The following is a 48,546-nucleotide window of genomic DNA, read 5'->3' as shown; positions in this document are numbered from 1 at the left end:
TGAAAGAGAGATTTTCGAGAGTCGGTTAATTCGATGGAGTCTGTGTTCATTAACCTTCCGTCGATACATGACTTCTCTTTCATTGTAAAAGGACGATTTATTTATTGCAGCACTCTAATAGCAATTGACATTCAGGTTGACTCACAGTGCAATTCCCTCTCTCCGAATATTCAGTAATAACGGACTTTGCTCGGAATTAAACCGTTGAGGTGACATTTCCATGAAATTAATCAGGATATTCTCGTTCATAGAAAGATGACTAATGAAAGCAATTAGCCTTTCTCGCCCCTCTAAAGATAAACGCTTCTGGGTAATAATGAGAATATCAACATCTGAATCTTCTGTTGCATTTCCCCTCGCTTGAGAACCAAATAAAATGACTCGTTCCAGATGTTCTCCATAAAGCTGATGAACCAATTTCTTAAAGGTCAAAATACTATTCTTAACATTAGTTTTGCTGACTTGATCATTATTTTTTTTCATAAATGACAATTTTAGGCATTTTGAATGTCCAATTCTAACCAATGGTTGCAGCAGGCGCTTTCCTAAACGGAAGGTGTAATCTGCGACTCTTCAACAGATGTACTAATTCGTTTTTTCTTCTAATTAATTTTTTGTAGTTTAGTTTGAGGAACTAAAATCTCTTGTTGCTGATTATAAATTTTTTTAACTGTTTCATGGTATTGATCGGGACGATTGGTTAAAGCAACAATAAACCCTGTATCTGCTATGATTTCCATGTCCAACCCGAGGAAGGGTGAATTCCTTGTTCTAAAATCTCTTCAGAGTCTTCAGCAAAGTGAGAATCGCCTGAAAATAATCCTACAATTGGGTCTTCATCTGGATTACTCGGTGCTGTTGTCTGTGGGGAAACAGATTGATAAACCACAACAATCTCTAAATTTTGGTTGACTGGAAGATGATCAAGCTGGAGTTGCAACTGACCATTTTCATCTGCTTGAGAGCAAAATCGAACTGTTTGCATTTTTGATTCCTGACCCAAATTTGAATTTAATTTCATCTTCCTATCTTAGACAAAATTCTACTAACCGAAGCGCGATCAGCTAGTAAATCACTTAAAGAGCGCGATGTTCCCTACGGAAGCGAAGCCATCGCGTCTCCCCTAGAGTGTACCCAGCTATTTCAACTGAGATGACACTTGCTCTAATTAGCCAGATCAGCCAACCCTACCGAAATAGCAGCGATTGCAGCAGGCAAAACTCCAATTGAACCCGTTTTTGGCAAACCTGCCTGTTTCCCCGCGCGATTGTCTGCTTTTCTCCTTTTCTTGCTTTTTTAGACAACAGCCGAAGCGCGATCGGCAGGTAAATCATTTAAAGCATCTGATTGCTCAGAACTGATGAAGCGCGATGTTCCCGTAGGGAACCGGCGAAGCCATCGCGCTCTCGATGAATCCTTGTTCTTTCAAACGAAGCCAAACCCCAATCGAACCCGTTTTTGGAAAACCTAGTCTTTGTGCTGCCTGTCTCCGGGCGCGATCGTCTGTTTTTCTACTTTTCTTGCTTTTTTTAGACAACAGCAGAAGCGCGATGTTCCCTACGGAAGCGAAGCCATCGCGCTTGCTAAACATTTGATTGTTGCAACCAGCATTCCAAATCAGCAACCGTGGCAAAATCCAAAAGCCCCTCTGCCAACGCTTCCAACTCCGACACACCTAAAGCTTGAATCTGCTCAACTAAATTGCTGTCTAACTCCCCAAAACGACGATTAAGCAGACGAAGGATCAAAATAACTGCTTCTTCTTCTCTTCCTTCGCCATGAACATCTTGATAGAAACGCGTTTGTTTTAGATCAACATCCGTAAATCCCAACATTTCCTGAATCTCCTCCCGACTTAAACGAGGTAACTTATACACTATGATAGTCTCTACAAATTAGTCATTAGTCCTCAGTCACTTGTCATTAGTGACTTAGCGTAAAAACAAATGACAAGTGACCAATAACCAATGACCAAATCGGTTGATACTGACGCAAATAGAGAAAAATCTCCGCAAAGAAACGGCTATAGAAATCACTTTCCCCTGAAAATTGCACTTCCACAAAGAAAAGAGGGGATTCGGTATCCGCTTCTGGGGGGGCAAATAACCCATCTATCCGAAATGCAGTTTGTTTAATTTCCACAGAACGAAACTGATATTGTTGGCTGTTGGCAACGGAAACTCCAATCAGTTCAAATAATAAGGGGGGAAAGTTTTGGAAAAGACGGTAAAAAAGACTATCAGTTTTCAAAATGTCTGGTTTTTGACCGATATTTTAACAAAAGGTCTTCAGTCATTCGATAACGTTTCTGAAAGAACAGACGACTCCCTTTTTCTTAATCTTACCCAGATAGCAGCGATCGCGCAGAGGCAAAACTCCAATTGAGGCTATTTTTGGCAAACCCAGTCCTGGTGCTGCCTGTTTCCCGGCGCGATCGTCTGCTTTTCTCCTTTTCTTGCTTTTTTAGACAACAGCCGAAGCGCGATCAGCTGGTAAATAACTTAAAACATCTAAATACCACCACCATTTTTGCGGTGAAATTTCTTTTTCCTTTCGATAGTCACTTAAATTAATAAAATCGGAAACTTCTTGATAAATTATTGCTGCATTACTGATCAGTTTCCGATCAGCTTCTGATAAAATCCTTTTTTCTTCCGTGGTCAATTTTGTTTCCAATTTAGCAATTTTATCCCTGATCATTAAAAGTTCTAATTGTTCTGCGCCACTGACCTCGGGATAATCGAGGCTAAGATTATAAAGATTTAGAAGATCATTCATGGTTGCAAATTTTCCAAGATTCCCAGATAGATAAATGCTGGATTAGCCAAGTAAGCATTAGGGTCTGTGGGAGGAAAGGCGGTTTCTAAAATGCTGTCCATTCCTAGGATAACTAACCAGATTTGATTTTGTATTCTAGAGCTAAGAGTGGGATATAGTAAAGAGCCATAAAGATAAACATAGACGTTGGCTTTCGGATCAATAAGAATTTGATGAATAATTGTTTCGTAGGTTGCTATTGTAGAATCTTCAGGTAAATGTCCTAAACGGATACGTTTCTTCAAATGAGGTTCGGCTTTTTGAGGTTTCCATTGTATTTTTTTCTGAGCTTGCAGAATCGCTTGAATAATTTTTTCTAAATTTGATGGATTAAGGGCTGTCATTTCATAAAAAAGGGAATCATCAGGACTGATGAGGCGCTCCGCTCTAGGCGCTTTTCCTTAATTTTACCCAGTCAAGCAGCGATCGCAGAAGCAAAACTCCAATTGAACCCGTTTTTGGCAAACCTGCCTGTCTCTGGGCGCGATCGTCTGTTTTTCTCCTTTTCTTGCCTTTTTAGACAACAGCAGAAGCGCGATTGCCTCTGGCAGCGAGCTTCGCTCGATCGGCTGGTAAATAACTTAAAGAGCATGATCGCGCTGAAATTCCCTTAAAGCCTCCTGTCCGAAATGCTTGGAATGACTGTCCAATTTTAGACAAAATTCTACTAACCGAAGCGCGATCAGTAGGTAAATCATTTAAAAAGCGAGATGTTCCCTACGGAAGCGAAGCCATCGCGCTTGCTAAACATTTGATTGTTGCAATCAGCGTTCCAAATCAGCAACTGTAGAAAAATCCAAAAGCGCCTCTGCCAACATTTCCAACTCCGACACACCTAAAGCCTGAATTGGCTCCACTAAATTGCTGTCTAACTCCCCAAAACGACGATTAAGCAGACGAAGGATCAAAATAACTGCTTCTTCATTCTCTTCCTTCTTTTCTTCCTTCGCCATGAACATCTTGATAGAAACGCGTTTGTTTTAGATCAACATCCGTAAATCCCAACATTTCCTGAATCTCCTCCCGACTTCAACGACTCAATGATCAAGTGACCGTTACTTTCAGCAGCGATCGCTGCACCTAAAAATTCTTGCCCTTAGGCTTCGGGATCAATGCCCAAAGCTCTCAATTGTTCAGCTAAACGTTCAGCCCGTTGATTAGCTTGTTCAGCCCGTTGAGCTTCCTGTTGAGCTTGTTGATTAGCTTGTTCAGCGCGTTGAGCTTCTTGTTCAGCCTGTTGAGAGGCAAGTTGAGCCCGTTGAGCTTCCTGTTCAGCAGGAGTGAGAATCCAGTTTTGATTTTGGTCATACCAACGCAGCCACTCTCGATTGATTCCCTGATATTCCCCTTCCCATAATCCTAATCCCAGTTCTGCTTGTTCTAACCACACCCCTTGTTCTTCTATCGACACCGGCTGATAACGACTTCCTTTTAGCTCAAAGGCTCGAAATTCATTGTTATAGCGATTAAAGACAAAATAATAGGGAACTCTTAAAATTTGCTCGTAAACCGTCCATTTATTGGGAGGCTGACCCACTTCTCTTAAATTTTGCCCTAAGTCTTCTTTCTCGGTGCCAGGAGAAAGCAATTCTACCACCACAAAGGGATTTGCCCCTTCTTGCCAAGTGACATAACTTAAACGGAGGTCTTTTTCTTCATAGAGGCGCGATACCCCTAAAACCGCAAACCAGTCGGGACGTTTATACCACTGGGTATGATGCACATCATAGTATAAATTCAAATCACTTGCGGTAAACACCTGATTACTGGGGTAACTTGGGGGACGAAAGGTGAGGCGAAGCAATTCAGGCTGGAGAAGATGAAATTCGTCGGGCAAACCGGGTTCCTCAGGGTCTTCACTGGGTAAATCATACATGGTGGGGAGGGTTTCTTTTGGGGGAAGCGGAGGATTGTTTTGATACATCATTCATTCCCAGGGTGAGGTTCTCTGTTTATTTTAAATTAAGGGCTTAGGCACTCATGCGTTCAACAATAAAGGGCATCGCTATAGTCATTCCAATTGATTTCCGTACAGCAGAGTTAAAGGCATGTTCTGTATTTGCCCCTCATTGATTGTATGGTTCTTACTTGGAATCACTATAAACGATACACCAGCCAAGCTACCAACAAACCGCCCATTGCCAAAGCACTAGCTACCCAAAATGTTAAGGGTTCGGAAACCGTTCCTCGGGTTGCTAATTCGCGAGTAGTGACAAGTAAAGGAGTTACAGGATTTAAGCCAACAACTATCCCAAATACTCCTGTTTTTGGCGGGGGGTAAATGACAGGGGTAAGAAATAACCAAGCACTGGTTAAAAAGGTTAATCCGCGAGTTATATCCTGATACAACGCCCCTAAAGGAGCTAAGAATAAACCAAATAACGTCCCTAAAGCAATCAAATGAACCAGGGCAACTGGAGCTAAAACAACTGTCCAACTCACAGGAATTTGATACCAAACAAATAAACCCACAATTAAAATCAACTTAATCGCAAAATTAAACCCTACCTGTCCAATTTGCGACAAAATCAACGCCTCACGAGGAAAATTAATTTTCGCTAACATCGACTTGGCTTTCGTTACGGCTTGAATCGGACCATTTAAAGCCTCGACAAAGGTTTGCCATAATGCCATGCTAAACATCACATAAGCCGGATAGGGCAAATCAGTCGCGCCAATACTAATCACTTGGGCATTGTTGGCAAGAGTTAACCCAATCGCGGTGGCAATCGGGGGAATAAACGCCCAAAATAATCCTAGAAATGACTGTCGATATTGTGCTTTGATGTCACGAACCAGTAATTGCGAAGCTAGTTCTCTAGAAGCCAGTAAATCATGCCACATCTCACGAAATAGTTGTAACGGTTGTCGGAGACGGCTTTGTGAAGTGTAACGGGTGTGGATTTGATGCGATTTTGTCGGCATTGCTTGAGTGCTTATGACCTGACAGCTAGGAGATTAATTGTCCTTAATTTAGGCGTTCTCCCTAAGAGCGCGATGTTCCCTACGGAAGCGAACCCATCGCGCCTCCCCTAGAGTGTACCCAACGATCTCCACTGAGATGACATTTGCTGTAATTAGCGAGATCAGCGAGGCTCGACGGCTCGATCTCCAATCTACGCGCTTTTCCTTAATCTTACCCACTCAAGCAGCGATCGCAGAGGCAAAACTCCAATTGAACCCGTTTTTGGAAAATCTAGTCTTTGTGCTGCCTGTCTCCCAGCGCGATCATCTGTTTTTCTCCTTTTCTTACCTTTTTAGGCAACAGCCGAAGCGCGATTGCCTCTGGCAGCGAGCTTCGCTCGATCGGCAGGTAAATAACTTAAAACAGGGAACCATCAGGACTAATGAGGCGCGATCGCGCACAGATATTATTTAGTTTTACCCAATTGCTCAACCAAGGCTTGATGCTCCGAAGAATTGATTCCTGAATTGAGCACAGATAGCACCTGTTGCATCTCTCCCGCCAACAGCGCCGATACATCCAACCACAACCCAAGGAAAAAAGGACTTTTCAAAATTCCCGATTCATCTGGCGATAATTGCTGATAGGTTCCTTCCTGCCACACATACCACCGAAATTCCTTATCCTCAACCAACCAAACTAGATATTCCCGTACCCCATTACGACGATAAACCTGCAGCTTATCATGTATGTCATAGGATGCGCTACTGCTGGCAATTTCCACAATTAATTCCGGTGCGCCCTCGAGATAATCATCTTCGCTAATCCGAGAGTTTCCCCCTACTGATTCCTCCAGACGCAGCAGGGCATCAGGTTGCGGTTCATTATCCAAATCAAGACGAACAGTTGTATTATCAGCACTATAAACTCTCGGAGTAGCTGCACGATAAACGGTTAACCACCCCACAACATCACTATGGGGCTGACCATGCTGTTGATATCTTAAGGGGGATGCCACGTAAACAATTCCTTCAATTAATTCGGCTTTTTTGACGTTCGGCATTTGATGATACCGACGCTCAAACTCATTACGAGTCATGCGATCTCCGTTTTCTAGGATAGGGGTCTTTTGAGAGGTAGTTGAAGGATAACTCATCACAGAAACCTCGGAGTGGCACTTACTGCTTATTTTAGGAGATTATGGCAAGCGCGATTACATTAATCATTGCAATATCAAATCAACCTTCATCAAGTTTACAGCAACCAGTTTTCATCTACAAACCTTTTTAAGGGCGCGATCACAATGAGATCAAAAAGGAGCGCGACATAAACGTTGCCAGTGGCGCGATGCCTACGGCTCGGTCTGGCGACCTACGCGTGGGAAACTAGAACTGAAATCGGGACTCACTCGGTCATAGTATTTGGGGGCTTTAATTAAGCTCATAAGGTATTAATAATATCAGCTTTGGTTACTCCTTTATGTCGAGAAACTGCTCGCAAGATACTATTCAACGTCCCCAAGCGCAAAGGATTATGGTTAGGAATACTAATTCTTTGATGACTGGGAATTTCAGTATCCAAAATAATATGACTTCCCTGTTGGTGAACAGTTTTGTAATCCCATTGGCGAGAGAGAATATCCGCGAGATAACTTCCTTTGAGATCTCTAGGAATTTTCATTGAATGACTAACATTTCTTCCTTAAAGAGGTGTAATTTGACTTTCGGACAACTTGGCTGATCAAAATAATATCCTTTAACTGCTTCATTGACATTCACTCTTAATTCTTCCCAACTCTCACCCTGAGTAAAGATATCCTCAGTTAAACATTCGGCAACAAAACCACCATCTTCTTCTTGAGAAACTTCAAAAACAATCACTGAATTCATTTTGACTCCTTTTGCCGATTTTATCTTGACCTCTGATCGGAACGATATTTTTAATTTTACTTTCAGAGCCTCCAGTTTTCATTTAAGATTTTTTCTAACGGCGCGATCAAAATGAGATCAAAAAAGAGCGCTTAGGTCGCCAGACCGAGTGCGAAGCACATCGCGCTGGGTTATTCAGTTCGACGCAACTGCTAGACAGAGTAATACGCTCTCGTTACGGCAATACCAGCCCGATTATTTTCAACAAGAATTGGGTGACAGCGCGATGATCACCCTTGCTAAACATTATGATTGTTGCAACCAGCGTTCCCAATAGACATCTCCAATAAAGCCCAAAAACGAAGCACCAAAATAACTGCTTCTTCTTCTCTTCCTTCACCATGAACATCTTGATAGAAACGAGTTTGTTTCAGGTCAACTTCTGTAAATCCCAACATTGCCTGAACTTCCTCCCTGCTTAAGTTGGGTAGCTTATGTAATATGAAATTAAAGGATATTTCAAGGAACGATCATGACTCAGTTAACCTTAGACCTCAACTCAGTTGTCAAATTGTCTGAAGAACAGTTCTATCAACTTTGCCAAGCTAACCCTGACCTCAAGCTAGAACGTAATGCTAACGGAGACTTAATTGTCATGCCCCCTACAGGAGGAGAAACCGGACGTACCAACTCAAAAATCAATCTGGAACTCGCACTATGGAACGAACAAACCCAACTCGGTGAAGTCTTCGATTCTTCTACTGGCTTTCATCTCCCCAACGGTGCCGACCGTTCCCCCGATGCCTCTTGGGTCAAAAAAAAACGTTGGGATGGCTTGACCTCCGAACAACGTGAGAAATTTTTACCCCTGTGTCCTGATTTTGTTATTGAAATTCTTTCCCCCAGCGATAGCCTTACTAAGACCCAAAAAAAAATGCGAGAGTACATGGATAATGGCTGTCAACTGGGCTGGTTAATTAATCGTAGAAATAAAACTGTTGAAATTTATCGTCCTCAACACCTTCCTGAAGTTTTAGACAAGCCAGACTCTTTGTCAGGGGAGAAGGTCTTACCGGGATTTGTTCTCAATCTTAAAATATTTTGGCATTGAGCAAGCAGCTATTAGTTGATATAACCCAGTTAGGAGAATGATCCATAGAGATAAGACGCAAGGCTCTACGCGCTTTTCCTTAATCTTACCCAAGATAGCAGCGATCGCAGAAGCAAAACTCCAATCGAACCCGTTTTTGGAAAACCCAGTCTTTGTGCTGCCTGTCTCTCGGCGCGATCGTCTGTTTTTCTCCTTTTCTTACCTTTTTAGGCAACAGCCGAAGCGCGATCAGATGCTAGATAACTTAAAGAGCGCGATGATCGCCCTTGCTAAACATTTGATTGTTGCAACCAGCGTTCCAAATCAGCAACTGTAGAAAAATCCAAAAGCGCCTCTGCCAACGCTTCCAACCCCGACACTTTTAAAGACTGAATTTGCTCCACTAAATTGCTGTCCAACTCTCCAAAACGACGATTAAGCAGACGAAGGATCAAAATAACTGCTTCTTCTTCTCTTCCTTCGCCATGAACATCTTAATAGAAACGAGTTTGCTTTAGATCAACTTCTGTAAATCCCAACCTTTCCTGAATCTCCTCCCGACTTAAAATAAGTTAACCCATAAAAATAAACCTAGATTTCCCAATCTTCCAAATTTAAATCTGGCACTCTTTTAAACTCTCTCATATTGTGAGTTACTAAAGTTAAGTTGTTCGTGATCGCGATAGCAGCAATTAATAAATCGTAAGAACCAATTGGGGTCCCCTGAGAAGCTAAATAATTTCTAATTTCTCCTGCCTTGGCTGCTGCTTTATCATCAAAGGGTAAAGAAACAAACAGATCTAAAAATTCCTGTTGTCGTGTTAAATTTTTACTCGGATTTCCACTTCGCATTGCTCCATAGAATAATTCAAACTTTACCACTGAACAAACAGCAATATCATCTGGATGAATTTGTTCCAATCTTTCCCTTAATAAAACTGAGCGTTGGTTTAAATAAATTGCAATAACATTAGTATCTAATAAGTACAACATGAAGGAGAATTACGTCTTAAATATTCCTTGAGCATCATCATCTAATTCTGGAGAAACTCCTCCTTCATCAATAATGATGGGATCATCAGTACAACTCCCCCAAGTTTTTTCAAAAAAACCCGACGGCCACCCTCGCGCTTTCTCTATTTTTTCTTTACCTGTATCAGTTGTCGCTTGAAAAACCACTAGCACCTCTACTTCAGTATTTTGGAGTTCTGTAGGAACCTGAACTTTTAAGATGCCATCATCCCCAATATGGGATTTTAGTTGAATATTTTGCATGGTAGGTTAATTGTTTATTGGTTATTTAAAAAATTGCCCTTAGGCTTCGGGATCAATCCCCAAAGCTCTTAATTATTCAGCTAAACGTTCAGCGCGTTGAGTTGCTTGTTCAGCAGGAGTGAGAATCCAGTTCTGATTTTGGTCGTACCAACGCAACCACAGCCTAGAGATTCCCTGATATTCCCCTTCCCATAATCCTAATCCCAGTTCTGCTTGTTCTAACCAGACTCCATGTCCTTGAATTGATAAGGACTCATAATGACTACCTCTTAACTGAAAGGCTTGGAAGTCATTGTTATAGCGATTAAAGACAAAATAATAGGGAATCCTCAGGATTTGCTCGTAAACCGTCCATTTATTAGGAGGCTGACCCACTTCTCTTAAATTTTGCCCTAAGTCTTCTTTCTCGGTGCCAGGAGAAAGCAATTCTACCACCACAAAGGGATTTGCCCCTTCTTGCCATGTCACATAACTTAAACGGAGATCTTTTTCTTCATAGAGGCGCGATACCCCTAAAACCGCAAACCAGTCGGGGCGTTTATACCACTGGGTATGATGCACATCATAGTAGAAATTCAAATCGCTTGCCGTAAAGACCTGATTATTGGGGTAACTTGGGGGGCGAAAGGTAAGGCGAAGCAATTCAGGCTGGAGAAGATGAAATTCGTCGGGCAAACCAGGTTCCTCTGGATCTTCACTGGGTAAATCATACATGGTGGGCAGGGTTTCTTTTGGGGGAAGGGGAGGATTGCTTTGATACATCATTCATTCCCGTGGTGAAGTTCTCTGTTTATTTTAAATTAGGGTTGGCTTGAAAAAGTGCGATCTGAAGTTTGCTAATCATTTTGCTGACAATGATCAACCACTACATCTCAAAGTGACGCTTGAGTGTCAAATAATAATTGAGGCTGTTTTTGGAAAACCGAGTCTTTGTGCTGACTGTCTCTGGGCGCGATCGTCTGTTTTTCTCCTTATTCTTGCTTTTTTAGACAACAGCCGAAGCGTGATCGGCAGGTAAATAATTTAAAGAGCGCGATGTTCCCTAGGGGAACTGGCGAAGCGATCGCGCTGAAATTTTTTCAAAGGAGGCGATTTTATAACAAGGTTCTCCCTCGCCGTTCATCCATGAGAAGAAGATCTGCTTTCAGTTCAAGAGCAAGGACAATTGCTTCTGCCTCCCCTAAGTGAATATTACTGTTAGCCACTAAAATTTCGTTAACTTTTTGAAGATTTTGAACGGGTCGAGTTTGAATCCAAGAGTATGTTTGAACTTCGGTTGCCCCTGGAACTGCCTTTTTGATATCGGCTTGGGTCAATTCGTTATAGACAGCAACAGGAATAATAATTGACCCATAAAGGAACTGTAACAAGTCTAGTGTTTGGACAGCAGCGAGATTGGTAATGGGAGATGTATCGCTAACAATAATCACAACAATCCTAGGCTTTTTAAGGTTTCTACATCTTGATTGAGTTCTTCAAGATCATAATTAATTGCTAATTTCCTTTTGGCAAGTTCATGTTGAAATTCTAAAACGGTTAACCCTAACCAAGCTCGAACTTTTCCACTACTAATTTTGTTTTGTTTGTAGAGTAACAAAGCCAACTCTATTTTTAATTCTTCTTCGTTTGTTTCAGCAGCCCTTAAAATTTCTTCAGGAATAACAATACTCATTTTGTATCAAATTATTGGTTCTCCTATAAATATATTATCGAAAACTCAACTAAAAAACTCTATTCCTGATGACGGGCTAAAACAAAGGCTTCTGCTTGAATGTCTATTTGTTGCATCACTATCATTGAAATACAATCCGTGAGGCTATACCCTTTATCTAAACGCTGTTCATATAGTTTCAAGCCTAGTTCTCGTAATTGCACATTATAAGAAATTACTTCTATATTTGGCTCTTGTAGCATTTTCTTGTATAAGAGAAGAGCTTTTTGTTTTATGACAAACCCTCTAGAGGAAGCATAGTTAAGAACTTCCTCAACAATGCCATCTGTGGTAATTATTGTTTGATTTGGGTGATTATAAGTATAATTCAGTACAGTTTGATGCCAGTCATCTTTAGGGTTTAATAAAGCAATCCAATAAAAAGTATCAGCAAAAACTGGCTTCATTCTTATCGTTTTGGAGTTCCATAAATATAATGATCATGTTGTTCAGCACTATCAGTAGGCAACTCATTTAAAACCTCTTCAGGAATATCAGCTACTAACTTCTCTGCAAATGCTCCTAACAACTGGGTATTTTCTGATTGCTCATAAGATGAGGAGCGGTGATGTTTAATTTTAGCGAGTAATAAAAAGTCAAACACTTCTTCGGTCACAGGTTGTGGGGCTGTTTCTAATTCTCGGAGTAATTGCTCTTTAATTGTCATAGCTTGGTTTCCTCATGAATTATCTCTCTACCACTAATGTAGCGCAAGGCTCTACGGCTTGCGTGCAGCACCTGGGCAAAATAGAACTAATACCATTTTGAATAATTGGCACTACATAACGATCAACTAAGCCCCCCCTTAATAAGGGGGGGTTGGGGGGATCAACCGTAGCAGGATTTTTTGAAAATGGTATAACGATCATAACTTGAAAGTTGCTAAAATGATTAATAAATCAACTCAGCAGCGATCGTCCATGAACTCTCAATTAGTCAAAGGAATTGTTCAGAAAATCAGGAATCTCTCAACAGAAGAGAAACAGTTGTTGCTTAAAGAATTGCAGCTAAATGAGTATTTAAAACAATGCCTTCAGTCTTTTTCCTCAATCGTTTATGAAGCACTTGATTTAGATTTAAAGCAAGCGCATTACCGTTTCTATCGTCTTAGTGATGAAGATTATTTTAACTTATCAAGCTACACGATTCCTATCAAAAACGATGGTAGATTTTTTACAGCCTTTAATTTAAAGATTGAAACTATAGAATTGCCTAAAATTTACCTTAGTCTAAAACATTTATTTGGAAAAAGTAGTCGTTGTTTTGACGATTATAAATCGAGTTTTACCTTTCCCCTATTTACTGAAATCATTAAACCCAATGCAACTTATAACTATATTATTGTTGTGAGAGATTATAGAGGTAGCATTGATTTTTCTATTCGCCGATGTGTTGAAGAAAAAATTGAACCCATTCAATCAGTCTATCATGAGCCTTATGAACAAGAATTTTCCTTAGAAGAAATCCGTTATTTTGTTAGCTATTTTTGTGGCTACCTTCTGGGACTATGGAAAGTTCTCGATCGCGCTCAAGTTGTACCATTTTATCATGAAATCCAATCAAATAATCTTCTCTATGGCTACAGTGAACAGGAGAGTTATTTTCACTTTGAATATGAAGAAGACGACCAACGCAGCGAAATTTTAGCCAGACTGGGTTTTCCAGAGAAATGATAGGATAAAAAGAAACAGAAATTGGGGGAGAGGATGACAAATGAATTCCTACAAAGCCACAGCAAGACGGCGAAAACAAAGCGCGATCGCGCAAACGGAAAAACGATGGCAACAAGCCAAAATCATTGCTCAACAAGCCTCCGATTTTTTAAAGGAAGAAGGACAACCATTATGAATGGTCGTTATTTAACACTGGCGGGGCGAATTCGTCGCGATCTTAAAGATTTAGAAACAGTACATTGTCATAGCAAGTCATCAGCAAATTACTCAACAGTGGTGGCAAAATCGCAGACTGGCATTTGAATTAGTTGCCTCTCAGTTAGTAGTTCAAGAAGCATCAGTTGGAGACTCTCAAGCAGCACAAAAGCGACTGGCAGTATTAGATGAAGGAATTGATACAGGAGATATTTTAGTTCAAACTAAAACCGAGTTTACTAACCAAGATACATTACGAAGTAGCTATAGCAATCCTAAATGAGTTGTAAATATTCAAATGATAAAGTAAACTCTAGAAATAAATGTCATTCCGACCCAATTTAAGCTTCATGACACAAATCAACGAGTCTTGTGCAACAGATGCTCTAGAAGAGCTAGAAAAATTTATTGCTAGTAATCCGAAAGCAACAGAACTGAAAAGAGCTTTAGCGCTCAAAATGCTGACTCAAGGCTTGAAAACCAAAACCATTCAAGAAACCTTAGGGGTTTCAGCTCCATTTATTAGTAAAGTGAAAGTTCAATATGCTGGGTTTTGGAATTGAAGCCCTGAAGGTCAAATATAAAGGTTCGAGAGGATACCTAAGTCAGCGCGATCGCGCTGCTGTTATCCAGTGGTTACTAATTAAGGACGGCTTATTTTTTACAAATGATTTAGGATTGCTATATGACAAGTTAACTAAGATAGCAATCAATTTATTTCAAAGTTCTTGGTTAAAAATTAGAGATGGAAAAATAAATCCACAGCCTCAGCCCGTTGATGGGTCTGTGCATCGTCTCCGAGATCGAGAGCGTTATCAACATTTACTTATTAACGGATGGGATACACCAGTAGTTAATTTAATCGGAAAGGCTTTGAATAATGTGAGCGAGTAAATTATTAGGATAAGGCTTGCCACGATCGCGCACCACACTCAAAAAGGAGACACTGTTCACGTCCTGATTTTAGCAGAAGGGGCGACCAGTCGGGACCAAAAGCGCGATCGCGCCCAAAGAAGCACTGAACTCTCCGCTTTAGCCCAATCCGCCCAGCAAGCAAAGGAGATTTTAGGGGTTCAGTCCTTAAAATTAATGGATTTTCCTGATAATCGGATGGATCACTGCGATTTACTCGATATTATCAAGGCGATCAAGCCAGCAATTCAAGAACATTCCCCTCAGCGCATTTACACCCACTATCCAGGGGATGTCAACATTGATCATCAACGAGTCAGTGAAGCCGTAATCACTGCAGCGCGATCGACTCCTCATAATCCCACAAAGACCATTCTCTTCTTTGAAGTTCTCTCCAGCACAGAATGGCAGGTTTCCCCAGTTAAAGCTCCCTTTCACCCAAACTGGTTTGTGGATATTTCTGACACCCTGCATCTTAAACGGAAAGCACTGGCAGCTTATGCGTCGGAAATGCGGGCGTTTCCTCATCCAAGATCAGACAGGGCTGTTGAACATTTAGCTCATTGGTGGGGCGCAACAGCAGGAGTAGAAGCAGACGTACTCTCTCACGATAAGCACTTTTCGCAAGAAGGTTTTAATCTTGTGTTTAATTAAAAGATAGTATCCTTTTTCATCATTTCAATTACTCTTTGACTCCCCAAGCCATCAACTAACTGTCTTCCTTTTTCGATCATCTGTTGACGTTTTTGCTGTGCAGAAAGTAACTCAGAAATGGCTGTTGTCAGTTGATTAACTGTTAGTTGTTGATACCAACCTAAACTGATGGTTACTCCCATTTTGCCTAATTTTTGCGCGATCGCGGATGACCTTTATATATCTATATGCTCGTAAAGATCAGCGATCGCAATTTCTATCGAAACAGAGGCTAAAGAAATGGTACTATTAATATCATCATGAAGGGTCAGTAACCAATGGTGATCATCTTGCTTGATGTGCTGTTCTATCTGCACCCGATCTTGTTCAATTAAGAGATATTCTTGAAAGGTGGGAAGACTGCGGTAACTCACAAATTTCTCACTGCGGTCATAGTTCCGAGTTGATTCTGATAAAACTTCCGTAATGAGTAAGGGGTTAGTCAGGGCTGTTTCATCCTGATCAGCGATCATGATCGGTTCTTGAACAACAGTCACATCAGGATAAGTAAACGTAGAATTTTCTGGAATCCATAATCGTTGATCGCTATCAAAAACCCGATAGGATGTATTTCTCAGAGCTAAACCAAGGGCAATAATTAAATTCACTTTAATCGTGTTGTGTCTTGGTGATCCCCCCGCCATTTGTCTAATTGCCCCATTAATATACTCATGACGTTCGATCGCGCTTTTTTCCAACTCAAGATATTCTGCGATTGAATACAGTTGTTGCTCTGTGGTTGATGTCATGCTAATTTTCCCTTGCTTATTCTCTCATCATTTCAATCACTCTTTGACTTCCTAAACCATCAACTAACTGTCTTCCTTTTTCACTCATTTGTTGTCGTTGTTTTTGTGCAGAAAGTAACTCAGAGACTGCTGTTGTCAGTTGGTGAACCGTTAGTTGTTGATACCAGCCTAAACTAATGGTTATTCCCATTTTGCCTAATTGCTGCGCGATCGCGCTTTGATTGTCTGCAACAGTAATAATCACACTAGGTAACCCCATAAACGCTAATTCCCAATTGGTTGATCCTCCTGCTGCAATGGCAAGATCAGCCCACGCCATCCACTCTGGCATATTAGTGACATTCTGCTTCAGTGTCATCGAGACGGGAGACGCTTGCGCCACGCCCTGCAACTGGTCATAATGGGGATTGCTTCCTCCCACAATTACTACTGTTTCTAATCCTTCTCTTTCCATAGCAGATAAAGCCTGCATTACCTTCAGCGTTACATTGTCTGGATCAGCGCCACCAAGAGTTACTAAAACCTTACACGCAGTTGGAGAAATCTCTCGTTTCCAGTTTCGCCATTGCCAAAACTCGCGTCTTAAGAGAGCATACTTTGTTCCTAATAATAACTGAGTCTGGTTGTCTCGATGAGGATATAAATTCTCATTCGCACCAAGGTTTTGATTTAAAACTAAATCAGCCGAATAATGTTCAGCGTGTCCATAATCATCAATAAACAGCACCTTTAATCCTGTTGCTTTTAACTGTTGCTGATAGTTTCTTCCAAATTGATACCCATCCACCACAACCCAAGAAACCCCTAATTTTTGAGCTAAAGCAATAACGGCTTCTCCATCTTCTCTGCTTCCCGATGTGACAGATAATTGATGAATGGTTATTCCTTCTGTTTCCAAGCGGGTTTGTAATTTTCCGATGTCTGTTGCAACCGCAAAGATGGCATTTCCCCCTAAATTTTGCCATGCTTGAGCAAGTGCTAAGCAGCGCATTATATGACCACTTCCGATCGCGATCGAGGCTTCGACTCGGAATAAGAAATTGAGTTGAGTTGGAGTTATCATTGGGAGTTATTTTCTGGCTCTGGAAAAAACGTTTCACTCAGGATTTCTTCTAAGGAAAAAGGACAGGCTTCAGGAAATTTTTCATCAGGTAAATCAGTTTCAATAATTGCTAAGTCTCTGGCTTCTTCCCAACTTTCTCTCATCGCTTCTTCTAAACGAGATTTGAGACCAGGATTGCGTCGCAGGAGTTTCGCGATCGCTGTTCTTTGTACGCGAATCGTCGCTCGCCAACTGTTTGTTCGTTTCCAGTATTGAACTTGCCATTTTAACAAGTGAGCTATTAACTGCATCAAACGAGATTCAAGTTGATCATAGTGACGCTTTCCCAAGTCTTCTAACTCCTCGATTAAATGGGGTAAATCCAACTGATCAAATTTTTTGTGACTTAAGAGACTTGCTTGCTGTTGCACCCAAGTATAAAAGTCTTGTTCATAGAGAGATGTATTCATTTTTATTATCTTTTTTCTAGTAAAAACCAAGTGATATCATCTTGAGGAAAGTTATAATCGCGATGATAAACTGTCACCCCCCCCATTTTTTCTAGTTCTTCAACTGCTTTTTGATTGACTTCAATTACTGATAGTTTAACTTGGGGTAAAAGTTGCTTAATTGCTTTTAATTTTAAACCAATATTAGCTCCAATTTCGAGTAAAGAATCGATGCCATTTGTTCTATACAAAATTTTAGAAAAGAGAGCAATATTACTTGCTATAGAGAAGTCACCACGATTTCTTATAACATAATCATCTCCGAAAGTTCCTGACCAAAATTTCTCTTGCTCGGTTTTATAGCTTGTCATCATTTTACTCTCCATATTTTTCCTGTTCAACATGAGCATTAATTTTTTGCCACTCAGGATGCTCTTTTAATAAATTGAGACAATCTTCCATGGTACAATTTGGCTTTTGAGGATAAACTGCTTCTAAAATTCTCTTGATCAATTCAAAATCTTCTTGTGTATCAACTGTCCAACGATGATGACTATGATTTTCTGAGTTAAGAACTGGTATAAGATTAAAACGTTCTGGTCGATGGAGTATAAAAGGAGTGACGTGCTCTTGATCGGGCTGCGCGATCGCGTCTGAGTAGGCTTTAGAAAGGCTTTCAAAGGAAAAAACTTCTGTATCCATTCCTCTGGGATATGTTCGTTCTAAAGCATTAGAAACATAATCACATTGAGGCTGGTGATCAAAATAGGTTTGAATAACGCGATCGCGATGAATCACAGTAACTGTAGAAACTCTTGCAAAGTTAAGAATTGAGTCGCTGTCGTCATTATCATCCCTCCTCTTTACCTTTAGTTAAGATTTCGACAAGAGTTTGATGTTCAGGCGAGTTTATCCCTTGCTGAAGCACCGTTAACACTTGTTGTCGATTTCCTGTTAAAAGAGCAGAAACATCCAACCATAATCCCGAAAAGAAGGGACTTTTTAAGATTCCTGATGAATCCATTGTTTGCAGTTGATAGTTCCCCTCCGCCAGCACATACCAACGGAATGCCTTGTCTTCCACTAACCAAACTAAGTATTCCCGAACCCCATGCCGACGATAAACCTGCAATTTATCATGTAAATCATAGGAAACACTGCTTCCAGCAATTTCTACAATTAATTCGGGTGCGCCCTCTAGATAATCATCGTCGCTGATGCGGGAAGTCCCACCTAAAGATTCATCAAGACGCAGCAGCGCATCGGGTTGCGGTTCATTATCAAGGTCTAAGCGCACAGTTGTATTATCTGCGACATACACTCCCAGAGTCGCTGCACTATAAACCCATAACCAACCCATAATGTCGCTGTGGGGTTGACCATGTTGTTGATATCTTAAGGGAGATGGCACGTAAACGACTCCTTCGATTAATTCTGCTTTTTTCAGATTTGGCATCTGATGATACCGACGTTCAAATTCAGGACGGGTTACGCGATCGCCGTTTTCTAATCTAGGGATTTGATCAACTTTACTATTCTGCATATTGAAATCTAAATCTATAGATGAGGAATGTTTTAGATTTTTGACCTTAAAGTGTTTACTTGTCTCTGGCTAAGGTTTGGATAAATGCTTGATGGTCTGCTGAATTGATCCCTTGCTGAAGCACTGTTAACACCTGCTGCCGATTTCCTGTTAAAAGAGCAGAAACATCCAACCATAATCCTGAAAAAAAGGGGCTTTTTAAGATTCCTGATGAATCCATTGTTTGCAGTTGATAGTTCCCCTCCGCCAGCACATACCAACGGAATGCCTTGTCTTCCACTAACCAAACTAAGTATTCCCGAACCCCATGCCGACGATAAACCTGCAATTTATCATGTAAATCATAGGAAACACTGCTTCCAGCAATTTCTACAATTAATTCGGGTGCGCCCTCTAGATAATCATCGTCGCTGATGCGGGAAGTCCCACCTAAAGATTCATCAAGACGCAGCAGCGCATCGGGTTGCGGTTCATTATCAAGGTCAAGACGCACAGTTGTATTATCTGCAGTTTCTAGTCCTGGAGTGGCTACGGCATAAATTTCGAGCCAGGTTATGATTTGACTGTGCGGTCTGCCATGTCGGTTGTAGCGCAGGGGAGATGGCACGTAAACGACTCCTTCGATTAGTTCTGCTTTTTTCAGATTGGGCATCTGATGATACCGCTGTTCAAATTCAGGACGGGTTACGCGATCGCCGTTTTCTAGTCTGGGGATTTGATCAACTTTATTGGTCTGCATGATTCTGAACCCACTGGCGAAATTGTTTTAAGGTTGCAGTTTCTCCAATTTCTAAACTTTGCTGAATTAATTGGGGAATTTGCTTTAAATCTAAGAACGGAAATATTTTACTCTGATCAACTTCTCGATAGGTATTACTCGATTCTTCGAGAATAAATACCGTTAGTTTCTCTCCATCATATTGCCAAAATTCAGGGACTCTAAAATTAGCATAAATTGGCAGTTTATTTAAAGAACCACTGGTAATATCAACTTCTAAAATTAAATCAGGAGGCGGATCACTTTCTAAATCAATGTCTTGTTTGCTTCTGACTCGGAATTCATTTTTGATGTAATAGCAGGAATCTGGTTCTACTCCTTGTTGAAGGGGTTGAGACTTTAAAGTTAATGAGCCAAACTTTTTGAGATTAAGACCTAGTTCATCAGTAATTGCCCGAATTAAATCATCAATAAAACGGTTATTACTTTCATGCTTTCCTAGTGGACTCATTATTTGTAAGGTTTTCTGATAGTAAGTTAAACGTTTATTTCGGTTATCTCCTAACTCTTCTAAAAGTTGATTAAATGTCTCCCAACTAACAGGATGTAACTGAATATATTGTTCCGCGATTGAGGGGTCTAAGGTTGTTGTCATAATTTCAAGAAGGATTGACCTTTTACTTGAATTTTGATGTTTCTATTTTAGCCAAAGGATAGCTTTCAATTCAGGCTTTATTTTAAAATTTGTCGTAACGTCTGGATTACCCGATTCTGATCGGCTTCTGTTAACGCAGAATACAACGGAATACTAATCGCTTCTCGGTAATATTGTTCCGCTTCAGGAAAATCCCTCCACTTAAATCCCAACTGTTGGTAATAAGGCTGAGTATGCACAGGAATATAATGTAAATTCACACCAATTTGAGCCTCTCTTAATTCCTGAAAGACCTGTTGCTGGCTTTTCTGTATTTTTTCTAACTGCAAACGAATGATATAGGACTTACGCATTGACAAAAACACAAAAATATGGGTTGGCATATTTAGTGTATTTTGATACAAGACCTACCCTTTCTAAGCGCGATCGCGCCATCAATTTCCTTTCTAAAAGTACCTTGGGAAACGACTGGGGAGACTTCCGCCTTTGCTGATAAAGGGAAACCCGATTCAGTAAGCGGTGTCGCTGAACCAGTAACGGTGTGAGCAGGAATCACCTTCCTTCTAGGGTAGTAAGGATGTCAATATATCTTTAAAGGGCTTCATGTCATTCAAACAGGAATTAATGGGTATGAAGCCAAAATTAGCATCATCCGAGAAGCCGGGCGCTCTTATTTCACTTTTTCCTGGCTTTATTCTTTCTTTAACGGCATAACTCCTGACTCATTTCTCTGGTGATATTTCAGATTATTAATGGACAAAATCCCTCAGGTTAATAGTTGCGATCATTTTATTGTTTGTGGACTGGGTTCCCTCGGTCAACATTGTGTGGTCGCTTTAAAGAAGTTTGGCGTCAGCATTACCGCGATCAAGCAAATTGAACCCCGACAGTGGGAAATTCCTCATTTACCCAGTTTGTTAACCGATTTAGTCATTGGCGATTGTCGAGATGCAGAAATCCTTGAAGCAGCAAAAATCGGAAATTCTCGGGCTTTACTGATTGTTACCAGTAATGAACAGATTAATGCAGAAACAGCAGTTGCTGCTCGTTCCCAATGTTCTCACACCCGCTTGGTCATTCGTTCCGGACAAGATAATCTCAACCAACTTTTAAGAGAACATTTAGGGAATTTTATTGCCTTTGAACCGACTCAACTTTCTGCTGATGCCTTTGCCTTAGCGGCGTTGGGAACAGAGACCCAAGGCTTCTTTTACCTGAATACCGAAAAGGATAGTGAACAACCACTCTTTCGAGTGATTAAACGCCAGATTCAACCGAGTGATCAGTGGTGCAATCAACGAACGTTACAAGAATTAAATACTCAAAAGCGAAAACTTTTAGCCTATCAACCTTTCTTATCTTCTCAATTGACTGGTTTATTCTATGATTGGCATCCTGAAAAACTGCTAGAGGCAGGCGATATAGTGATTTATATTCAGATCGAAGACTGGTTAACTTCTGATTCTTTTTTACTGGATTACCCGTCTCAGAAAAGAAAATCTTTTCCCCAGAAAATTACCCTTTCTGTACTCAAAAAACAGTTACAAAACCTTTATCAGAGAATCCTCAAGTTGCCAGTGCGTCGTGTTGCTCTCATCTGCGGCGGAATTGTTATCAGTTTAATTGCAATGGGAACTTTGATCTTATGGGTTTACCTTCCTAACACCACTTTTTTGTCATCTTTTTATGCCACAGTGGTTTTATTATTAGGCGGGTATGCTGATTTATTTGGAGATCTAGAAGCGAGTGAGCAAATTCAGTGGTGGTTACGACTGTTTAGTCTCAGTTTAACTTTAGCAGGAACGGCTTTAGTCGGAGTTTTATATGCTTTAGTCACAGAAGCTCTCTTATCTTCAAAGTTTGAACTATCGCAACGTCGTCCTCCAATTCCTAAACGAGATCAGATTGTAATTATTGGGATTGGTCGTGTTGGAAGAAGGGTAGCAAGGCTGTTACTGGACTTAAAACAATATTTATTAGGAATTCCACTCAATTCAGAGTTTGATTCCAATATTTTGCCAGAAATGCCAATGCTTTTTGGTAATTTAAAGGAATCCCTTAACCAGGCCCATCTAGAAGGGGCAAAAAGTGTCATTGTCGGAACCGGCGATGAAATGTTGAACCTAGAAATTAGTTTAACCATTCATCGCATTAATCCTGATTGTCAATTAGTGGTTCGGACCTTTGAACAACGATTGAGTCAAAACTTATCACAGTTACTTCCTCAAGCCATTATTCTCTGTGCTTATGCCGTTGCTGCTGAAGCTTTTGCCGGTGCAGCATTTGGAGAAAATATTATTAAGTTGTTGCGGTTGAATCAGCAAACCATTTTAGTAACAGAATACGAAATTGAAGAAAAAGATACTCTCGATGGATTACTCTTAGCTGATATTGCTTATGGTTATAATGTTGTGCCGATTTTACATCAAAAAGACGGACAACTGGTGAAATTTATGCCGTCAGATGATGTGCGGTTAATGGTACGCGATCGCTTAGTTGTTCTTGCGACAATGGAAGGACTGAAACGAGTCGAAGTTGGTCAACTCGATACGAGTGGAAAAAGTTGGCAAGTACAAATCCAAAAAGCAAGAACCGCTGATGCGTTATTTGAAGGGGGAAATATTTTAGTCCGAGTCATCGGTTGTTCTTTAAATGAAGCTCGAGAAATGATGAGCGATCTGCCAAAAGTAATACCGATAAAATTATATCAGCACCAAGCACAGCGCCTGATCCGGGAACTTAGAAGGGTCAGAGTAAAAGCAAATCTTATTAATGGGAAAAAGCTGAAGGATTAAGAAGAGACCATGAGTATCTGGCACCAATTAGAGGTCCGAGAAGTCCTAGAAAAGCTCGGTAGCAACGCATCGTCCGGACTGAGTGATCTCGAAGCATCCCGTCGCCTCAAACATTATGGTCTCAATGAACGGCGCGAGCCGCAATTCAAGAGTCCCTGGCGTATCTTGTGGGAGCAATTGAACGAAGTCTTGGTCATGCTGCTGATCGTTGCTGCCATCATTTCAGCTTTTCTAGGAAATTATAAAGATGGATTAGGCATTGGCATGATCGTCCTTCTCATTACTGGTTTGGGTTTCACTCAAGAATATCGAGCGCAAAAGGCGATCGCCAAACTCAGACAGCTCGCTGTTCCCACCGTCAGCGTTCGTCGCAGCGATCGCGAGCAGGAACTTTCCGCACGACAACTCGTACCCGGCGATATCATCGTCCTCGAAGGCGGAGAGCTAGTGCCAGCCGACTGCCGACTGCTGGAAAATTGGGGCTTGCGAACTGCCGAAGCTGCTTTGACTGGGGTAGCCGAACCAGTGGATAAAGATACAGAGGCTTTACCGGGAAAAGATTTAGGGATTGACAAGCGATGCAATATGGTCTACTCCGGAACTATCGTCACCTACGGACGCGCTCGGGCGATCGTTACCGAAACGGGAATGAATACCCAATCCGGTCATATTGCCAGCCTGATGGAGAAGGTAGAACCGGAAGCGACCCCGTTACAAAAGCGTCTGGCTCGACTGGGAGGTCAATTAGCAATCGCTTCCCTTGCTCTGGTGGGAGCGATCTTAATTTTAGGACTGCTGCGGGGAGAGGACGTCCGGTTAATGTTTCTAACCGCGATCGCTTTAGTTGTAGCCGCCTTACCCGAAGGTCTACCCGCCGTCGTGACAATTGCCCTCGCCTTAGGCGCGCAGAAGATGCTCAAAAGACGCGCTCTCGTCCGCCATTTGCCGGCTGTCGAAGTCCTCGGTTCGGTGACGACGATTTGTTCTGGCAAGACGGGCACCCTCACCCAAAACCGTATGACTGTAACCGTACTGGACGTGGCGGGACATCGGCTAGACTTAACAGCCCGGTTGCACTCTTATTCTCCCCTACTGGAAAACGAGCGAGAACAACCACTTCTACTCAGTCAGCCACCCGCTTTATCTTTCTTGTTAGCTAGTGCGATCTTGTGCAATGATGCTTCTCTAGAACCCGACCCTGATGAACCGCGCTCTTGGCAAGCGGTAGGCGATCCTACTGAAAGTGCTTTGCTAATGGCAGCTGCTCGCCAGGGACTTTGGCAAACCGAACTCGAACAAGCCCTTCCCCGCGTGAATCAAGTTCCGTCTAATTTCAGACGGCAACGAATGACCACTGTTCACAAAATTCCCTCCGCCTTTTCTTTTCCCGTTGCTTTAGAAGCGGTCTGGTATTGGAGTCAAGCGACGATGGCCGAAGCAGAATATGTTGCCTTCACCAAAGGTAAGATTGGCAGTTTGCTTTCTGTATGCGAATGGATTTGGGTAGATGGCGGGGCTAAACCCCTCGATGGCAACTGGCGCGAACGGATTAGGGAAGCCAAACGTCAGTTCACCCAAAAAGGTCTGAGGGTGCTGGGAGTTGCTTTTCGACTCTTACCCTCCGCTCCCACCCCTGCTCTAGAAGACCTGGAGAGGGAGCTAATCTTCATCGGGTTGGTGGGCATTGACGATCCGATGCGACCTGAAGCCCGAGCAGCCATTCTCGGCTGTCACAGAGCTGGCATCCGTCCGGTGCTGGTTACTGGCGATCGCGCCAAAACCGCCGGTCATGTTGCCCGAGAGTTAGCTCTGGCTCGCGAGCACTTCATCTTGACTGATAAAGAACTTGATCGCTTGAGCGAGATTGAATTAACCGGCGCAGTGTCAGAGGTTTCTGTTTATGCCAGAGTTTCTCCAGAACAAAAGTTGCGTATCGTTCGCGCTCTCCAAAAACAGGGGCAAATTGTCGCTATGACTGGGGATGGCATCAACGACGGTCCCGCTTTGAAGGCAGCCGATATTGGTGTGGCAATGGGCATTAACGGGACTGATGTCGCTAGAGAGGCAGCAGATCTGGTTTTGCTTGATGATAACTTCGCTACGATTGTGGCTGCTGTTCAAGAGGGGCGAGTCATCTACGACAACATTCGTAAGTTTATCAAGTATCTGTTAAGTAGTAATGTGGGGGAACTTTGGGTGATGCTCCTGGCTCCTTTTCTGGGAATGCCCCTACCGCTGCTACCGCTGCAAATTCTTTGGATTAACTTGACCACAGATGGTCTGCCTGCTTTGGCTTTGAGTGTGGAACCGGCAGAACGAGGGACCATGAATCGTCCCCCCTACTCGCCGACAGAGGATTTCTTCGGTCGAGGCATGGGTCGGGACATCATTTGGATCGGTTTGTTGCTGGGGATTATATGCCTCGGTACGGGCTATGGATACTGGCTTGGCAACCGCCAGGAATGGCAGACCATGTTATTTACCGTCTTGACTCTCTCGCAGATGGGGAATGCCCTGGCAATTCGCTCGGAGCGAGACTCACTTTTCCAGATTGGTTTGCTTTCCAATCAACCGCTTTGGGGAGCAATCCTCTTAACTTTCGGGCTGCAACTGGCAGTCATTTACGTTCCTTTCTTACAACAAATTTTTGGCACAGTAGCCTTGGGAGAGATAGACCTATTACTTAGCCTTGCTTTGAGTACCTTAGTTTTTTGGGGCGTAGAGTTGAAGAAGTGGTTAATTCGTCGGAGACTCAGAAAATATTGAAGGTTATCTCTAGAAGTTTTTACTTAACCATAATCTTATCTTTACCAAAATAGTTTACGCTTTTATAGTGTTTGGGTGAATCTGACTAAATTAAGTTCAATAATCAATAGCCTCTAACAAAGTTGAGATTGGTCTGAAACCTGTCATTAATTTGTTTTTTTGTAACAATTTTTACAATTTTATCTAAACTAAGCAGTGTTTTTTATTTTAAATTTACAGTAGAACTATGAAGCAAAAAATGTATAAAGCTCGCTTTCAACGATTGAGTTTTGTTGTGTTTTCCGCAATTTTAGCAGCAGGTGTAACAGCTTGTGGCGGTGGTAATAGTACTAGCCCGACTGAGGAGGGAGAGAGTGTTTTCAGCGAGAATATTTCCCTGACCGGGGCAGGAGCGTCTTTTCCGGCTCCTGTCTATCAAAACTGGGCCGTCGAGATGAACAAGAAGTACCCGCAACTACAGGTAAACTATCAGTCAGTCGGTAGCGGTGCCGGTGTTGAACAATTTACGTCTGAGACGGTCGATTTTGGTGCCAGTGATGTTGCAATGACAGATGAGGAAATCGGTAATATCGATAGAGGTGTTATCTTGTTGCCAATGACGGCTGGCAGTATTGTCCTCACCTATAATGTACCCGGTGTCGAGTCAGGTCTCAAGCTCACCCGAGATGCCTATACCAATATCCTGCTCGGCAATATTACCAATTGGAATGACCCGGCAATTGCTGAAGCGAACCCTAATGTTGAACTACCGGAGCAGAAAATTACGGTAGTTCACCGTTCTGACGGTAGCGGGACAACAGGAGTCTTTACCAAACACCTGAGTGCCATTAGCGAAGAATGGACAAAAGAAATCGGGGAAGGAAAGAGTGTTGAGTGGCCCACCACCAAAGGAACTTTTGTTGGGGGAAAAGGCAATGAAGGGGTAACCGCTCAAGTACAGCAAACGGTAGGCGCGATCGGATACGTGGAGTATGGGTATGCAGTCAACAACAATCTAGCAACAGCATCCCTAGAGAATGCCTCTGGCAATTTCATTGAAGCTAACGATGAAACGGCATCTGCTACCTTAGCGGCAGTTGAACTGCCGGAAAACCTCCGGGCTTTTATCACTGATCCTGAAGGCGAAGAATCTTACCCAGTTGTAACCTATACTTGGATGATGGCTTATCAGGATTATAGCGATGCCTCGAAAGCGAAAGCCATGGAAGTGATGATTGAGTATGGTCTTAACGAAGGGCAAGAGATCTCTCCTCAATTAGGCTATATCGCTCTTCCTAAAAATGTCAGAGAACGCGTCGCTGAAGCAGCCGATCAGATCAGTCCTGATTACACCATTACAATCCGATAACTTTAAAGTTTTTTTGGGAAGTTAAATGATCTTTCTTCCTTTTTTTTCAAAGCTCCCAGATCATTTTGTAAGGAAGCGAGGCTATCGTGACTGCCAAGACATCATCATCATTACCTCCTGAGAGAGGTCGCTCAAACACTGAGAAGAAATTTGACCAGATTTTTGCGGGTGCAACTGCTGCTTTTGCCATTGCCATTGGTTTACTCTTAGCAGCTATTGCTATTGTTGTTTTCATTCAGGCTCTACCTGCTGTTCAAGAATTTGGGCTCGGCTTCCTGGTCACTAGTGCTTGGAATCCGGTTGAAGGACGAGAGCTATATGGGGCACTACCAATGATTTACGGTACCCTAGTTAGTTCTCTAATTGCGCTGATCATTGCTGTCCCTTTAGGTCTAGGAACTGCAATTTTTTTGAGCGAGGATTTTATTCCGCTTCAGATTCGCACCGTGCTCGTTTTCTTGGTGGAGTTACTGGCAGCCATTCCCAGCGTCGTTTATGGTTTATGGGGAATTTTTGTCCTAATTCCGTTTCTTAAGGTGATTGGGGACTGGTTACATGGTAATTTTGGCTGGATTCCTCTGTTTAGAACCTCTCCAGTCGGACCGGGGATGCTCCCAGCAGGGGTGATTTTAGCGATTATGGTTTTACCCATTATTACTGCGATTTCTCGAGATTCGCTTGCTGCGTTACCGCCTCAACTACGACAAGGTTCTTTAGGTCTAGGAGCTAGCCGTTGGGGCACCATTTTTCGAGTCTTAATTCCAGCTGCCTTTTCCGGTATTGTTGGCGGTACAATGCTGGCTTTGGGTCGAGCGATGGGTGAAACCATGGCAGCGACCATGATTATCGGGAACTCAAATCAATTAAATATTTCAATTTTAGCTCCTGCCAATACGATCGCTTCCCTCTTAGCAAACCAATTCGCGGAAGCAAAAGGAATGCAGGTGTCTGCCTTGATGTATGCAGCATTTGTGCTGGTCGTGATGACATTAGTTGTCAATGTGTTAGCACAGATGATTGTGAATCGAGTTCAGGCCAAGTACCAGTAGTAGTCAATATATTTTTTTGAGGTGTTGATGTGGCTAACTCTCCCAGTCCCCCAATTGAAACCTTTGATATTCAGGGGCTCAAAAAAAATACGTCAAACAGTAGAACCATTTTTAATATCGTCATGACGACCTTGGCCAGCTTATGTATGGTGGGAACATTAATCCCGCTGGTCTTGGTGCTGGCTTTGGTCCTCGTGCGTGGAATTGGTCGGCTCGATTTGAACCTGTTTACGCAGCTTCCGCCCCCGCCCGGTTTAGAGGGAGGAGGAATTGCCAATGCTATTTTAGGAACCCTGATTGTAGTTTTAATCGCAACCCTTATTTCTGTTCCTTTTGGCATTATGACAGCCATTTATCTGGCAGAATTTAGCGAAGGGAGCAAACTAGCTGAAAATGTACGGTTTGCAACTAACGTTTTAAGCGGTGTTCCGTCGATTATTGCTGGGGTTTTTGTTTACGCACTTTTAGTTCGTTCTGGCTGGACTGGATATTCTGCTGTCGCAGGGGGAGTGGCGTTGTCGATCTTGATGCTGCCGACGATTATTCGGACCACTGATGAGGCTTTGAAGATCGTTCCTCAAGAAGTCCGTTGGGCTTCAGTGGGAGTCGGTGCATCGAATTATCAAACGGTCTTAACCGTTGTTCTCCCGGCTGCTATACCAGCTATTATTACTGGGGTTACCTTAGCAATTGCTCGGGCAGCTGGAGAGACAGCACCGCTAATTTTCACTGCTCTATTTTCTCAGTTTTGGCCCAATGGTATTTTTAATCCTATTGCTAGCTTAGCAGTACTGGTTTACAACTTTGCCATTGTTCCCTTTGAGCCGCAGCAGGAGTTGGCTTGGGCAGGCGCATTTATTCTAGTGCTGCTGGTTCTAGCCACTAGTATCGCCGCTCGCTTGGCAACGCGACGCAGAACTTATTAAAAACACTGCCCTACTGAAAAAAAACGAGTACTAATGTCTAACCCTGAAACAGCTAACACATCGTACAACTCCGAAACAGCTAAAACACTTGCCTTAGCAACTGACGTTGTTTTGCGGGCTAAAGCATGTGATATTTACTACGGCAACTATAAAGCAGTACGTGATGTTTCCCTGGATATCCCTAGAAACAAAATCACCGCCTTGATCGGTCCCTCGGGTTGTGGTAAAAGCACGGTACTGCGCTGCTTTAATCGATTGAATGACTTAATCAACGGTTTTCGCCTTGACGGTGAGATTACTTACCATGGTCAAGATATCTATGCCAAAGATATCGACCCCATTGAGGTTCGTCGCCGGATTGGCATGGTATTTCAGCAACCTAATCCTTTTCCCAAATCGATCTATGACAATATCGCTTATGGTGCTAGGGTCAGTAACTATAGCGGCGATCTCGACGAATTAGTGGAGAATTCTCTAAGACGAGCTGCCCTCTGGGATGAAGTCAAGGACAAACTGCAAGAAAACGGATTTGCCTTATCCGGTGGACAGCAGCAGCGACTCTGTATTGCTCGCACCATTGCCATCAATCCGGAAGTGGTGCTAATGGACGAACCCTGCTCTGCCTTAGACCCCATTTCCACCCTGAAGGTGGAGGAGTTAATGAAAGAGCTCGCGGAAAACTACACGATTATTATCGTCACTCACAATATGCAGCAAGCCACCCGGGTGGCTGATTACACCGCCTTTTTTAATGCTGTTGCGACAGAAAGTGGCGGTAAAGTGGGCTATTTGGCTGAGTATGACGAGACGAGAGTGATCTTCGAGGAGGCTCAGCAAGAAGTAACACGGGATTATGTGTCTGGTCGCTTCGGCTAGTTGCAGTTGCTTTCTTTCTGGTAAGGGAATTGTTTCGCGGCAAGATTTAGAGTCAGTTATCATCAAATATAGATTTCGAGTGCTTGTTTGTAATCGGCAGCTGCTTTCTGTTGCTTTGTTAATAGAAGCGAGGGCTTGTTGGTGTTTGTCTAAATCAGACAAGATATTTGCGCGATCGCGCCATGCTTCATAAAAATCAGGATTAATCGTAGTAGCTTTCTCAAATGCAGCTGCGGCTTGTTGAAATTTTTCCTGAGCCCCTTGATAATCTTGTTCCTCAGATTCCAAGTCTTGTTTGTTTCTTTTTGTTTTGATAGTTGTTGTTTCGTTTCTACTCTTTCACTTGAGCAAGGAGTAGTGGGTCATGAACTGAATCGACATTGATCAACTCAGATCCTGAGCTGTCGTAGTACAATAACCTCGTTTACCTAATTGGAGGAGGATCAGTGACGACAAAGGTTGTAATTATCCGTCATGGACAAAGTACCTATAATATCGAACACATCATCCAGGGACGTTGTGACAAATCGGTTTTAACGGAAAAAGGTCGCGCCGATGCACAAAAAGTAGGTGCTGTGTTGCGTCAACTTGATCTTGCAGCACTCTATACCAGTCCTCTCCAAAGAGCAAAAGAAACGGCAGAAATTATTCATAGCTGTTTTCAGGTTGCCCCTCCCCTCGAAGTTTCTGAATTACTACAAGAAGTAGATCTTCCCTTATGGGAAGAAAAGAAAAAAAATGAGGTTGTCGAGCAATTTCCAGATGATTATTACTGTTGGAAAACACGTCCTCATGAATTTTATATGATGGTTAATGGTCAAGAACATTATCCAGTTTTATCTCTCTATGAACAAGCCCAAAATTTCTGGAAAGAAATCGTTGCTAAGCATGAAGGAGAAACGATCGCGATTGTTGCTCATAATGGGATTAATCGTTGTTTAATTAGTAGCGCGATTGGGGTTCTACCCAATCGTTACCATTCGATTCAACAATCTAATTGTGGGATTAATGTTCTGAACTTCAAAGGCGCATGGGGCGAACCCGTTGAATTAGAATCACTCAATCAAACCTCTCATTTGGGAACTGCTTTACCCTCTCCCCGGAAAAATCAAGGAATCCGGTTACTTTTAGTCCGTCACGGAGAAACTGATTGGAATAAAGAATCTCGCTTCCAAGGGAAAATGGATATTCCGCTTAATGAAAATGGCAGAGAACAAGGGAGAAAAGCTGCCGATTTTTTGAAAGAAGCCTTATTAGATTTTGCCATTTCTAGCCCGATGTTACGCCCGAAAGAAACAGCAGAATTAATCTTAGCCCATCATTCAGGCGTGCCGTTAGAAATCAAGGAAGGACTCTTAGAAATTAGTCATGGCAAATGGGAAGGTAAATTAAAACCGGAAATTCAAGCCGAATATCCAGAATTACTCAAACAATGGCAAGAAACACCAGAAATGGTACAGATGCCAGACGGGGAAAATTTACAGCAAGTTTGGGATCGTGCTGTTGCGTCTTGGGAAGAAATTGTTGTAGAAAAAAGCAATTCTCCTGACCAAATCAAAACCGGCATTGTTGTTGCCCATGATGCGATTAATAAAGTGATTTTGTGTGCCTTATTAGGGCTATCTCCAAGCAATTTCTGGAATGTGAAGCAAGGCAATGGTGCAGTAAGTGTGATTGACTATCCTGAAGGTAAAGAGGGTGCGCCGGTTTTGCAAGCAATTAATATTACCAGTCATCTGAGTGAGGGCATTTTTGACCAAACTGCAGCGGGTGCTTTATAAATTGAGTGCTGGGGATTTCTCAGTTCTCACTCTCCTGAAAAATCCCCATTTGAATGAAAGTATTGCTAAGCTGCTTGATAAAGCATTACAAGTTAAAGTTACTCCAAAAGATAGTACTAGGGAACATCGCGCTTTGGGTACAGATTCTTTCGTATCTAAAGTTACAGCTCCACATGAACTGAAATGTAAGATGATGGAGTATTTATTCGCAATTTTAAAAAAAATACTCACCAATGTTCGATTTTCTCAACGACCTCATTTGGAGTAAGCTCCTGATTGTCCTTTTAATTGCTTTAGGACTCACTTTTACAATTCGTTCCCGTTTCGTTCAATTTCGCTACTTCGGGCAAATGTTGTCCAACTTCAAGGAGGGGTTCACTCATGAAGAAGGTCACCTCAGTTCCTTTCAGGCGCTTGCTTTAAGCGTTGCTGGTCGAGTGGGAGCGGGAAATATTGCTGGGGTCGCTGTCGCAATTACCTTAGGAGGACCAGGCGCGATCTTTTGGATGTGGTTAATTGGCTTAATCGGTATGGCGACCAGTTTCTTCGAGTGTACTCTCAGCCAGGTCTTTAAGAGAGCCGAACCTGACGGCACTTATCGAGGCGGTCCCGCTTACTACATCGAGCAAGGCTTGAATCAGCGCTGGTTAGCTGCTGTTTTCTCGGTTTTACTGCTAGTAACCTTTGGTTTGGGCTTTAATGCGCTCCAATCCTACACAGTGGCTGCATCGGTAGAGGATACCTTTGGTTTATCTCGCGACATGACAGCCTTTATCATGATGGGGATGTTGGGCGCGATCATTTTTGGTGGGGTTAAGCGCATCGCTCACGTTGCAGAATATATCGTACCAATCATGGCAATTGGCTATTTCCTAATGTCACTCGCGGTTATCATCACTAACCTAGACGGCATACCCAGCGTTTTCGCCTCTATTGTTCGTGGTGCTTTTGGGCTTGATTCAGCGATTACGGGTGGTATTGGGGCGGCAATCATCTTTGGCGTGAAGCGGGGGCTGTTTTCCAACGAAGCGGGTTTAGGGAGCGCCCCTAACGTTGCAGCAGTGGCTTACGTCAAGCATCCTGTCAATCAAGGAATTCTTCAGTCTATAAGTGTCTTCATTGACACGATGATTTTATGTACTTGTACCGCAGCCGTGATTTTACTCTCTGGTGTTTATGAACCCGGTGCGGAGGTCAACGGAGTGACACTGACCCAGAATGCCATGTCTGAACAATTTGGTTTTTTAGGACAAGTCTTTGTCACTATTGGTTTGGCTCTGTTTGCTTTCACCTCTATGCTGTATAACTATTATTTAGGTGAGAATAGCCTTAATTTCTTCAGCGAAGAAAATCATGCCCTCTTCAACGGCTTTCGCGTTTTAACCCTTGCCTTGATTATCTGGGGAGCAACGCAGGATCTCAGTACAGTATTTGGCTTTGCCGACCTGACAATGGGGTTATTAGCCTTAGTGAACTTAGCAGCACTGATCATGTTATTTGGAGTCGGGCTAAAGGTGTTGCACAATTTCGAGAAACAGATTCGCAGTGGCGAGAAACAACCTTTGTTCAGTGCCGCTAGTTTACCTGGAGTTGAAATTGACGCCAAGGCATGGCCCAATCAAGCATCAGAGCCAGAACCGACAGTTGAGCGGTTCGAGGTGGGTATGCTTCGTTAAGCTTAATCACTGCTTCTAATCTCATTTTCAAAAGATTAAGCTACCGTTAAAGTTATTCAACGCTTTGTGTTCTTTGTGTCTTTGTGGTTAATTTTGTAGCCTTTGTTCTCAAAAATGGGATAACTTTTCCATATCCTAATAAAACGCGATCGCGTCCTCACTTCGCTCCGGTTCGATTCGCTGCCAGAGGCAATCGCGCTCTTCCAATCAGGGGGCGTGATTAATATTTTTGAATGATTGGTAGCTGGTTTTCAATAACTTTTTTAGAAACGCCTGTGATCGAGCAACAGGTACCACTTCTATTATTATCATCACTGACGGTAACAGAATTTTCCGATCCAATCAAAGATTATGATCAAGGAGATGTCACAATAAGCAGACGGTATTCTCATCAGAACAATCAACCTTCTATGGCTTCAGATTTGAATTGGCTTTATCGCGGTACAACAGAAATTTTCCCGAATCAACCGGAATCGGATAATCCTGACGAAAATTTAGAACAGCGTCTCCTGCGCAGCGATTCTCCCTTGCGCGTAAAATTAGGGATTGACCCAACCGGAACCGATATTCATTTGGGACATAGTATTCCCGTGCGCAAACTGCGGGCTTTTCAAGATGCTGGACATACTGCAGTTTTAATTATTGGCGATTTTACCGCCCAAATTGGCGATCCCACGGGGAAATCGGAAGTCCGCAAGCATTTAACCCCGGAAGAAGTGGAAGCGAACGCCAAAACTTACCTTGAACAATTGCGTCCCATCCTCGATTTTGATACTCCTGGACGTTTAGAAATTCGCTACAATTCCGAATGGTTAAAAGACCTTGATTTAAACCAAATTTTGGCATTATTAGCCACCATGACGGTCGGGCAAATGTTAGCCAAAGAAGGCTTTGCAGAACGCTACGAAAAAGATCAGCCGATTTATCTTCATGAGTTTATGTATCCTCTCATGCAAGGGTATGATTCCGTTGCCGTGGAAGCAGATGTGGAGTTAGGCGGAACCGATCAAAAATTTAATATTGCCGTGGGAAGAGACTTACAACGCTACTTTAAAAAACGTCCCCAGTTTGGCTTATTAACGCCAATTTTAATCGGGACTGATGGGGTGCAAAAAATGTCAAAATCCTTGAATAATTACGTGGGGCTAAAAGAAGATGCCTTGAGTATGTATTCTAAATTGGAGAAAGTTCCGGATGACCAAATTAGAACCTATTTTGAACTACTGACAAACTTACCCTTGGATCAGCTTCCAGAAAATCCTCGGGAGTGCCAAAAATTATTAGGCTTAGAAGTGACCAGTCACTATCATGGAAAAGAAGTGGCAGAACAAGCGCAAAAATCGGCATTGAGTTTAGTTTCGGGGCAAACGGGAGAAGCAGCAGCCGTTCCTGAATACTCTCTCTCAGAATTTGCATTTCCCGTGAAGTTATTTTATCTGCTCAATGTCACTGGTTTATGTGCTAGCAGTGGCGAAGGACGACGGCAAATTAAAGGGGGCGCGGTGCGTTTAGATGGAGAAAAAGTGACGGATGTGAATGCTGAATTTCAGACGGCTGAAGAATTAGCTGACAAAACCTTACAAGTGGGGAAAAAGAAATTTGTTCGCTTAGTTTAAAGCGCGATCAAGATTCATGATTTTCAATTCTGTCTTGTTTCATTGCAGCGATCGCGCTGTATGATTTAACGGTGATACCCCTGAAGATTGAGTACAAATATTCGGTATGAAGTATTTTTTCCTTACGGAAGGGTGGACAATTGGGCGAATTTGGGAATTTGGCGGACTGTGGAACGTGAATGGCCGACGACGAGCGGCTTATTTGCAAGCCTTACCGATTTGTCTAATTGAAAATCAGGAAAAACTCGTTTTATACGAAGTCGAAGATGATGTCTTAATGGTGGAAGTTTTATCTCCCGATCAAAATAAGAATACTTCGAGTTCGATTGGTCAAGTTGTCCTCAAACGTTTAATTAGTGCAGAACAAGTGATTCGTTATTTAGCTAACGGCAAAATCATTAATGATCGTCAGTAGCAGCACTCTTCTTAAATCAAACAAATAACGAATAATAAGCTGATCAATTTTCCTTCAGCCATTGCTCTAAATCTTGAATAGAATTAAAGTCTAATAGGGCTTCTGCGAGGTCTTCTAATCTCCAGAGGTAACATCAGTAAAAACTTCTTTATCTAATAATTGCAAAGATTGAGAGTCTAAATCATTCACAATTTCTGGAAAAAACAACTCAATAAATTCTATGAAAAAGGTAGATAGGAGTTCCTTAAAGAGTCGATCATGATTGATTTTTTGAGCTTCAGCCATTGTCTAAAAGGGATCACTCAATTATAAAATATAACAATTAATGTAATGACAAAGAAAAGCTAAAAATGGTTAAACCAGAATATGATGCAGCACGTGAAGAACGGATTAGTCGTGAAGTTTTTGTCGATGTCTATACGGAAGAAGAAGCGGCTTTATGCTGGTATTACTATTTAGAAAATAAACTCAACTTTCCCATAATGGGGCAAAGAAACGGTTCAGGTGATTGGCATGGAACCAGATTCCGAAGCTGCTGGATCACAGGTGCAGTTGCAAGTGCTGTATCGAGAAGGAGACATGGAAGATATTTTCCCGGTCTTGGTTGCCGACTTACAACCGATCGCGCCTGATACCGAAACCCAAACCGCGATCGCGGATCTGCATTACTGGATCCAAAGGGGTCATTAATCATTTTTTTTGTTCTCTACCGCGAGAAAGCATTTAAATTTAAGAGTGATCTATGATTCATTCTTTGTTATTGCTATGTCTCGTCCTGTTCTTTACGTTGCCATTACCAGTCACGGCTTTGGTCATGCCGTCCGCGCCGCCTCTGTTGCTGCAGCCGCCCAAGCCTTGCTTCCTGAATTATTGCCCATTTTTGTAACGAAAGTTCCTGATTGGTTGCTGAGTTCCTATGTGCCCGGAGACTTTATACAGCGCGATCGCGCGTTGGATGTAGGAGTGGTCCAAAGCGATAGCATCCAAATGGATTTAGACGCCACCCGCCAAGAATTAGAGAAAATTCGGAAAAACGAAGACAGAATTATTCAAGAAGAAGCAGAATTGATTGCTGATCAGGGGGTAAGCCTCATGATTGCCGATATTCCTGCTTTAGCGGGAAAAATTGCCAAAACGGCTGGCATTCCCTGTTGGTCCATTACCAATTTCGGTTGGGATTTTATTTATCGCGACTGGGGAGAAGCGTTTCATGAACTTGCTGATTGGATGAGTGAAGGCTATAGTTACAGCGATCGCACCTTTCGACTGCCGATGTACGAACCGATGAGTGCCTTCCCTAATCTCGGGGATGTCGGCTTAACTGGTGGGATTCCCCGATGGAGTGCCGATGCGATTCGAGAACAATTTAAATTAATTCAACCGCAAGAAAAAACCGTTCTTCTCTCCTTTGGCGGCTTGGGGTTACACAAAATCCCTTATGAAAATTTACAATATTTTACAGACTGGCAATTCATTACCTTTGATCGGCAAGCCCCTGACCTTCCTAACTTGTTAAAGGTCACAGACCATCACTATCGCCCCCTGGATTTTATGCCAGTAGCAGGGCGTGTAGTTTCCAAGCCAGGGTATAGTACCTTCTCTGAAGCGATACGGGTGGGAGTTCCAATTGTTTCTTTACGTCGGGAACGGTTTGCTGAGTCGCCTCTCTTGCTAAAGGGGATTGAAAATTATGCTGACCATCAAATTATTTCTCCGGAATCGTTTTTTGAAGACAGTTGGTCTTTCTTAAAGGAAACTCCGCAACCGCCTCGTCTTCCTGACACAGTAGAGAAAGATGGGACCGAACAAATTGCCAGCGCGATCGTTAACCATTTTGTAACGCTTAACTCCTCTGTAACTAACTCAACAAGCAATCATGTCTGATCCGACTGCTGTTTCTGAAGAACTTCCTAACTCAGTAACCGAAGCCTTAAGCCAAGAGGAAGCCTCCTTTCACCAAGATCCAGTAACCCTCGATTTAGCCTTAGAAGATGTCCATCGCGTCAATGAACAACAACATCAACAAAGTCAACTTCTAGCAACAAAACTTAATATCTTATTTGCGGTGAATGGCGGTGGGTTACTCACTGCCCTTGCCATTTCCAAGCTGATTTTAATTCCTAGTATTTTTAGTATTGGGGAAATGATTGGCTTTGTAGTGACATTTGGCTTGTTACTGAGTGCCTTTTTACCGCGTCAAGTTGCAGTAACCCCTAATCTTGGCAACATGGAGGTGTTAAAGCGTTACCTGACTCTGTCCAAAACAGAGTACCAGTTACAGATGATTGTGAATCTAGCAGAGACTTATAATGTAAATAAGCAAAGATTAGATGACAAGTCTAAATCGTTAACCTATGCTGCTTATTCCACTTTTGGAATTGTCGTCATTATCGTCTGTCATGTACTCACGATTTACTATCGTTCGAGTTCATGATTGTCGTAAATTGAGCTATGAATACCCAATCAGACAACGATCCTCATTATGACGATTATTCTTCTGATCAGGAGGGTAATCAAGAACAAGAAGAAGGGTTTGAACTCCCTGAACCCGACCTTGATAATGTCACGGTTTTAACAGAAAGCTTACCCAATAATCCCATTATTCCCTGGCACCACTATGATTCTCCTTGGGAAGAAAAAGAAGACGAACAAGAAGAGAGTGAGGAAGATACTAATGAAGAAAAACAAAGTACAGGCTAGAGCAGTAGCAAGGGAAAATAACGAATAGCTTAATATTTATGAGTCATTATCAAACAACAATTACTGTCAAAACGACAGGAAAATGCTTACATAAAATTACTTCTAAAGTGGAAGCGATTGTTGCGCAGTCGGGTGTAGAGAGAGGATTGTGTACTGTCTTTATTCGTCACACTTCAGCCAGTTTAATTATTCAAGAAAATGCCGATCCCGATGTTTTAACGGATCTTTCTAACTTTTTTAAAAAATTAGTGCCCGAAGATCGCAGCCTCTATGTTCATAATGCCGAAGGACCCGATGATATGCCAGCTCACATCCGCTCGGTCTTAACCAAAACCTCAGAGCAAATCCCTATTGATCGCGGACAGTTGATGTTAGGAACCTGGCAAGGAATTTATTTATGGGAACATCGCGATCGCGCTCATTCCAGAGAACTTGTTATTCATATTAGCGGTAATTAACTCAACACTCAACTCCCTGGTCCAGGCGTTCACCCGAAACGTCTTTTTTTTTCTAGACTAAAGAAAGGGATAATTTGACCCTTCCCTTGCTCACCCCCAAGATATTGCAGTATCCGATAAAACCAATGAAAAAACAATTTGGCGCTAAAACCCACCGCAAGCCGATTTCCCGCTATTTCCTTCCCCTCGCAACCGGTTGGATGATTCTCCAAAGTGTTTTTTTTGCCTCCCCAACCCTGGCACAAAATAAGTCTGAGGAATTAAGTTACAGCCAATTTCTCCAGAAAATTGAGCAAGGAGAAGTAGAAAGAGTGGAACTCGATCCCCGTACCAATATCGCAATTGTTGAGATGGTTGGGGAAAGTGGTGAAACTGTTAAGCGAGAAGTGAGGTTATTTGAGCAAAATAGCGAATTAATCGCCCAATTACGGAATAGCGACATTCCCATTGATGTGGAAGCCTCTAACGATAACAGTCAAACTGCCGGTATTATTGCTAATGGTGTCCTGATCCTACTGTTGGTGGGAGGACTGGCTTTGATTATTCGCCGTTCTGCAAAAGCCTCCGGACAGGCCATGAGTTTCGGAAAATCTCGTGCTCGATACCAAGTGGAAGACCAAACGGGCATTCGCTTTGATGATGTGGCAGGAATTGATGAAGCCAAAGAAGAACTACAAGAAGTGGTGACCTTCCTCAAAGAAACAGAACGCTTTACCGCAGTAGGGGCTAAAATTCCGAAAGGAGTGTTACTGGTGGGATCGCCTGGAACCGGGAAAACCCTCCTCGCGAAAGCCGTTTCAGGAGAAGCCGGGGTCCCCTTTTACAGCATTTCCGGGTCGGAATTTGTAGAAATGTTTGTCGGGGTGGGTGCCTCTCGCGTCAGAGATTTATTTAAAAAAGCCAAAGAAAATGCCCCCTGTCTCGTTTTTATTGATGAAATTGACGCCGTCGGACGCAAACGCGGTGCCGGTGTTGGCGGGGGAAATGACGAACGGGAACAAACCCTTAACCAATTGTTAACTGAAATGAATGGGTTTGAAGAAAATGCTGGGGTGATTGTCATTGCGGCGACAAACCGCCCAGATGTCCTGGATCCAGCCTTATTGCGTCCCGGACGATTTGATCGGCAAATTACTGTGGACTTACCCAGTTACAAAGGGCGCTTAGGAATTTTAGATGTTCATTCTCGGAACAAAAAACTTGACCCAGATGTTTCTTTAGAAGCGATCGCGCGCAGAACCCCCGGTTTGTCTGGTGCTGATTTAGCCAACCTCCTCAATGAAGCGGCAATTCTCACCGCACGCCGTTTCAAAGACACGATTACGAACCGAGAAATTGATGATGCCTTAGATCGCATTACCATCGGCTTAAGTTTGAATCCACTGCTCGATAGCAAGAAAAAACGTCTCATTGCTTACCATGAAGTGGGACACGCCCTGTTGATGACCCTATTAGAACATTCCGATCCGTTGAATAAAGTGACGATTATTCCTCGTGCTGGGGGTGTCGGCGGTTTCGCTCAACAAAGTTTTAATGAAGATATGGTTGATAGCGGATTATACACCCGGGCGTGGATGATCGACCGGATTACCATTACTTTAGGGGGACGCGCCGCAGAAAAAGAAATCTTTGGCGATGCCGAGGTCACAGCCGGTGCGAGTAATGACTTAAAAGTCGTCTCCAACTTGGCGCGAGAAATGGTAACCCGTTATGGGATGTCTGATTTGGGTCCTTTGGCATTGGAAGGTCAAAGCGAACAGGTCTTTTTAGGGCGAGGGGATGCCAATCGTCATCCTGACTATTCTGAAGAAGTGGCGACAAAAATTGACCAGCAAGTGCGCGCGATCGCGCTGCGCTGTTATGAAAAAGCCCGCCAAATTATCCGCGAAAACCGCCCTCTCATGGATCATTTGGTTGATCTGCTGCTCTACGAAGAAACCATTGAAGGGGAAGAGTTTCGGAAAATTGTGTCTCAATACACTCAACTGCCGAAAAAGCAACTGGTTCCCTCTGGAAACCAGTAATGCCAACGGTGAGAGCTGCAGCACCCCCTGAATCGGATTCTACTTTTGCCATGAAAGACACGCTTGCCGTCCCTTCCTCTCAGTTCCAGCACTATGGTAGGAAATACGAACAAGAGTTATTAGAAAATGTCATTCCCTTTTGGGAAAAGCATTCTCCGGATTGGAAGCATGGCGGTTACTTCAACTGCCTTGACCAAGATGGTACAGTCTATGATTCAACTAAACATATCTGGTTACAAGGACGACAAGTTTGGATCTTCAGTAAGTTTTATCGCGACATTGAATCAAAACCCGAATGGTTAACAATGGCGCGTTTAGGGGCTGATTTCTTGCAAAATTATGCGATTCGAGAGGATCGCCGGGTTTATTTTTCCGTCACTGCCCAAGGAAAGCCAATTTATCAACAACGGAAAATTTTTTCTGAATGCTTTTATATCATGGCACTGGCTGAGTTTGCTCGTGCCAGTGAACAACCCCAACTCTTAAAGGAAGCAAAGTTAGAACTAGAAAACGTTTGGGATTGGGCGCAGGATTGGACAAAAGTGGGGCGACCGCATTATTCGGGGCAAACGTCTGCTCAAAGTTTAGCCGTCCCCATGATTTTGCTGAATTTAATTGCAGAAGTCGCAGAAGAAGACACCCACGCCTATCAGCGAGAAGTCGATGATTGTATTCATCGTTTAAGACGTCATATTCATCCGGAGACAAAAACCGTTTATGAAACGGTCACTCCTGAGGGACAACTCATCAATAGTAGTGAAGGTAGATTAATCAATCCAGGACACGCCATAGAAGCAGGTTGGTTTCTCCAACATTGGGCGCAACACTTACAAAAACCGGCGTTATCAGAAACGGCGATTGAGATGATTCGCTGGTCTTTTGAGCGGGGTTGGGATGCTGAATATGGCGGGATTTATTATTTCCTGGATGCCCAAGGGTATAGCCCGACGCCCTTGGAATGGTTTATGAAACTATGGTGGGTGCATTGTGAAGCCTTGTACGCCCATCTCTTAAATTTTTCCCTCACGGGAGAACGAGCCGATTGGGAAGCGTTTCAGCAAGTAGATGCCTATATTTTTAGCCATTTCCGTGACCCGAAATATGGCGAATGGTTTGGCTATCTCGATCGCGCTGGCAATGTTACCCATCGCTTCAAGGGAGGTCCTTACAAGGGCTGTTTTCATGTTCCCCGCGCCCTCTGGCTGTGTTGGCGACTTTTAGAGAAATTAGAAAAATCTGCTCCAAATTAAAAATAATGGTTTACAGGAGACCAAAGTCTGGCATGATATCTCTGAAGAGAGTGACAAGTGAGTGAGTTTGTAATGCGTATTCTTAATTTTGTGGTGATTTTTGCCAGTGGCTTGGCTTTAGTGTTGTTTAGTATCGAAAATACCGAACTAACGACCATTCAAATTATTCCGGGGTATGAAGTGCAAGCGCCCTTAGCCATTGAACTGATTTTAGCGATGGGGATTGGAGCAACCCTAGCTTGGTTATATAGTATTTGGAGCCGTCTCACTCGTCAAATTGCAACCTTTGGTCAGAAACGAGAATTAAAAAAGAAAGAGAAAGAGGTAGAGACCCTCAGTAAAGACGTTGAAAACTATAAAATGCAGCTAGAAGAACAACAAAAACGTTTACCCCAAGGCGAGGAAACCTCCAAAACGGAATCATGAATCTAGATGCGAGTATGGGGACTGAAGAAGCGAGTCCTGCGAATGCAGCAATTACCCTCTTGATTGATCTCGCCCAACGTCGAGAAATCGATCCCTGGGATGTCGATGTGATTAAAGTGATTGATCGATTCTTGCAAGATTTAGATCAACTCAGTCAGCTTCACTTACCCCAATCCGGACAAGCCTTTCTTTGGGCTTCAATGTTGGTCTCGTTCAAAGCGGATACCTTAGAAGCCCTGGCTGAAGATGACCAGGAGGAAGCCGAAGCAGATGAGCCGATTCCGGAAGAAGCAGAAACCTCCCGCCGCCGACTCCCGCAAAAATTAGAACACCATATTCGGCGGCGTGGGAGTGCCCCCCCTCCCCAGAAACGACGGGTCACGCTTTCAGAGTTAATTACTTATCTCAAAGAACTAGGGGAGCAAATTGAAGATACTTCCCCAGCCTCTCGTGCGCGATCGCGCACTTCTTCAAAGCGAGAAACAGCACAGATGATCACCCATCTGGCTCATAATGAAAATTTAACCGAACTGGCGACCGAACTAGAAACCTTCTTGCTGCGGGAAACCTCTCTCTTCAATTCGGAAGAACTTTGGATGAGCTTAGATGAGCTTGCTGCACGTTGGAAGCAACAGAAAATAGAAACAACAGCAGAGAATGGTTCCGAACCCGTAACAGAGAAAGGGAATCGAGTGGGAATTTTTTGGGCTTTACTATTACTATCAGCACAATCTAAAGTGGAATTATCCCAAGCAGCGTTCTATCAAGACCTACATTTACGCTTTCTTCAGGAGAAAAAACTTAGTGATTGAAGGAGGATTATAATAGTGAGATAATGAAGCTAAGCCAAAAAGCAGTTGCAAGATTCAGTCAGCCAGTAGATAATGAATCACCCGGCAACAAAAATGCATTGCTAAGAACCGCTACAATGCAATCTAAACACTTATCCTCTTATCCTATACAGCGACTGGGATCAGAGGAGCCAATAAACACCCAAATGAGAATTGAGGAGTCAATGCGCTATGAAAGCCATGATTTTGGCAGCAGGGAAAGGGACTCGCGTCCGACCGATTACTTACACCATTCCCAAACCACTCATACCCATTCTACAAAAGCCAGTCATGGAGTTTTTGTTAGAACTATTACGCCAACATGGTTTTACCGAAGTAATGGTCAATGTCAGCCATCTTGCCCAAGAAATTGAAAGTTATTTTCGAGATGGTCAACGCTTTGGCGTCGATATTGCCTATTCTTTTGAGGGGCGGATTGTTGATGGCGAATTAGTTGGTGAAGCATTAAGCTCTGCAGGCGGGATTCGGCGGATTCAAGATTTTAATAAGTTTTTTGATGATACGTTTGTGGTGCTTTGTGGGGATGCGCTAATTGACTTAGATTTAACGGCAGCGCTGAAACAACATAAAGAGAGAGGCGCGATCGCAACCGTTATTACCAAGGATGTTCCCCCAGATAAAGTCTCGAGTTATGGAGTTGTGGTTACTGATGACAACAACCGGATTACTGCTTTCCAAGAAAAACCTTCGGTTGAAGAAGCACTCAGCACCAAAATCAATACCGGGATTTATATTCTCGAACCGGAAGTGATCGACTATATTCCTCCCGATCAAGTCTATGACCTCGGTAGTGATTTATTCCCAAAACTGGTTGCAAAAGGGGCACCGTTCTATGCGGTTCCCATGGATTTCCAATGGGTGGATATTGGAAAAGTTCCAGATTATTGGCATGCGGTTCGAGGCGTGTTGCTCGGAGAAATTAAAAACGTTGACATCCCGGGACATGAAGTTACCCCTGGTGTTTATACTGGACTCAATGTCGCAGTGAACTGGGATAAAGTTGATATTACCGGACCGGTTTATATTGGTGGTATGACCCGCATTGAAGATGGGGCGACAATTGTTGGTCCGGCTATGATTGGTCCCAATTGTTGGATTTGTAGCGGAGCAACGGTCAAAAACAGCGTGATTTTTGAATATTCGCGATTGGGTCCCAAGGTCCGTTTAGTGGATAAACTGGTTTTTGGACGCTACTGTGTGGATAAAACAGGTACCACCATCGATGTGCAAGCAGCTGCTTTGGACTGGTTGATTACCGATGCTCGACAAACGCCACCGCAATTTGAATTGGAAGAACAAGAAGCGATCGCGCAACTCCTAATCGGTGAGTAAGAGGCGTTGGCTGGAGTAGGAGAATTTTCACTCCCCTACTCCAATAAACTGGGATCCTCCAACAAAGTTTGTAAGCCAAGTTTCATTTCCTCAACACTGGTGGTTGCGGTGCCAAACTGACGGACCACAATACTTGCAGCAAGGTTTCCTAACACGGCTGCTTCCCAAGGACTGGCACCAGCACACAAACTAATGGTTAAGGCTGAAACCACCGTATCGCCAGCACCAGTGACATCAAATACATCTGTGCGGTTAAATGGAGGAATATGATCAATCTCTCCGGTTTGGCTAAAGAGGCTCATGCCTTGTTCTCCGCGCGTAATCAAGATATAGTTGGCTTGGGTCAAATGGAGGAGATCTCTTCCGGCTTTAGATAACAAATCTTCGTTACTAATGTTATATCCAACTGCTGCTTCTGCTTCTGGTAGGTTAGGGGTAAACAGCGTAGCGCCTCGATAACGGGATAAGTTATTTTGAGCATCGACAACCGTGCAATTATGAGATAAAGCGGAGGCGATTACCGGTGAACTGAGGACACCATCGCCATAATCGGAACAGACCACCGCATCTACTGCTGGGATTGATGCTTTGACATAATGAGCAATTTGTAAAACCGAATTCTCACTTGGGGGAAAGTTTGATTTGCGATCAAGCCGGACGATTTGCTGCGTGACCGATTGGCGAGCATGACCCGAAATCCGAGTTTTGGTGACTGTTTCGCGATCGCGCTCAGCAATGATCCCAGCCGTATCAATTCCTGCCTTGGTAAAAATGTCTTGAAGGGCTTTTCCTTGAGCATCATTGCCAATTAAACCTGCCACTTTCACTTGAGCCCCCAGCTTGGCCAAATTATAAACGGCATTCCCCCCCCCGCCTGGAATTTGGACGGTATTTTCATGGCGCAAAATTAATACTGGGGCTTCTCGCGAGAGACGTTCGACTTCCCCATTGACAAACTCATCTAAGGCTAAATCGCCCACGACTAAAATAGAGGGCTGTTCAAAAGCATCTAAGAGATTAAACAATCGTTGAGAATTGGCTTCTAATTGTGCTAAAAAATCATTCATTACCTTTTTTGAACCCATTCATTGTTCAAACTTTTCCCGCATCTGTTCTACTCAGTCTAATCCTTAGTGATGAACTTCCAGATAATTTTCGTTTCACCTTTAACATGATAAAAATCTTTTAATACAGTAATCCTAATCACTTTTAAACGAGACTAACTAGAGTTGACTGATTTTCCTTCGTTTACTCTCTATTGATAATAAACTAAACGAAATCAAGAGTCTTCAGTTCACACTCTAGTCTTCAGTCATTAAGTTTTCTGCTTGATCGTCATTTTTTTACCCTTAAGCCAAACCGGCTTTGCAACAGTCGTGAGATGTACTAAATTGTAATAAAAGCATAAGATTTAAAGTTCTGAATCAAAGTAACTATTGGAGAAGAAAATAAAGTAAAAATGAGGCATAATCAATAGTTTAGATTTGATTTATTGAGTGATTCTTCTGAAGGAAAGGCAACGAGCTAGTGTTAGGATAATGGCAATTTCAACACTATTGGTGTAGGGATTATCGCTAATTTCTTGACTTAAATTATGTTTACTGTTTCCAAATCAAAACCGTCGAATCGCGTTCGTCGTTCCAAATCTTCTGGTTCGAGAGTCACTTCCCAGCCCCTTCCTCAACAATGGCAATCTTCTTCTCCAAAGAAGAAAAAGTCATTTCCTGTGTTCATTCAGATTTTATTGTTGTTGCAACATACCTCTTCCTTAGTAGCTTTGGGCGCGATCGCGCTGAGTTTAGTGATGTATGGCTTGCAATTTCGGACTCAACAAGCATGGAACCAAGAATATGAAGAGTTACAAAGCTTACAGCGTTATGAGCGTACAGTTACTGGTATTAATGAAGCACTGAAAGATGAAATTGCTGAATCAGGAAGTAATAATAGTCAAAACTTGGTTCCGATCACCCCAGAGCGCAATATTTATTTGCAACCCGCAGCGATTCCCAATGCGGAAGTCTCTCCCTCTTCTTCAGAACCAGAAAACCAGAACGCTTTCCTAACCAATCGTCCCATTGCCTATTAAACCTATGCAAAACGTCAATCGGGAATTCAGAAGATTAATCTTCATTTGGATATTTTTCCTACTCGCAGCGGTTGGCTTAGGCGCAAGAGTCTATCACCTGCAAATTCTTGAAGTCAAGGGACAACGACTGCATGAAAAAGCGGCTAACCAACAGCGATTTTCCCTCAAAGATTACGTTCCTCGACGTTCAATTGTGGATCGACAGGGAAATGTTTTAGCGACGGATCGCGCTGTTTATACCCTCTATGTTCATCCGAAATACTTCCAGCCATCTCATTCCGTTATTGCTCAAGAGTTAGCTAACATCCTAGAAGGCACCAGTCAAAGTGAGTTAACAAAACGGTTTCAACAACAACCCTCGGGAATTCGGCTTCGGGATAACTTAACGGAAGAACTAGCAGATGATATTCGAGCCTTAAATCGGGATGGTTTAGATTTAAGACCCACCTATAGTCGCTATTACCCCCATGAAACATTAGCCGCCAATGTTCTGGGATATGTACAAAAAGATGAGCATCAGGGGAAAAGTGGGGTTGAATTTACCCAACAAGACAAATTAACGCGCACACCTAAAGATCTCCCGCTGGTTCAAAAAACAAGAAATGGTCATGTTTTACCGGTTTCCCTACCGCCACAAGCCGTTGATTTTGATGAAAAAGAACTCCAACTCACCCTGGATATTAATTTACAACGCTTAGCCGATAAAGCCTTGAAAAAACAAATGCAAGCCTTTGATGCCGAGCGTGGAACGGTGATTGTTATGGATGTTCATACGGGGGAATTATTATCTTTAGTCACAGACCCCAGCTTTGATCCTAATCAGTATTTTAAGGCGAAATGGGAAGAAATGAAAAACTGGGCGATCACCGATTTATATGAACCCGGCTCGACTTTTAAACCCATTAATGTCGCGATCGCGCTAGAAGCAGGACTCATTACCCCTCAGAGCAAATTTAATGACCCTGGCAAAATTAAGGTCGGCGGTTGGACGATTCGTAATCATGATTACTTTAGTCAAGGGGGACATGGCACGATTGGTATTGCTGAAATTTTACAAGTTTCCAGCAATGTGGGAATGATCAAAATTATGGAACGTATGCCTTCCCTTGATTATTATCATCAATTACAACAATTAGGCTTAGAAGAAAAAGTCGGGATTGATTTAATTGGCGAAATCGCGGGCTCGATTAAAAGTAAGTTTCAGTTTACCAACTACCCGATCGAACCGGCGACTGCTTCCTTTGGTCAAGGGTTTTCTTTAACGCCCATTAAACTGGCTCAACTCCACGGCGCGATCGCCAATGGAGGCAATTTAGTGACCCCTCACGTGGTAAAAGGATTAGTGGATCAAAATGGTAAAATCATTGAAGAAAAAAAGTATTCGCAACAGCAAATTTTTTCCTCAGAAACCACTGAAAAAGTGTTAGCGATGATGGAAACAGTGGTGAGTGAGGGGAGTGGCGCTAGCGCAAAAATTCCTGGTTATCGCCTAGCTGGAAAAACAGGCACCGCCCAGAAAGCAACCCCCCGCGGTTTCTATGAGAATGATAAAATCACCAGTTTTGTTGGTATTTTTCCAGTTCAAACCCCCCGTTATGTGGTCTTAGCCGTAGTGGATGAACCTAAAAAACCGTTGGCGTTTGGTTCAACTGTTGCGGCACCGATTGTCAAAGAGGTGATTGAAGGCTTAATTACCATAGAAGGAATTCCGCCCAGTCATCCCGAAGAATTGAGGGATGGGAAAGCTGAGTCATCGTGAATTACCCACAACCAATTCCTGCGGAATGTGGTTGGACGGGGCGTATAAACGTCTGGGGAGACCCCAGACGACAGCCCCTTGGCTTCTCAGCAGCACCAGCTTTCGCTTCGGTTCGTG

General features: G+C 42.8%; 62 protein-coding genes and 6 pseudogenes. 31 read left to right on the top strand and 37 right to left on the bottom strand.

The genetic code is table 11. The features are described from left to right. Positions 1–141 precede the first annotated feature (141 nt). From GVY04_15475 to GVY04_15425, 11 genes and pseudogenes are all read right to left on the bottom strand, one after another. Positions 142–483, bottom strand: a complete 342-nt coding sequence (locus GVY04_15475) for a nucleotidyltransferase domain-containing protein (protein ID NBD17479.1) — start codon at positions 481–483, stop codon at positions 142–144. Between the two features lie 119 nt (positions 484–602). Further along, a complete protein-coding gene (locus tag GVY04_15470) occupies positions 603–740 on the bottom strand; it encodes a hypothetical protein (GenBank protein ID NBD17478.1) in 138 nt (45 codons plus the stop codon). Continuing rightward, positions 728–985, bottom strand: coding sequence for a hypothetical protein (locus GVY04_15465; protein ID NBD17477.1), 258 nt, complete (start codon positions 983–985; stop codon positions 728–730). Before GVY04_15465 ends, GVY04_15470 begins: the two co-directional genes overlap by 13 nt. Positions 986–1,351: 366 nt before the next feature. Then, on the bottom strand, positions 1,352–1,591 hold the full coding sequence (locus GVY04_15460; GenBank protein NBD17476.1) for a hypothetical protein: 240 nt from the start codon (positions 1,589–1,591) through the stop codon (positions 1,352–1,354). Beyond that, positions 1,584–2,250 (bottom strand): annotated as a pseudogene (locus GVY04_15455) (DUF2887 domain-containing protein). Before GVY04_15455 ends, GVY04_15460 begins: the two are co-directional and overlap by 8 nt. Positions 2,251–2,463: 213 nt before the next feature. Then, positions 2,464–2,778: a hypothetical protein gene (locus GVY04_15450; GenBank protein NBD17475.1), complete on the bottom strand. Its 315-nt coding sequence runs from the start codon at positions 2,776–2,778 to the stop codon at positions 2,464–2,466. Next, a complete protein-coding gene (locus GVY04_15445; protein ID NBD17474.1) occupies positions 2,775–3,161 on the bottom strand; it encodes a hypothetical protein in 387 nt (128 codons plus the stop codon). The genes GVY04_15450 and GVY04_15445 overlap by 4 nt, the downstream gene beginning before the upstream one ends. 172 nt (positions 3,162–3,333) lie before the next feature. Further along, entirely contained in the window at positions 3,334–3,477 is a 144-nt protein-coding gene (locus GVY04_15440; GenBank protein NBD17473.1) for a hypothetical protein, read from the bottom strand. Positions 3,478–3,581: 104 nt separating this feature from the next. Beyond that, a complete protein-coding gene (locus GVY04_15435) occupies positions 3,582–3,776 on the bottom strand; it encodes a DUF4351 domain-containing protein (GenBank protein NBD17472.1) in 195 nt (64 codons plus the stop codon). A gap of 137 nt (positions 3,777–3,913) precedes the next feature. After that, a complete protein-coding gene (locus GVY04_15430) occupies positions 3,914–4,741 on the bottom strand; it encodes a hypothetical protein (protein NBD17471.1) in 828 nt (275 codons plus the stop codon). 173 nt (positions 4,742–4,914) lie between these two features. Next, positions 4,915–5,742: an ABC transporter permease gene (locus GVY04_15425; GenBank protein NBD17470.1), complete on the bottom strand. Its 828-nt coding sequence runs from the start codon at positions 5,740–5,742 to the stop codon at positions 4,915–4,917. Positions 5,743–5,878: 136 nt separating this feature from the next. Here GVY04_15425 and GVY04_15420 point away from each other — a divergent pair, with 136 nt between their 5' ends. Further along, positions 5,879–6,196: a hypothetical protein gene (locus tag GVY04_15420; GenBank protein ID NBD17469.1), complete on the top strand. Its 318-nt coding sequence runs from the start codon at positions 5,879–5,881 to the stop codon at positions 6,194–6,196. On the opposite strand, the gene GVY04_15415 is transcribed toward GVY04_15420, so the two are convergent. From GVY04_15415 to GVY04_15400, 4 genes are all read right to left on the bottom strand, one after another. Further along, positions 6,189–6,878, bottom strand: coding sequence for a Uma2 family endonuclease (locus tag GVY04_15415; GenBank protein NBD17468.1), 690 nt, complete (start codon positions 6,876–6,878; stop codon positions 6,189–6,191). The two genes, GVY04_15420 and GVY04_15415, sit on opposite strands and share 8 nt — an antisense overlap. Positions 6,879–7,162: 284 nt before the next feature. Beyond that, positions 7,163–7,402, bottom strand: a complete 240-nt coding sequence (locus GVY04_15410; protein ID NBD17467.1) for an addiction module toxin, HicA family — start codon at positions 7,400–7,402, stop codon at positions 7,163–7,165. Then, entirely contained in the window at positions 7,399–7,611 is a 213-nt protein-coding gene (locus GVY04_15405; protein NBD17466.1) for a 2-phospho-L-lactate guanylyltransferase, read from the bottom strand. Before GVY04_15405 ends, GVY04_15410 begins: the two co-directional genes overlap by 4 nt. A 278-nt stretch (positions 7,612–7,889) precedes the next feature. Continuing rightward, entirely contained in the window at positions 7,890–8,048 is a 159-nt protein-coding gene (locus GVY04_15400) for a hypothetical protein (GenBank protein ID NBD17465.1), read from the bottom strand. A gap of 74 nt (positions 8,049–8,122) precedes the next feature. Here GVY04_15400 and GVY04_15395 point away from each other — a divergent pair, with 74 nt between their 5' ends. Continuing rightward, positions 8,123–8,701: a Uma2 family endonuclease gene (locus GVY04_15395; GenBank protein NBD17464.1), complete on the top strand. Its 579-nt coding sequence runs from the start codon at positions 8,123–8,125 to the stop codon at positions 8,699–8,701. Positions 8,702–8,738: 37 nt separating this feature from the next. Next, positions 8,739–9,017, top strand: a complete 279-nt coding sequence (locus GVY04_15390; GenBank protein NBD17463.1) for a hypothetical protein — start codon at positions 8,739–8,741, stop codon at positions 9,015–9,017. Here GVY04_15390 and GVY04_15385 read toward each other — a convergent pair. The 8 genes and pseudogenes from GVY04_15385 to GVY04_15350 form a co-directional block, all read right to left on the bottom strand. After that, on the bottom strand, positions 8,971–9,138 hold the full coding sequence (locus tag GVY04_15385) for a DUF4351 domain-containing protein (GenBank protein ID NBD17462.1): 168 nt from the start codon (positions 9,136–9,138) through the stop codon (positions 8,971–8,973). The genes GVY04_15390 and GVY04_15385 overlap by 47 nt on opposite strands. Before the next feature lie 133 nt (positions 9,139–9,271). Next, positions 9,272–9,673, bottom strand: coding sequence for a PIN domain-containing protein (locus GVY04_15380; protein ID NBD17461.1), 402 nt, complete (start codon positions 9,671–9,673; stop codon positions 9,272–9,274). Positions 9,674–9,682: 9 nt separating this feature from the next. After that, entirely contained in the window at positions 9,683–9,955 is a 273-nt protein-coding gene (locus GVY04_15375) for a hypothetical protein (GenBank protein NBD17460.1), read from the bottom strand. Positions 9,956–10,027: 72 nt separating this feature from the next. Then, positions 10,028–10,717, bottom strand: a complete 690-nt coding sequence (locus tag GVY04_15370) for a hypothetical protein (GenBank protein NBD17459.1) — start codon at positions 10,715–10,717, stop codon at positions 10,028–10,030. 344 nt (positions 10,718–11,061) lie between these two features. Further along, positions 11,062–11,385 (bottom strand): annotated as a pseudogene (locus GVY04_15365) (DUF3368 domain-containing protein). Further along, positions 11,382–11,627 (bottom strand): UPF0175 family protein, encoded by a 246-nt coding sequence (locus GVY04_15360; GenBank protein ID NBD17458.1) that lies wholly within the window; start codon positions 11,625–11,627, stop codon positions 11,382–11,384. Before GVY04_15360 ends, GVY04_15365 begins: the two are co-directional and overlap by 4 nt. Positions 11,628–11,686: 59 nt before the next feature. Next, entirely contained in the window at positions 11,687–12,073 is a 387-nt protein-coding gene (locus tag GVY04_15355; GenBank protein ID NBD17457.1) for a nucleic acid-binding protein, read from the bottom strand. A gap of 2 nt (positions 12,074–12,075) precedes the next feature. Beyond that, a complete protein-coding gene (locus tag GVY04_15350; GenBank protein ID NBD17456.1) occupies positions 12,076–12,333 on the bottom strand; it encodes a hypothetical protein in 258 nt (85 codons plus the stop codon). A gap of 205 nt (positions 12,334–12,538) precedes the next feature. Between GVY04_15350 and GVY04_15345 the strand changes: the two genes are divergently transcribed. The 4 genes and pseudogenes from GVY04_15345 to GVY04_15330 all read left to right on the top strand — a co-directional run bounded on the left by GVY04_15345 (position 12,539) and on the right by GVY04_15330 (position 15,100). Then, the gene (locus GVY04_15345; protein ID NBD17455.1) at positions 12,539–13,339 is read left to right on the top strand and encodes a hypothetical protein; all 801 of its coding nucleotides are present in this window, start codon (positions 12,539–12,541) and stop codon (positions 13,337–13,339) included. A 545-nt stretch (positions 13,340–13,884) separates the two neighbouring features. Continuing rightward, positions 13,885–14,097 (top strand): hypothetical protein, encoded by a 213-nt coding sequence (locus tag GVY04_15340; GenBank protein NBD17454.1) that lies wholly within the window; start codon positions 13,885–13,887, stop codon positions 14,095–14,097. 97 nt (positions 14,098–14,194) lie between these two features. Continuing rightward, positions 14,195–14,428, top strand: a pseudogene (locus tag GVY04_15335) (formyl transferase). Beyond that, a complete protein-coding gene (locus GVY04_15330) occupies positions 14,429–15,100 on the top strand; it encodes a PIG-L family deacetylase (protein NBD17453.1) in 672 nt (223 codons plus the stop codon). Here the strand turns inward: GVY04_15330 and GVY04_15325 are convergent. The 10 genes and pseudogenes from GVY04_15325 to GVY04_15280 form a co-directional block, all read right to left on the bottom strand. Further along, positions 15,097–15,282: a hypothetical protein gene (locus GVY04_15325; protein ID NBD17452.1), complete on the bottom strand. Its 186-nt coding sequence runs from the start codon at positions 15,280–15,282 to the stop codon at positions 15,097–15,099. The two genes, GVY04_15330 and GVY04_15325, sit on opposite strands and share 4 nt — an antisense overlap. A gap of 33 nt (positions 15,283–15,315) precedes the next feature. Next, entirely contained in the window at positions 15,316–15,888 is a 573-nt protein-coding gene (locus GVY04_15320) for a Uma2 family endonuclease (protein NBD17451.1), read from the bottom strand. Positions 15,889–15,904: 16 nt separating this feature from the next. Further along, positions 15,905–16,951, bottom strand: coding sequence for a UDP-2,4-diacetamido-2,4,6-trideoxy-beta-L-altropyranose hydrolase (pseG, locus tag GVY04_15315; protein NBD17450.1), 1,047 nt, complete (start codon positions 16,949–16,951; stop codon positions 15,905–15,907). Beyond that, entirely contained in the window at positions 16,948–17,400 is a 453-nt protein-coding gene (locus GVY04_15310) for a DUF29 family protein (GenBank protein NBD17449.1), read from the bottom strand. The genes pseG and GVY04_15310 overlap by 4 nt, the downstream gene beginning before the upstream one ends. Positions 17,401–17,405: 5 nt before the next feature. Further along, the gene (locus GVY04_15305) at positions 17,406–17,750 is read right to left on the bottom strand and encodes a hypothetical protein (GenBank protein ID NBD17448.1); all 345 of its coding nucleotides are present in this window, start codon (positions 17,748–17,750) and stop codon (positions 17,406–17,408) included. 4 nt (positions 17,751–17,754) lie between these two features. Beyond that, positions 17,755–18,177, bottom strand: coding sequence for a hypothetical protein (locus GVY04_15300; GenBank protein ID NBD17447.1), 423 nt, complete (start codon positions 18,175–18,177; stop codon positions 17,755–17,757). A 52-nt stretch (positions 18,178–18,229) separates the two neighbouring features. Then, positions 18,230–18,922 carry a Uma2 family endonuclease gene (locus tag GVY04_15295; protein NBD17446.1) on the bottom strand — a complete coding sequence of 231 codons (693 nt, stop codon included), beginning with the start codon at positions 18,920–18,922 and terminating at the stop codon, positions 18,230–18,232. A 55-nt stretch (positions 18,923–18,977) separates the two neighbouring features. Further along, a complete protein-coding gene (locus GVY04_15290; GenBank protein ID NBD17445.1) occupies positions 18,978–19,661 on the bottom strand; it encodes a Uma2 family endonuclease in 684 nt (227 codons plus the stop codon). Next, a complete protein-coding gene (locus GVY04_15285) occupies positions 19,648–20,295 on the bottom strand; it encodes a Uma2 family endonuclease (GenBank protein ID NBD17444.1) in 648 nt (215 codons plus the stop codon). Before GVY04_15285 ends, GVY04_15290 begins: the two co-directional genes overlap by 14 nt. Positions 20,296–20,372: 77 nt before the next feature. Continuing rightward, positions 20,373–20,636, bottom strand: a pseudogene (locus GVY04_15280) (UDP-4-amino-4,6-dideoxy-N-acetyl-beta-L-altrosamine transaminase). Positions 20,637–20,690: 54 nt separating this feature from the next. On the opposite strand from GVY04_15280, the gene GVY04_15275 reads away from it, so the two are divergent. From GVY04_15275 to pstB, 7 genes are all read left to right on the top strand, one after another. Further along, complete coding sequence (locus GVY04_15275) at positions 20,691–20,840, top strand: hypothetical protein (GenBank protein ID NBD17443.1); 150 nt, start codon at positions 20,691–20,693, stop codon at positions 20,838–20,840. A 207-nt stretch (positions 20,841–21,047) separates the two neighbouring features. Next, positions 21,048–23,090: a potassium transporter TrkA gene (locus GVY04_15270; protein ID NBD17442.1), complete on the top strand. Its 2,043-nt coding sequence runs from the start codon at positions 21,048–21,050 to the stop codon at positions 23,088–23,090. 9 nt (positions 23,091–23,099) lie between these two features. Continuing rightward, entirely contained in the window at positions 23,100–25,856 is a 2,757-nt protein-coding gene (locus GVY04_15265) for an HAD-IC family P-type ATPase (GenBank protein NBD17441.1), read from the top strand. A gap of 238 nt (positions 25,857–26,094) precedes the next feature. Further along, positions 26,095–27,204, top strand: coding sequence for a phosphate ABC transporter substrate-binding protein PstS (gene pstS, locus GVY04_15260; protein NBD17440.1), 1,110 nt, complete (start codon positions 26,095–26,097; stop codon positions 27,202–27,204). A gap of 86 nt (positions 27,205–27,290) precedes the next feature. Next, positions 27,291–28,253: a phosphate ABC transporter permease subunit PstC gene (pstC, locus tag GVY04_15255; protein ID NBD17439.1), complete on the top strand. Its 963-nt coding sequence runs from the start codon at positions 27,291–27,293 to the stop codon at positions 28,251–28,253. Between the two features lie 122 nt (positions 28,254–28,375). Continuing rightward, positions 28,376–29,179, top strand: a complete 804-nt coding sequence (pstA, locus tag GVY04_15250) for a phosphate ABC transporter permease PstA (GenBank protein ID NBD17438.1) — start codon at positions 28,376–28,378, stop codon at positions 29,177–29,179. Positions 29,180–29,212: 33 nt separating this feature from the next. Next, on the top strand, positions 29,213–30,055 hold the full coding sequence (gene pstB / locus GVY04_15245; protein NBD17437.1) for a phosphate ABC transporter ATP-binding protein: 843 nt from the start codon (positions 29,213–29,215) through the stop codon (positions 30,053–30,055). Here the strand turns inward: pstB and GVY04_15240 are convergent. Next, positions 29,837–30,343, bottom strand: coding sequence for a tetratricopeptide repeat protein (locus GVY04_15240; GenBank protein ID NBD17436.1), 507 nt, complete (start codon positions 30,341–30,343; stop codon positions 29,837–29,839). The two genes, pstB and GVY04_15240, sit on opposite strands and share 219 nt — an antisense overlap. Before the next feature lie 158 nt (positions 30,344–30,501). Between GVY04_15240 and GVY04_15235 the strand changes: the two genes are divergently transcribed. The 5 genes from GVY04_15235 to GVY04_15215 all read left to right on the top strand — a co-directional run bounded on the left by GVY04_15235 (position 30,502) and on the right by GVY04_15215 (position 35,543). Further along, complete coding sequence (locus GVY04_15235; protein ID NBD17435.1) at positions 30,502–31,836, top strand: histidine phosphatase family protein; 1,335 nt, start codon at positions 30,502–30,504, stop codon at positions 31,834–31,836. Then, positions 31,808–32,104: a hypothetical protein gene (locus GVY04_15230; GenBank protein NBD17434.1), complete on the top strand. Its 297-nt coding sequence runs from the start codon at positions 31,808–31,810 to the stop codon at positions 32,102–32,104. Before GVY04_15235 ends, GVY04_15230 begins: the two co-directional genes overlap by 29 nt. After that, positions 32,070–33,512, top strand: a complete 1,443-nt coding sequence (locus GVY04_15225; protein ID NBD17433.1) for an amino acid carrier protein — start codon at positions 32,070–32,072, stop codon at positions 33,510–33,512. The genes GVY04_15230 and GVY04_15225 overlap by 35 nt, the downstream gene beginning before the upstream one ends. A 410-nt stretch (positions 33,513–33,922) precedes the next feature. Further along, positions 33,923–35,128: a tyrosine--tRNA ligase gene (locus GVY04_15220; protein ID NBD17432.1), complete on the top strand. Its 1,206-nt coding sequence runs from the start codon at positions 33,923–33,925 to the stop codon at positions 35,126–35,128. A 106-nt stretch (positions 35,129–35,234) separates the two neighbouring features. Then, positions 35,235–35,543: a hypothetical protein gene (locus tag GVY04_15215; protein NBD17431.1), complete on the top strand. Its 309-nt coding sequence runs from the start codon at positions 35,235–35,237 to the stop codon at positions 35,541–35,543. A 43-nt stretch (positions 35,544–35,586) separates the two neighbouring features. Here GVY04_15215 and GVY04_15210 read toward each other — a convergent pair. Continuing rightward, positions 35,587–35,670: pseudogene (locus tag GVY04_15210) on the bottom strand (DUF4351 domain-containing protein). After that, a pseudogene (locus GVY04_15205) lies at positions 35,661–35,828 on the bottom strand (flagellar assembly protein H). Before GVY04_15205 ends, GVY04_15210 begins: the two co-directional pseudogenes overlap by 10 nt. 65 nt (positions 35,829–35,893) lie before the next feature. On the opposite strand from GVY04_15205, the gene GVY04_15200 reads away from it, so the two are divergent. From GVY04_15200 to GVY04_15155, 10 genes are all read left to right on the top strand, one after another. Next, the gene (locus GVY04_15200) at positions 35,894–36,175 is read left to right on the top strand and encodes a hypothetical protein (GenBank protein ID NBD17430.1); all 282 of its coding nucleotides are present in this window, start codon (positions 35,894–35,896) and stop codon (positions 36,173–36,175) included. 133 nt (positions 36,176–36,308) lie between these two features. Further along, on the top strand, positions 36,309–37,427 hold the full coding sequence (locus GVY04_15195; protein NBD17429.1) for a glycosyl transferase: 1,119 nt from the start codon (positions 36,309–36,311) through the stop codon (positions 37,425–37,427). Further along, the gene (locus GVY04_15190) at positions 37,420–37,977 is read left to right on the top strand and encodes a hypothetical protein (GenBank protein NBD17428.1); all 558 of its coding nucleotides are present in this window, start codon (positions 37,420–37,422) and stop codon (positions 37,975–37,977) included. The genes GVY04_15195 and GVY04_15190 overlap by 8 nt, the downstream gene beginning before the upstream one ends. 17 nt (positions 37,978–37,994) lie before the next feature. Next, entirely contained in the window at positions 37,995–38,243 is a 249-nt protein-coding gene (locus GVY04_15185) for a hypothetical protein (GenBank protein ID NBD17427.1), read from the top strand. Positions 38,244–38,281: 38 nt separating this feature from the next. Then, positions 38,282–38,701, top strand: coding sequence for a YjbQ family protein (locus GVY04_15180; GenBank protein NBD17426.1), 420 nt, complete (start codon positions 38,282–38,284; stop codon positions 38,699–38,701). A gap of 125 nt (positions 38,702–38,826) precedes the next feature. Beyond that, positions 38,827–40,725, top strand: a complete 1,899-nt coding sequence (hflB, locus tag GVY04_15175) for an ATP-dependent zinc metalloprotease FtsH (GenBank protein NBD17425.1) — start codon at positions 38,827–38,829, stop codon at positions 40,723–40,725. Between the two features lie 50 nt (positions 40,726–40,775). Next, positions 40,776–41,975 carry an N-acylglucosamine 2-epimerase gene (locus GVY04_15170; protein ID NBD17424.1) on the top strand — a complete coding sequence of 400 codons (1,200 nt, stop codon included), beginning with the start codon at positions 40,776–40,778 and terminating at the stop codon, positions 41,973–41,975. A gap of 72 nt (positions 41,976–42,047) precedes the next feature. Beyond that, entirely contained in the window at positions 42,048–42,401 is a 354-nt protein-coding gene (locus tag GVY04_15165; GenBank protein NBD17423.1) for a DUF1049 domain-containing protein, read from the top strand. Continuing rightward, on the top strand, positions 42,398–43,213 hold the full coding sequence (locus GVY04_15160; protein NBD17422.1) for a segregation/condensation protein A: 816 nt from the start codon (positions 42,398–42,400) through the stop codon (positions 43,211–43,213). Before GVY04_15165 ends, GVY04_15160 begins: the two co-directional genes overlap by 4 nt. Positions 43,214–43,423: 210 nt before the next feature. Then, positions 43,424–44,584, top strand: a complete 1,161-nt coding sequence (locus tag GVY04_15155) for an NTP transferase domain-containing protein (GenBank protein ID NBD17421.1) — start codon at positions 43,424–43,426, stop codon at positions 44,582–44,584. Positions 44,585–44,619: 35 nt separating this feature from the next. On the opposite strand, the gene GVY04_15150 is transcribed toward GVY04_15155, so the two are convergent. Continuing rightward, a complete protein-coding gene (locus tag GVY04_15150) occupies positions 44,620–45,651 on the bottom strand; it encodes a D-glycero-beta-D-manno-heptose-7-phosphate kinase (protein ID NBD17420.1) in 1,032 nt (343 codons plus the stop codon). Positions 45,652–46,178: 527 nt separating this feature from the next. Here GVY04_15150 and GVY04_15145 point away from each other — a divergent pair. Both GVY04_15145 and GVY04_15140 read left to right on the top strand, forming a co-directional pair. After that, positions 46,179–46,670: a hypothetical protein gene (locus GVY04_15145; GenBank protein NBD17419.1), complete on the top strand. Its 492-nt coding sequence runs from the start codon at positions 46,179–46,181 to the stop codon at positions 46,668–46,670. A 4-nt stretch (positions 46,671–46,674) separates the two neighbouring features. Beyond that, positions 46,675–48,429, top strand: a complete 1,755-nt coding sequence (locus GVY04_15140) for a penicillin-binding protein 2 (protein NBD17418.1) — start codon at positions 46,675–46,677, stop codon at positions 48,427–48,429. The last annotated feature ends 117 nt before the right edge of the window (positions 48,430–48,546 follow it).

Source organism: Cyanobacteria bacterium GSL.Bin1 (genome assembly GCA_009909085.1).
GTDB lineage: Bacteria > Cyanobacteriota > Cyanobacteriia > Cyanobacteriales > Rubidibacteraceae > Halothece.
Note: the sequence above shows the minus strand (reverse complement) of the source record. Positions and strands in the feature narration are given on the sequence as shown.

Coding starts and splice junctions, on each gene's coding strand:
- GVY04_15465 (NBD17477.1), bottom strand. CDS start 985: ATGCAAACAGTTCGATTTTGCTCTCAAGCAGATGAAAATGGTCAGTTG.
- GVY04_15305 (NBD17448.1), bottom strand. CDS start 17,750: ATGACAAGCTATAAAACCGAGCAAGAGAAATTTTGGTCAGGAACTTTC.
- GVY04_15390 (NBD17463.1), top strand. CDS start 8,739: ATGATCCATAGAGATAAGACGCAAGGCTCTACGCGCTTTTCCTTAATC.
- GVY04_15165 (NBD17423.1), top strand. CDS start 42,048: ATGCGTATTCTTAATTTTGTGGTGATTTTTGCCAGTGGCTTGGCTTTA.
- GVY04_15340 (NBD17454.1), top strand. CDS start 13,885: ATGACACAAATCAACGAGTCTTGTGCAACAGATGCTCTAGAAGAGCTA.
- GVY04_15225 (NBD17433.1), top strand. CDS start 32,070: ATGTTCGATTTTCTCAACGACCTCATTTGGAGTAAGCTCCTGATTGTC.
- GVY04_15405 (NBD17466.1), bottom strand. CDS start 7,611: ATGAATTCAGTGATTGTTTTTGAAGTTTCTCAAGAAGAAGATGGTGGT.
- GVY04_15410 (NBD17467.1), bottom strand. CDS start 7,402: ATGAAAATTCCTAGAGATCTCAAAGGAAGTTATCTCGCGGATATTCTC.
- GVY04_15375 (NBD17460.1), bottom strand. CDS start 9,955: ATGCAAAATATTCAACTAAAATCCCATATTGGGGATGATGGCATCTTA.
- pstB (NBD17437.1), top strand. CDS start 29,213: ATGTCTAACCCTGAAACAGCTAACACATCGTACAACTCCGAAACAGCT.
- GVY04_15445 (NBD17474.1), bottom strand. CDS start 3,161: ATGACAGCCCTTAATCCATCAAATTTAGAAAAAATTATTCAAGCGATT.
- GVY04_15425 (NBD17470.1), bottom strand. CDS start 5,742: ATGCCGACAAAATCGCATCAAATCCACACCCGTTACACTTCACAAAGC.
- GVY04_15140 (NBD17418.1), top strand. CDS start 46,675: ATGCAAAACGTCAATCGGGAATTCAGAAGATTAATCTTCATTTGGATA.
- GVY04_15160 (NBD17422.1), top strand. CDS start 42,398: ATGAATCTAGATGCGAGTATGGGGACTGAAGAAGCGAGTCCTGCGAAT.
- GVY04_15170 (NBD17424.1), top strand. CDS start 40,776: ATGAAAGACACGCTTGCCGTCCCTTCCTCTCAGTTCCAGCACTATGGT.
- GVY04_15195 (NBD17429.1), top strand. CDS start 36,309: ATGTCTCGTCCTGTTCTTTACGTTGCCATTACCAGTCACGGCTTTGGT.
- GVY04_15200 (NBD17430.1), top strand. CDS start 35,894: ATGGTTAAACCAGAATATGATGCAGCACGTGAAGAACGGATTAGTCGT.
- GVY04_15180 (NBD17426.1), top strand. CDS start 38,282: ATGAGTCATTATCAAACAACAATTACTGTCAAAACGACAGGAAAATGC.
- pstS (NBD17440.1), top strand. CDS start 26,095: ATGTATAAAGCTCGCTTTCAACGATTGAGTTTTGTTGTGTTTTCCGCA.
- GVY04_15190 (NBD17428.1), top strand. CDS start 37,420: ATGTCTGATCCGACTGCTGTTTCTGAAGAACTTCCTAACTCAGTAACC.
- GVY04_15450 (NBD17475.1), bottom strand. CDS start 2,778: ATGAATGATCTTCTAAATCTTTATAATCTTAGCCTCGATTATCCCGAG.
- GVY04_15395 (NBD17464.1), top strand. CDS start 8,123: ATGACTCAGTTAACCTTAGACCTCAACTCAGTTGTCAAATTGTCTGAA.
- GVY04_15320 (NBD17451.1), bottom strand. CDS start 15,888: ATGACATCAACCACAGAGCAACAACTGTATTCAATCGCAGAATATCTT.
- GVY04_15415 (NBD17468.1), bottom strand. CDS start 6,878: ATGAGTTATCCTTCAACTACCTCTCAAAAGACCCCTATCCTAGAAAAC.
- GVY04_15265 (NBD17441.1), top strand. CDS start 23,100: ATGAGTATCTGGCACCAATTAGAGGTCCGAGAAGTCCTAGAAAAGCTC.
- GVY04_15380 (NBD17461.1), bottom strand. CDS start 9,673: ATGTTGTACTTATTAGATACTAATGTTATTGCAATTTATTTAAACCAA.
- GVY04_15270 (NBD17442.1), top strand. CDS start 21,048: ATGGACAAAATCCCTCAGGTTAATAGTTGCGATCATTTTATTGTTTGT.
- GVY04_15420 (NBD17469.1), top strand. CDS start 5,879: ATGACATTTGCTGTAATTAGCGAGATCAGCGAGGCTCGACGGCTCGAT.
- GVY04_15370 (NBD17459.1), bottom strand. CDS start 10,717: ATGTATCAAAGCAATCCTCCCCTTCCCCCAAAAGAAACCCTGCCCACC.
- GVY04_15435 (NBD17472.1), bottom strand. CDS start 3,776: ATGTTCATGGCGAAGGAAGAAAAGAAGGAAGAGAATGAAGAAGCAGTT.
- GVY04_15475 (NBD17479.1), bottom strand. CDS start 483: ATGAAAAAAAATAATGATCAAGTCAGCAAAACTAATGTTAAGAATAGT.
- GVY04_15470 (NBD17478.1), bottom strand. CDS start 740: ATGGAAATCATAGCAGATACAGGGTTTATTGTTGCTTTAACCAATCGT.
- hflB (NBD17425.1), top strand. CDS start 38,827: ATGAAAAAACAATTTGGCGCTAAAACCCACCGCAAGCCGATTTCCCGC.
- pstA (NBD17438.1), top strand. CDS start 28,376: ATGACGACCTTGGCCAGCTTATGTATGGTGGGAACATTAATCCCGCTG.
- GVY04_15360 (NBD17458.1), bottom strand. CDS start 11,627: ATGAGTATTGTTATTCCTGAAGAAATTTTAAGGGCTGCTGAAACAAAC.
- GVY04_15350 (NBD17456.1), bottom strand. CDS start 12,333: ATGACAATTAAAGAGCAATTACTCCGAGAATTAGAAACAGCCCCACAA.
- GVY04_15310 (NBD17449.1), bottom strand. CDS start 17,400: ATGAATACATCTCTCTATGAACAAGACTTTTATACTTGGGTGCAACAG.
- GVY04_15220 (NBD17432.1), top strand. CDS start 33,923: ATGGCTTCAGATTTGAATTGGCTTTATCGCGGTACAACAGAAATTTTC.
- GVY04_15155 (NBD17421.1), top strand. CDS start 43,424: ATGAAAGCCATGATTTTGGCAGCAGGGAAAGGGACTCGCGTCCGACCG.
- GVY04_15400 (NBD17465.1), bottom strand. CDS start 8,048: ATGTTGGGATTTACAGAAGTTGACCTGAAACAAACTCGTTTCTATCAA.
- pseG (NBD17450.1), bottom strand. CDS start 16,951: ATGATAACTCCAACTCAACTCAATTTCTTATTCCGAGTCGAAGCCTCG.
- GVY04_15325 (NBD17452.1), bottom strand. CDS start 15,282: ATGGGAGTAACCATCAGTTTAGGTTGGTATCAACAACTAACAGTTAAT.
- GVY04_15215 (NBD17431.1), top strand. CDS start 35,235: ATGAAGTATTTTTTCCTTACGGAAGGGTGGACAATTGGGCGAATTTGG.
- GVY04_15145 (NBD17419.1), top strand. CDS start 46,179: ATGTTTACTGTTTCCAAATCAAAACCGTCGAATCGCGTTCGTCGTTCC.
- GVY04_15295 (NBD17446.1), bottom strand. CDS start 18,922: ATGCAGAATAGTAAAGTTGATCAAATCCCTAGATTAGAAAACGGCGAT.
- GVY04_15290 (NBD17445.1), bottom strand. CDS start 19,661: ATGCAGACCAATAAAGTTGATCAAATCCCCAGACTAGAAAACGGCGAT.
- GVY04_15460 (NBD17476.1), bottom strand. CDS start 1,591: ATGTTTAGCAAGCGCGATGGCTTCGCTTCCGTAGGGAACATCGCGCTT.
- GVY04_15185 (NBD17427.1), top strand. CDS start 37,995: ATGAATACCCAATCAGACAACGATCCTCATTATGACGATTATTCTTCT.
- GVY04_15150 (NBD17420.1), bottom strand. CDS start 45,651: ATGAATGATTTTTTAGCACAATTAGAAGCCAATTCTCAACGATTGTTT.
- GVY04_15285 (NBD17444.1), bottom strand. CDS start 20,295: ATGACAACAACCTTAGACCCCTCAATCGCGGAACAATATATTCAGTTA.
- GVY04_15430 (NBD17471.1), bottom strand. CDS start 4,741: ATGTATCAAAACAATCCTCCGCTTCCCCCAAAAGAAACCCTCCCCACC.
- GVY04_15355 (NBD17457.1), bottom strand. CDS start 12,073: ATGAAGCCAGTTTTTGCTGATACTTTTTATTGGATTGCTTTATTAAAC.